The sequence below is a fragment of the Clostridium tertium genome, from assembly GCF_017873245.1.
GTDB classification, from domain to species: Bacteria; Bacillota; Clostridia; order Clostridiales; family Clostridiaceae; genus Clostridium; species Clostridium tertium.
The window spans coordinates 230,687-288,357 of the sequence record NZ_JAGGJY010000002.1; the positions used below are offsets into that span (position 1 = coordinate 230,687).

A 57,671-nucleotide genomic window follows, 5' to 3' on the forward strand; every position below is an offset into this window, starting at 1 on the left:
GCATTTGAAGCTAAAGGTTCTGGTAAAACTGCCATATCTATCTTATTTTCCATTAAAGCTTGCATTCTTAAAGGCATTTCATTAATAAATACTTTTTCTACATTATAATCAGTTAAATATTGATCTGCTAAAAAGTTTATTACACTAACTTCCATTAATCCAACTTTAACATCTTTTTTCTCTTTAAAATCCTTTGATAATACAATTGGGAACATTCCATCAGTAGTTGTAGTTATCTTAGCTTGTAATCCACCCTTAACATTATTTAAAAATTGAATCATACTAAGCATTGCCGCATCAAGCTCACCTGCTTGAATTGAGCTTTGCTTTGTAGCTCCATTTGTAAATATTTCTAATTCTAGATTTACACCTTCTGCTTCAAAGTATCCCTTTTCTTGTGCTAATAAAATTGGTGCTGAGTCAGATGCAGACATTACTCCTAATCTAATTGTATTATTTTCTTCTACTTTTACTTTATTAGAAGTACATCCTATTAATGAAATTGTCATAACTAGTGACATCACTACTAATAATAAGCTTTTCTTAATATTCTTCATAATGTTTCTCCTTTAGTATAAATTTATTTTTTCTGCTCTATAACATTTATAGCCTATTGGCTTAGTTATATCTGTATCTTTAATTTTTATTTCAAAAACTACTTTATCATTTGCTATTTCTATTATAGTTATTTGATTTTTCATTCTATTACTCTTCATATCATCAATTGGATTACCAAATATATCTTTAGTTATACCACCAAAGCATATTAATCTATTATTATTTTCAAGAACTCTCACTGCCCCTAAATATGCACAGTAAAGTTCATTACCTCTTTCCTTACCATATTGCCATACTTGCTTAACTGTCATTTTTTCTTCATCTATTTCATATTCAACTGCACGACTATAATTATTGTGTGCTAAAACAGCATCCTCTAATTTATAGCTTCTAAAGTTTCCATTATCGAATATAACAAGATTTCTATTATAAGTTAATGAAGGAGTATGTTGAGCATAGCTAAACTCGAAATTATCACCTATTGGATTAAGTAAATACTTCTTAAGCTTATTATCCCATCCATAATGAGGAGCTAATATCCACTTTATTTCAGATGTATCCTTGTTAAACTTTACTACAGTACTTTGATTTCGAGATGATGCAATTATGCAATTACTTTTTTCATCATATACTAATGAATTTAAATGTAACCAATCCAATGGATGATTTACCGATATCTTATCAATTACTGTTTCTCTATTAAAATCTAGTATTTTTCTAAAATCCCATTCATTAATTACTTCTTTAGTTTTTCTATCTATCTCGACTAATAAATCTTGTTTAGTATTTTCTCTTTGAGTAATAGCTAAAAAGTTTCCATTTGTTAATTCTATAACATCATGATGTAAACCAAACCTTATAGGAAAGAAATTTTTTATTCTTCCAAGCATATCAATTTCTATAAATCCAGCTGAAGTATAAGCACCACAAATACCGCTTGATATTGGTGCATCTACTATTAAGTTTCCATTTTTAAGTTTCATAAACACATGACAGGATACCCCTGTGTATAGCCATCTTAATCTTGCTTTATTATCTATGATAGAATATAAGTGCTCTATAGTTTTTACAGCTTCTGATCTTCCTAAAGACATTGCTATCATTCCATCATACATATCAATTTCATCACATTTAATTAACTCTATACTAGGATATTCTATAGATAATTTTGAGATTTTTATATAATGAATAACTTCCTTTTTATTATTATCTTTATAATTGCATATAACTCTTATACAATTTTCCCTATCCTCCATTAAACCTAATATAGGTATTTCATGATCCTTTTTTAATTCTTTAAACTCTTTTTCAATATCATCCTCAATAAACACAGTTACTGAACACTCTTCTTTAGTTTTAAATTTCATTAAAGCTGATAATGGACAAGTTTCAAATGGATTCAATACTATAAAAGGATTTTCTTCTGTATAGTTACCTTCTAAATACTTACTCTCTATATTGTGCTCTATATCCTTTTGTTTTTTTAATAACTCTTCCATATGTTCACCTACTATACTCTAATTATTAGCGCCTAATATTATAACATGATTATATTTTCTAAAAAATAACTAAATATTATACACTTTTATTACAATTACTTTTCTAGTATTTTAATTTACTCATTCTCGGTTTTTACTAAAATATATTTCATAAACAGTCCATAAAGTTTCAGATATAATCTACATAAAGGGGTTAAGACCAAAGTTGTCTTAACCCCTTTAAAGATACCTATTTTATAATGAAGTTTTACTTTAACTAATATTCTCTAACTTATTGGTAATATTATTGTAAAAGTGCTTCCTTTATTTAATTCACTTTCTAAAACTACTTGTCCATCATGTAACTCCACAATATATTTCACTAATGTTAATCCTATTCCGCTACTGCTTACCTGAGTGGAATTAAAACCTTTTCCTTGTTCAAACCTCTTAAATATAAACTCTTGGTCATCTTTAGATATTCCAAGTCCTGTATCTACTATAGAGATACTTACATTATTATCATTTTCTTTAATTAAAACCTTGATTTTCCCGCCACTTTCTGTAAACTTAACTGCATTTCCAATAAGATTTATAACACATCGCTCTATTTCTTTAGGATCACAACATATCGGCATTTCTTCGATTTCAGGATCAATAATTAAATCAATTCCCTTATTATTAATATAATTACTCATATTTAATGCAGTTTCTTCAACTAAATATACTATATCAATATTTTCTTGCTTATTTATCTTATAAGCACCTGATTCTATTTTTGAACTATCTATAATATCATTTATTATATTTAATAAATTATTAGAGTTTTTCTTTATTACATCTATATATTTTAAAGCCTTTTCTTTATTCATGCTACCGCTTGCTTCTAAAGAATTTATTAATTGAACTATTGATAAAATTATATTTATAGGTGTCCTTAACTCATGAGATAAATTGATAAAATAATCATTCTTAAACTTTTCATTTCTAATATTTCTCTCATAAAGCTTTTTATTTTCCTCCATCTGAGAATTTATTTCCTTTGTTTGTTTGTCTACTAAAGATTTTAGAATTTTTACACGCTGAATAAAAAATAGAATTAGTATTACAGCAATAGATATATACGTGCAATATGCTAAATTAGATTTCCAGAATGGTTCTTTTATAACAAATCTTATAGACGATTCTTCAGTTAAACTTCCATCACTATTAGATGCTTTAACTCTAAATGTATAATTACCTGGTTTTAACATTGTATAATTGGCATAACCGTCCCTATTACCACTAATCCATTCACTATTTACTCCATCCATTTTATAAAAATAGGTTATCCCCTCCATCCTTGTATAGTCCGGAATGAAGTACTCAATAGATATATTATTTTCATTATACTTAAGCTCTACATTTTCTCCTTTTATTGTATATAAATCACTATTTATGAATACTTTATCTAAAATTACTTTATCCTCTTTAGAAATTACCTTTTCTATAGCATTTGGATTGAATGAAACTACACCTTTAGTTGTTCCAAATAATAAATGTCCTTCTTTTGTCTTATATGAAGCTCTTTTATTAAATTGATCCCCATATATTCCATCTACTTCTGTGAAATTTATAAATCTATTTTCACTTAAAATAAACTTGCTTAACCCCCTGCTTGTCCCTAACCATATATCTTCATTATTATCTATTATTATACTATTTATATAATCGCTTCCTAAGCCATCTTTCTCATAATATTTAATGAAAGCTTCTTCTTTAATATTAAATTTATTTAACCCCGACTCGGTTCCTATCCAAAGATTTCCTTTTCCATCACCCTGAATACAATTTATAGATTCATAACTTAATGAATTATTTTCTGATGATGATAAATAATTTTTAATAACACCTTTAGTTTTATGGAACTTTATTAAACCTCCACCACTTCCTCCTGCTAGCCAAAGAATATTTTCATCGTTATCATCTTGATAAATATCAAAAACTTTATAATTTTCAATTCCATTTTCAATAAAATTCTCTTTATAATTTTCATATTCATAAGTGTTATTTGAACTTCTATAAAGTCCCCCCTCGGTTGCAATCCATGCATCTTGACCATCATTTATCATTTTTAAACCTTGATTAAAAGGATTACGTGTTTCCTTTTCTACACGATATTTAATTATCTTCCCTGTTTCTTTATCAATTTTATTCATTCCTTTATCTGTAGATATTATTATTACTCCTGGTTTTCCTTGAGTAATATATTTTATTGAATTACTACTTAATGAATTTTCATCATTTTCATTATAGCTAAATCTTATCATCTTATTTTCATCTATATTAAAATAAATTACCCCATTTTGTTCCGTGCCTATCCATAAATCATCTTCGCTATCTTGTAAAAATGATGTTATACTACTTACATGTATTTCATTTTTTCTTAATATATTGTTTATTTTATTACTAAATTGTTGTCTAAGATTTAATATACTAATACCATTATTTGTTCCAATCCATAAAGTTCCATTTCTATCTTCATATAAACATCTTATTGAATTACTTAATAAATGATTAGATGTGCTAATCTATGACTGATATAATTTAGTTGTATTATTACTTGGTATATATTTTATTAGACCACTTGAACTAGCAAACCATACGTTTCCTTTGCTGTCGCATAATACTTTAGTTATATCTTTATTTAAATTTTCTCCAACATCTATGTTGTAATTACCTAATTCATAATTTTTAGATGAGATTTTTATTATTCCATTTTTACTTGCAGTCCAAATATTTCCTTCATTATCTTTATCCATTTCATATATATATATATCATTATTATTCTCATTTTCCTTATTATATATATTATAATTGTCTAAATCTATAATATATAATCTATCTATAGTAGATATCCATAAGTATCCATCTTCATCTTCATCTATATCTGTTATATAATTATTTGTTATACTTCTATTAGTTCCATCTGAATAATATTTTATAAATTTATTATTTTCCTCATCATATCTATTAAGTCCATTTGTTGTTCCTATCCACATAGTATCATTACTGTCTCTATATATTGAAGTTATTGAATCATCAGATAACATAGCATTAGGATCTTCATTTTCTTCTATCCTTGTCACTTTATAGTCAGTTCTATTTATAATATTTAACCCTGCATCAGTTCCTACCCAGATATTCCCATAACCATCTTCATTTATACTAGTAATACAAGTTGAGGTAAGACTACTTCCATCATTACTTTCATAGTTATATTCTGTTACTATATTTCCGTTATATTGATTTAATCCATCCTCAGTTCCTATCCAAATATATCCCAATGAATCTTGATAGATATCAGTTATAATATTATTTGATAATCCATCCTTCGTCGTTAAATTATAAAAATTCACTTTATCTATTTGAGCAATTGAACTTTTATAAAATTCTATCATATCAGCATAAGCTATATCTACATTGATACATAAAAACATTAATTCTAATATAAGTAAGATGATATTTCTTTTAATTTTATCCATTTTCGCTCCAACTTTAACAAAATTTAAATAATTATTATACTTATTTTTAGCATTTTTTTCCTCATTAGTCAATTATTTTAACATAAATTTCATATAAATATCGTATTTTCATAAACAATTTAATAAAAATATTAATATTATAGTACATAATTTATAATCAATAGCATTTAGATAAAGTTAATGTTTCAATATCTTATAAATACTCTAATGACATGAATAGTTTTTATTTAGCTTATAATACGAATATTATTTTATTTACTAACTCTCTTTATTACTTTTTTTATTTTTATTTCTTACTGGTACAAACTCTGATGTAGTATCATTTGAATCAATATAAACATAGTCTCCATTATTGTCTTTTTTTAGTCCTAAAAATGCATTTTCTTCTTACTATTTCTATATTTTGTACTCATTACCTTAACCTCTTATATATTATTATTTATATTATTTACTTATTATTTTTTAACCACATAATAGCACAGTATGTATGCATAGCTGCTTCTGTAATTAATGTATCTTCATTAATTACTATATTTTTATTATGCATTGGTTCACCATATAAAGTATTTTCTTGCTTTGTACCTGCACCTAACATAAGATAGACACTTGGAACTTCATATGAATAAGAATCTTTATATAAATATTCTAATGCTTTCCAAGCTTCTTTATATTTTTCTTCTACCAACCAATGGATAAGATATAAATCTAAATAATCAACACCTAATCTTTTTAAGATTGCTTCATAAGCTTCTACATTTGATTCATATCCTAAATCAGTTTTCAAAACTTTAGAAGTTATAAATAAATCTTCTCTTGAAATTCCTGTTTCTTTTATCCCTTGTTTTATTCCTTCTCACATAGCTTCTTCATTTCCATATATAGCTCCACCATCAATACTTCTATATCCATTCTTTATTGCTACTCTAATGCATTTATTAACTCTTCACTATCTTCTTACTCTGAAAACTCCCAGTCCTAATCTTGGCATTTAAATACCATTATTTAAAGTAATTGTACTATTCATATTATCTATCATATTATTTTCTTCTTGAATCTTTTTTATTAATGTATTTATCTTAAGCAATGGCGTATTTTTCATTATTCTTTCTCTATCACTTTTGCTAAAATCTCTATTAAACTATTCTTTCTAGGCCTCCCATTAAAAGCAACTACCTTAATATTACATCTCCCTATTTTTTTGTTTTTTGCTCAACCATGTACTAATTATATAAACACCTATATTATTTAACAAGTACGCACTTTTAAGTTAGATACCTTACCTAAGGGTAAGATTTATTATAATATCTTAGTTACATAGGAAAATAAATTATTACTATAATCAATATTCTTTTATTTATATTAATAATTTTAGTATAATGTTTTATTTAAAAATATTTGAAAGTAAGTAATTTAATGATTTCTTTCAATAATAAAAAATATGTTTATTTATTAGATCTTGAGATGGTTTTTATACGTGGTAAATGGAAGGCTCTTATACTATGTAATTTATATAATAAACTTAAAAGATTTTTAGAACTTCAAAGAATGGTTGAAGGCATAAGCAAAAAAATTTTAAATCAAAATTTAAAAACGCCTATGTAATCATATTGTACATAGACGTTTTTCTTTTATTAAATTCTTATAAAATTCTATTTTTTATTAAAATTAAATATTAATATTTAAAATCTAAAAGCTTATTTTTTAATTGGTCTTCAATATTTCTTAATTCTAATTCAGCTTCTCTACGCTTTTGACGTCCCTCTGTTTGTATATTAAGTATTTCGTCAAGAGTTGAAATTAATGACTCATTAGTAGTTCTAAGTGTATCAATATCAACAATTCCTCTTTCAGCTTCTTTAGCAGTTTCTATAGTTGAAGTTTTTAATATTTCAGCGTTTTTACGTAAAAGTTCATTTGTCATATCTGTTACTTCTCTTTGAACTTTTGCTGCATTAGTAGAATGAGCAACTCCAAGAGCTAAAACTATTTGACTTTTCCAAAGAGGAATAGTATTTACAATTGTTGATTGTATTTTTTCAGACATTAACGAATCATTATTTTGAATCAAACGAATTTGAGGTGCCATTTGCAGAGAAATCATTTTAGTTAATTCTAAATCATGAATTTTCTTTTCAAAGCGATTGCAAAGTGCAATAAAATCATTTACTTCTTGAGCATCCTGAGGAAGTCCACTTCTTTTTGCTTTTTCTTGTAATATAGGAAGCTCATCTTTTTCTAATATTTGAAGCTTCTTTTTTCCAGCTAAGATATACATAGAAAGTTCTTTGAAATACACTTTATTTATTTCATACATCTTATCTAGCATAGCAATGTCTTTTAAAAGCTGTATTTGATGTTTTTCGAGGATATTACACATTTTATTAATGTTATCCTCTACCTTATCATATTTTACTTTCATTTGATTAATCTTATCTTTTCCTTTTTTTAAAAAACCAAAAATCCCTTTTTTCTCTTCTGACTCTTCGAAGCTCTTTAACTCAAGAACTACATTAGAAAGCATATCCCCAACTTCTCCTAAATCTTTAGTTTTTACATTGTTTAATGCTGTTTCTGAAAAATCAGATATTTTCTTTTGAGCACCTACTCCATATTGCAAAATAGAATTTGAATTTTTTATTTCTATCTTCTCTACAAATTGATCTACCATCCTTTTTTCTTCTTCTGTTAATTGGATTTCATCAACTTTTTCTTCTTCTGGTTTTTCTTCCTGTACTTTTACATCAAGAACTTCCTCTTGAAATGGTTCAAAGCTTAATTCTGGTTTTATATTAATAGGTTCTTTAAATTCATCACTCATTTAAATTTCCTCCCTTTTACTTTAAACTTATTTTTTAAAATCTTCTTCTGTTAATCCTTCTTGTTTAAATAAAGTTTTAAGAACAGAAATATCTGTGGAAATATCTAAAACAATATCTTCAAATAAATCATCTAACAAATTTTCAAAAGCATTATTTATAATATCAATACTTTTTTCAATTTCAATTTTAGCATTTTTTATATTTTCTCCTTGAACTAATTGATTGCTTAAATCTTTGTATGAATTAATAAGTTTTATTGTAATAGGAAGATAGTGATTTATAAATTTATTAACTTCTTGAAGCTTCTTAGGATTTTTCTCAATATAATCAAGTATTTGATTTGCAATATTTTGTAATTTATCTAACTTTATAGCTATTTCTTCTTTATAAAGTTCATTCCTTACTTTCTTTATTTGTTCAATATAATTTCTTCCCATTTCAATTATAGATTTTATTTCTTCTCTTTCTGAATCACTTAAACCTTCATTTGCTTCTTCTTTTTTATTTAATTTTTCTTTATTACTTTCTTTAGCAATTTGTTGCTTTTTTAAATTTAGGTAGTCACTATAAACATCATCATTTAATATAAAATAAGTTTTTTCTTCATCAACATGTCCTTCTATAAACATACCTAAATCAATCATTTTATTTAAATCTTTAAGAACAAACTCTTCTTTTTCTTTAGCAAATCTCGCTAAATCTTTAATTAAACAATAACTATTATCTTCAATAAATCTTACATACTTTTTAAAACGCTTTAATCTGTTTCTTAAATTTATTCCTCTAAAAAATAAACCTAAGCTTAATACTAAAAATCCAAGCAAAACACCAAAAGTAGCAAAAGTACCTGGTATAATTCCGTTAAAAAATAACATGAATATTAGAAATATAAATACCAAAACTCCAAAAACTACGCTTCCAATCAAGCCAAATATTGAATAAAGTATTCCCGATACACTTCCCGCTGGCCTTTTGCTAATATATTCCGATATGTCATTTTTAGACTTTTTATTTAAAAATTCATATTTATTTTCTACTTTTACATTATATTCCTTTAGCTTTGATTTAAATTCATTTAAAGTATCCTCTGTTTTATTACTAATATCCTTTTTCAAATTAACAAAATCTATAGCATCAAGTGCACTTTTTACTGTCGATACAATTTGATCTTCTAAATCAGAAAAATCTTTTCTACCCATGGTTCTTCCTCCAGATCATTTTTCTTATATTCAATATAAATTATATATTTAAATGTATATTATAATATATCTTTATTATAATATTTCAAATTAATTATATCTTATTATTAGGTCAATTACAATTTATAACAACTATACTCTACAATTTTTCTTAACAAATATACACTTACTATGCGAAGTAAAAGATATGATTATACTCTTAATAAGTAAATACCTCTATAAATAAAAAAACTATCATCATATTTAGATAATAGTTCTCTTTCTTGATTGTAAACAGGGCTAATTAGCTTCTTAATTACAAAATATTTTAATTATATTTTTCTCAAATTAATAACTGTATTCTAAATGCTTTATAGTTAGATAATATACAATACAAATTTACAATAGAAATGACTTTCAAAATAATTTCCTCTTTTAAATACTTACTTTCTATATATACTATTGTAAATTTTAATTAATCCTTAAACTATTTGAAAAACTTATTTATATTACTCCAAATAAAATTAAGCTAATAACATTCAAAACTAGTTACTAGCTTATTCTTTAAAATTCTGTATATTTTTTACTTGTTCCCTTAGCTTTTTCCACTGGATACTTCTTTTCATTTTTATCCATTTTCTTATCCATTATTTCTTCTATATTAACTCCTAAATAATCTGCCATCTGTAAGCAGTAAATCATAACATCTGCTAGTTCTTCGCATACTTCTTCTTTATTATAATTATCATCCCAAAGGAAATGTTCTAATAATTCAGCAGACTCAATACTTATTGCCTTTGCTAAATTATCCGGCGTATGAAATTGTGACCATTCCCTATCATCTCTAAATTTTTTTATTCTATTTTTTATTTCTTCCATTTATATCATCTCCCTACTTACCCTTTGTTTACTACTTTTTACCTATTCAAAATTAAGCTTTTTTTGATAACTTTTTAATTATTTCTATTAGACTAAAACCAAAGAACATATATAATCAAATTCTAATATTTCCCTTCCAAAAATATCCATCAAAAATTCTATTACTGCATCAGAATTGTTACCTATAATCCTCGAAAAAATTACAATATAATCTTTTACATACTGCATATTAATATCTTTATTTATATTAACACAATATCTTAAAAATACAGCATGTCTTATAAATAAATATTCTAATATAATCATTTCGAAAGAAATAATCATTTCTTCTAAATCATCACTAACACAGCTACTAAAAACTTTTGATACAATACAGTTTTCAACTAACTTATCATATTCTTTAAATAAACCCTTAAAATCTTTCCAATCATTAAAAAGCTTTTCTATACTAATTTCTTTAGTATATTTATAAATATCATTTATAGGTTCTTTAAAAATAGAAACATTTCTATAGTTTTCTATTATATCTATGAATAATGTATTTATTTCTTTTAAATATTCTATAGTATCTTTATTTTCATAGTATTTGTATTTATTTAATTCTTCTTTTATATAGTTTTTAGATTTATACTTATCTAAAAAATCTATTAACTCTTCATAAGTTAAATCATCACTATTCAGCATATTAAAAAGAATGCTATAAGAAAAGATAAGCTTATCTTCTATACTTATTTCATCTTTTTGAAGCATATTAACTAAACTCTCTCTTATTTTTAAGCACCCCAAATCTTCAATATAAGAAAGAGAATCATTAAATTCTATATAATTTTTTTCTTTCATATCACTAATTATATTAACTACTTCAGGACATGAACATGATAAAGTAAGTTCTTTTACATCCTCAAATTTATTTTCTATTCTAGGGAAGTTCTTACAAGTTAAAGATAAATTTTCATCACCATGGTTTATAACTATATTACATAGCCCTTCTTCACTTAATAAAGGACACTTCCCCTTTGTCTCTTTTTTTATTAAATATGTATTTTCCCCATTACTTTTTATAAACCTTACATTATCTAAAAGATAATTAAGATCATCTTTTTCCCTCCACTTATTATAAGTTTTAGTATCTACATTTATATCCCACCCTTTACAACAAGTGAACTTACATTTATCTGCTGTACACTTAAATTTATCATATCCTTTTATCTTTAAGATATTTTCTATTTTGTTCATATATTAAACTCCATATTCAAATTTAATTTTAATATACTTATTATAATAAACTTCCTTTGCTTTGTATTGTTTTTTATTAAAGGTTACACAGTTAAAACAAATAATATTTTGATAGTCATAATAAAATAAGTATAAAAAAGACTTTAATTAATTTTGACATTTCTCTGAAATATATGTATAATATATCCTATAAACGAATTATAAATATATATTTGCAAAAATTATTCGGATATAGTGAGGTAAAAATGGATAACGTTTTTGATTATGAAGATATACAACTAATACCAGCAAAATGCATAGTAAACAGTCGTTCTGAATGTGATACATCTATAACTCTTGGAGGAAGAACTTTTAAATTACCTGTAGTTCCAGCAAATATGCAAACTATTATAGATGAAAAAGTCGCAGTTTATCTGGCAGAAAACGGATATTTTTATATAATGCACCGTTTCAATCCAGAGAGCAGAATACAATTTATTAAAGATATGAAAGCAAAAAATTTATTTTCTTCTATAAGTGTTGGAGTTAAGGATGAAGAATATGCATTTATCGAACAATTAGAAGGAGAAAACCTTTCACCTGAATATATAACAATTGATATTGCTCATGGACATTCTAATGCAGTTATTAATATGATTCAGCATATAAAAAAGCATTTACCTAAAAGTTTTGTTATCGCAGGAAATGTAGGAACCCCAGAAGCAGTAAGAGAATTAGAAAATGCCGGTGCAGATGCTACAAAAGTAGGGATTGGTCCTGGAAAAGTATGTATTACTAAAATTAAAACAGGCTTTGGTACTGGTGGCTGGCAATTAGCTGCACTTCGTTGGTGTGCAAAAGCTGCAACTAAGCCAATTATTGCAGATGGAGGTATTCGTACTCATGGGGATATAGCTAAGTCAATTAGATTTGGTGCATCTATGGTTATGATAGGTTCACTATTTGCTGGACATGAGGAATCTCCTGGAGAAACTGTTGAAAGAGATGGTAAGCTTTATAAAGAATACTTTGGTTCTGCTTCAGAATTCCAAAAAGGCGAAAGAAAAAATGTTGAAGGAAAGAAGATGTATGTTGAATATAAAGGTTCATTAAAAGATACATTAGTAGAAATGCAGCAAGACCTTCAATCATCTATTTCTTATGCAGGAGGCAAGAAACTGGACGCAATAAGAACTGTTGATTACGTAGTTGTTAAAAATTCAATTTTTAATGGCGATAGAATATATTAGAATCACGCAAAAAACAAATCTACTGCTAATCTTTATATTAGTAGTAGATTTATTTTGTTCTTTTCTAATATTATCAATGATATTTATATCTCTATTATACTAACTCTTTAACATCAATAAATGGATTTCTATATCTATTCTTCTTTAAAGTTTTATTACCAATATTTATTGCTTCTTTAGGACATATATTTATGCAAGCCATACAATCAGTACATTTTCCAAGCCATATTGGCTTATTGTTTACCATTTCAATATTATCTACTGAACAAATTGATTTACACATTTTACATCCTATACATTTATCGTTAACATTAAATCCTTTATCTTTATTTTTAAATAAATTTTTCCACCCATTATATAATATTCTCTTACTTGCTTTGTAATCAACTGTTTTTACTTCTTTACCTTTAATACCTTCAATAAAATCATCTAATATATTTTCATTTAATTTTATTGCTTTAAGAGCTCTTTCCTTTGTTGGATTTTTTCCTGCTCGTGTATAATTAGAAATATATTTTACACAAATATAATTGCTAAGATTGCCATTCTCCCCTAAAAGTTCATTTATATGAGAAAAGCTTATTTTAGCCTCTCCTCCTCCAGTAACCCTACTGCAAAAATATATGTTTTATCCTTTATATTTAATTTAGATATAAAGTCTTCTACCACTATAGGTAATGAACCACAATGAATTGGATAAACAAAACCTATTACACTATCTTCTACGTTAAAATCCTTATTTTTCAAATCCTTTGGGATAGAAATTAGCTCACAATCCTCTATATTATCTTTAAATTTTTTAGCTACATATATTGAATTTCCTGTGGCTGTAAAATAATAAATTCTCATTTTTTATTCTCCTTTTAAATTTATATTAAATATATTTTCTAATTTCACCTTTATATCTATATTAAAATAATAATCTAAGAACTCCATTATAAATAGTTACTAGCTCTATTAACTTTATTTTATACTTTCATTTAATACTTCATATGTATATTCTATTATTTCACCACAAGATATTCCTTTTTTCTTTAATTCAATACATTCAAGTGTTCCATATTTTTCTTTTACTTTATTAACAATATCTTTTGTATATTTTCTTGACTCATTAGTATCGGTTGCTTCCTCTCTTCCCTTTATAGCTCCAAGAAAAATAAGATCCCCTGCTATAGCGCCACAAGTACCTCCAACTGCCATACCTGTTCCAAATGGAGTTGCAACTTGAACTGGGATATTTAAATTATGTTCTTCATTAAATGTTTTACTATAGATTCTGCACAATTATATCCTTGCTCTCTAAACTCTAATACTTTCTTCATTTATGTATCTCACCTTCTATAATTATTATTTTAATATTATATCACTTATTTAATGGCATACTCTTCTTTTACTGCTGACTTTATTATCTATATAACTTATTATATATAAATTTCGCTATGTTTAATAATAATGTTGAAAAATAATATATTTAAAAAGGACCAAAATTTTTTGGTCCTTTTAGTTCGTAATACTTTAAAGTTATTCACTACTTTATTTTATATAATTCGTCAAAAAATATTGAGATTTCTCCACACTTTGGGCATACAGTAGCCTTAATTTTGCCCATGTTTTTTGCTAAAAAAAAACCATCGCCTTTACTTAAAACTACTGATGCTACAGCAGTAAGATTTTCCGTCCTAAGTCCATAATCTTCAATCATAACCTCATCACATCTTAAACATTTTCTCATATTACCCTTCCTAAATACGAACAATTTAATACAATTGAATAGTACTTTGTTATTTAATTATACACAAATAATGGTAAAAATAAAACATTATTTATCATTTAAATATAAATTGCTTCTCGCTCTTTAAAATCCTTTATTTTAGTTTTAGAATAAGAACTATGAGATTGAACAAATAACCTTTTGCACCTTATTGTATCTTTTTCAGTTTTAAATAATTCTATCCATTTGAACCAGTACATGTAATTTGCAAGATATTTAGTTGCTACACCATGAAATCCAATCATAAATTCCTTTAATCTACTGTGGTAAGCATTGATATGTTGAATATGGTAAATGCCTTTTTTGTATTTGCCAGTTTCTATTTGTTGCATTTCAACATTAAAGTTATTTTTAAATTTGATGTAACTCTTGTGAGAATCTACACATAGGATTGATTTATCTTCTATTCTATTTTTAAAAAGTCTTTCTACATCTGTATAACGCATTCTGCCATTACAAACTAACTCAGACATAATATTTCCTAACCTATCAGTAACGCACATTACAGATACTTGATTTTTAGAAATGCCCCTCTTTTTCTTGTCTTCTTGATTTGAAGGCTTACTTTTAGGTCCCCTCTTATATGGCTTACGGGGCATAATAAAGATACTGCTTTTGCTATGATTTCCTTTATAAGAAAGTCTAAAAAATGTTGCATCGGCTTCAACTACTCCAGATACTGAACCAATACCTATGTATAGTCTCAAAGCATCTAGAACTTTATGCCTCCACAAAAATGATGTAGGTACACTAATTTCAACTATTTCTGCACATTTTCTAATTGAATTACCTTCAATCATACACTTGATGTAAGATAACCATGCTGTAAAATCTTTTTTACTATTATAACTAGGGGAGTATGTGAAATCTGTAAAAGTCTTATGACCTCTTTACAGATATATCTTTGCTTCTTGTTATACTTCCCATTTCTTAATACTTTATCTTTTTTACAATAGGGGCATACTCTTCCTGAAGAAAACCTATTTTCTTTTATTTCATCTTGAATTTCATTTGCCATAGAGCCTAAAATCAACTCTTTTTCAAGATAGTTATAAACTCTTTCTTGTTCAGATTTAGTTAAAGTTGAAAGAAATTTTATTATAGAACTCTCTCCAGACATAGTATAATCCTCCATCGTTTACATTGTATTTATATTATAACCTACTTTTGAAAATTTAATCAAATATCAACATATATCTTTAACATAGCGATAAATTTAAAAACCTCAGAATTGATATATAAACAAATCTGAGGTTCATTTACTATTCTAAAAAATTAGTTTTTTCTTTTTATCATAAATACACCAGCTAAAGAAATTATTGTTCCTAATAATCCTACAGCTATTGGTGAATTTCCACCTGTTGATGGTAAAGTTTCACTACTTTGTCCATCAGCACTTTCATTACTTACATTAATATCAGTTAATGGCTTATCATTGTCTGAAGGCTTGCTTTGACTTCCTGCTTCTGATTTTACTATAACTTTAAACTCTGCCACTTTTCCTTCATATTTCACAGTAATAATCTTCTCTCCTACGGTTGTAGAATCTAAATCACTTATTAAAAGATTATCTAAAGCAACATCTTTTACTCTTCCATTACTGTATTTTGCTGTAACCTTCATTCCTTCAAGATTAAGTTTTTCACCTAATTTATATTCTACTTTTTTAGGTGCTATTATTTCAATATCCGTTAATACTATCTCTTCTGGTAAACTTTTTTCTTTTACTGTAACTTTAAATTCAGCTATCTTTTCTTGATATTTTACTGTTATTATTTGTTCCCCTGTTAATTTTCCATTGTACCCAGTAACTTCTACTTTTCCTGTTACATCTTCTTTACTTCCGTCACTGTAATTTGCTGTTACTTGCATTCCTTCTAAGTTTAAATCTTCACCAACAACATATTCTGTCTTATTTGGTAATTTTACTTCTATTCCATCTAAAACAGGAGCTGGCACTGATATTTCTTCTGTATTAAACTTAATTTCGCGCATTGCGAACTTACTTCCCCAGGTATTCCCAACTTCAGTTACATAAATTCTAACTTTATTTGTGGTAACATGATTAAATGTAACTCCTAACTTCTCACAATCCTCTACTTTAGTAGTCCAATTTAAAGTAAATTCCTTATCTAATACTCCATCTTCATCTTTTACGAAAACCCATTCTCCATTTTCATTTAAGGTTGCAACCTTAAATTTCTTTATACCTTGGTCAGATCCATAGTTAGTCCACATATCAATGCCATTTAATTGAACTTTTTCTTTAAAGTTATATTCAATAAACGCATCTCCAGATCTCATTTTTTCTAAATCTGTTGCTTCTGCTTTAAAATTTCCACTATCTCCGTTATCTATTACCCCATCAAATAACAATTCTAATTGAGATGAAGCAACCTCTCTCATATTTGTATAATAATCAGATTCTTTCACAAAAACCTTAAAACTAACTTCTTTTCCTTTATATTGGGCTGTAACTGTCTTTTCTCCTACTGTTTCTGAGTCAAAACCAACAAATTGAATTTCATTTTCTCCATTAAGAAGTTTTACTAATCCATTACTATATTTTGCTCTAATCTTAATGGTTGTTGGATCAAACTCTTCATTTAAAGTATATTCTGTTTTTGTTATCTTCCCATAAATTTCAATGGATTCTAAAGTACCTTCACCAATTTCTGTTTCATCTGTTTTTTCAGCTGTAATATAAGAAACATCTAAACCAGTTGTATCTATTGTAAATTCAGCCTCTCCATTAGCCTCTTGGACATTAACTATTTTCACATCCACAGTTCCATCTGTTTTAGCTATATTTACTTTATAGTTTCCCGGCTCCTTTGCTAAAAGAGCAATTGTTATAGTTCTATTTATATTAGCTGGTGAAGAATTCCCTGCATTTGAGTTTCCTGGAAAATGTAATACTCCTAATCCTTTTCCATCTATTCCTTCAAGCACATTTAATGTAGGTTTTCCTTGTATATTTTCATTAGACTTTATCTCCATAAAAATGTTACTTGTAAGTTCTTTTGTTACAGGTACACCTGAATGAATTATATCTATATTATCTTTTAAAATTTGAAGCATTGTTTCAATAGTTCCAAGAACAGGTTTAGGGTACTTCATTCCATTCTTTTCAAAATTATCATAAAACTCTCCATAGCAATATATACCTATTCCTTGTCCACCTCTTGCTATAGTTTGAGCTGTAATTTGCTTTGCAACACTTCCATCATTCATAGTCCCACTAATTTCAGTTGGGAATAAAATTGGAAAACCTGTTGCATAAGTATTTTCAATACCTTCTGTTTTATAAGTATTGTAAACCTTATCAAGATTAGGATAAAGAGAAGCAGCACTACCATAGAACATGCTACCAATCATATCAACACTTTTATAGAAATCTATAGTTGTTCCGTCGTTTGAAAAATCTCCATACATAATTCCTTGCTTTTCTGTATGTCCACTTTGTATATTTGTTGTAGTTGGTTTATATGGATCCCCTTTGTGAAGTGCATTACTAAAAGCTTTCCATAAATTATTAATTAAATCAGCACGGAATGTATCAGTATTCTTTCCCGCATTATTTTCATCTGCTTCATACATTTTCTTTATTTCTTTATAGTATGGATTCTTATCATCTCCACCATCTACATAAAAATTAAATCCTTCTTCATTTCCAATTTGGTATCCTATAACATTAGATGAATCCTTAAAATTTCTTCCTAGTGCTTCTAATGCATTTGTAACGCCCTTAAATACTTCTGGATGCCAATATTCTAAAAAATTTTCTATCCCAGCTTGATTATATCTATCTCTATGATTTCTAATATCTTCTGCTGATGTTAAACTATTTCCCCATTGCATTGATAAAGAATATTCTTTACCATTAATCTCTTGGTTATCCATATCATATCCCCAGAATTTATCCATTACTCTTGGTATATTATCTGTTTGACTATGGAAAAATAAAATTAATTCTGTTTTTAATCCATTTTGTGCTGCAAGATTTGTTACATGATTTAAAAATGTAAAATCATATTGACCTTGTACAGGTTCCCAGTCTCTCCAATAAGTCATTAATTGCACTGTATTAAATCCCATATTATTCATATCTGAAAAATATGAATTCCACTCTTCATCTGTAATATCTTTAAAGTCATCGCCTACGTCGGAAGGATCATTATAACTCATTTTGCCATTGTTATCTACACGTGTATCCCACCAGCCAGTTTCAACTGCTAATGGATAGTATGGTTTACCATCAACATAATATGCAACCTTACCATTTTCTAATTTAACCATAGCAACTGGATGACTTTGAGCATCTCCTTCAGATATCGTTTTCACATTTTCTTTTGCAAGGCTTTCATTAAATAATGTGTCATAAACTTTCTTTAACCCATCTTTATCAATTTTTAGTTCATCGTATGGTATAGTAGCTGCTTGAACCTTAAAAGGCTTTATCAATACAATACTAAAACATAGAAACATAAAAAAAGATATTATTTTTCTTGTTTTTTGACTCATCTTTTCCTCTCCTTTAATAAATAATTTATTATTAATTAAGTTTATCCTCTGTGCTTTTATTCTATTTTTTATCTATTAGTAGAATATTTCACAAAAGATAAACTTAAGCTAATCCCCTTTTTTACTCAGTCAATCCCTTTATTAGTCAAACTTAGTATAACGTTTCATCATACTCCTATATCTAAATCTTGCCATTTGATTCTTTGCTTTTACATCTTCTTCGCTTCCTGTGTAACAACATCTTAAGCAATAATATTCTTTCTTTTCCTTGTCATAAAACATGTCTATATCCAAATCTCTCATAAAGCAAGATGGACATCTATAATTTAGTTTTCCTTTTGTAGATTGAGCCATGTTCTCATCACCTGTCCTTTCTTTAATTCTTTTTTAAGACCTAAAGTAAACATAGGACTAAATGCATATCCTTCTCTATAATATCCTTCCATGTCTTTTCCATCAGGAGTAACTGTTACCTTAGTTTCAATTTCAGGGATAATTGCACAAACTTCATTGGCTGATTGAAGTTCTGTTTCTCTGCACTTATATGAATATTTTATTTCTTCAATTTTTTCTTCATTTTTAACTGTAAGAACAACATTACTCATATCTTCTGGATATTCAGTTGTTCCATAGCATGCTGTCATATATTCATTAAATTCAACCTGTGCATCAGGATTACTACTATTTGTTACCTCACGGATAATTTCTATTTTAGAGCTTCCTTCTTCAAATATAAAAGTAGAAGTTATTTCAATAGTTAAATCTGAAAATTCAATAGTTACAGGATCCATAGTCACAATATGTTTCTTTCCATCTTCACTATAATTGCCCTTAGTTCTACATAAACAAAGGTCTACTTCTTCTCCTTTGTAACTTACCTTTAAGCTCTTTACTGTTCCTTCACCAGCATAGTGTGTAAAATATCCTGCTCTATAATTGGCTTGAATTAAGAATGGATAGCTTGCATCTTGAACATGCTTTGTCCCAATTCCAACTGGCCATTCAAGTTTTGCTGCATAAGGACGTAAATCAATAATTGCTCCTCCTTGATTCATATCAAGACAAGTTCTCATGTATGGATCTGCATACCAGAAATATTGTTTATCTGAACCATATAGAATATCCTTCCACATTGCACATTCTGGTTGCTCATAAGTATGAGTTGCTCTATAATGATCAGCAAATTCACTCATAGTAAGGTCTTCAAGTTCTCCTTCTTTTTTAAGCTTTCCGTAATATGCCATTCCATCTTCATAACTCTTTAAAAGCAATTCATATGGAGCTTCCCAACGTCCCATTTTATTCATCCAACCAGGTCCCACAAACATCATGTTATATGCATAACCTCTGTTATATTTTTCTAAGCTTCTATATTGATCAATTAAATTATATAAATATGGATACTCTCCGTCTTGATAAATCATCCCTCTTAGTACATTTTGAGGATGAGTTCCAAAATTTGACCCATTTCCATCAAAGCATGCCATTAAGTCTCTTGAAAGATGTGGTATTGCAACTATACCGCAGTCTTCTTCTTCATTAGCTGCTGGAGCATGAGTGTTTTGTTTTGAAGGAATCCATGGATTCCAAGGACCTCCATCAAATAATGTGTACCAAGAATTATTACAAGTTCTATAAGCCTTAGGCCCTTCCTCCCAACAAGTTGCAACAGCTGATTTTACTGATGGATACTCAGCTTTAATGTAATTCATAAGTTCTGCATCTATATAATAGCTTCCTGTAGATTCTGGATAAAACCCAAATCTTTCATAGAACTTTTCAAATACATCTTTTACTATTGCTTTTTTATCTTCCATTGAGAACATCCAAATACAAAAATCTTTAGTTTTGTATTTTTTTCTAAACTCTTCACATGGTAATCCTAATAAAGTTAGAGAAATTTCATCACCATATTTTTCATGATGTTCTTTTGCTAAATTTACTGCTTCATCATTAAACAAACTAGCATACGTCATTTGTATTGTTGTTTTTATTCCATTTTTATGTGCAATTTCTTGTTGTGTCTTAAATATATCTAAACTTTCTGTTAATAGAGATTCTCTAGATATATCTTCTTCCTTTCCATGTCCCGTTACCTTTTCAGCATATTCTGGAACCATTTCAGGTCTGTGAATAACATTTAAAATTAATTTACTCATAGTTTACCTCTCCAAACTTCTATTTTCCTATAGTTGCTTCTTCATATCTTAGTGCAAAATAAAGGGCCCAATCCTGGTCATTTGCCCATGGATCGTAATAATGTCCTTTTTTCCCATTAACCATTTCTGGATACACCATTGCACAGGAAGCACTTCCATCTGTTCCAAACAAACTTAAACATCCTCTAAAAGAAGCCTTTGCTTTTTCTTTATATTTTTCATTACCCATAATTTTGCTATACTGTATAAAGTCCATTCCTGTTAATGAACTCCAATAATGTGGGTATGTATCTCCGTAATTTCTATACTTTCCAAACCATCTACCGTCCCAATGTCTTATAGCAACTTCATATTGATTATAGTCTGGTTGCTCTCCATTAAATAATTCAAGAACTGCCATTTGTTTTTCAGCCTCTTCTAAAAATCGTTTATTTTTTGTAATCTCATAAGCCTGAATAAGACAACTAACAGCAGGAGCCACTATACTTTGTTCATAACGTACTTCAAATGGTGGATAATGCAATCCATTTTCTAAAATATGAAGAGCATGTGCTGTAAAATCTTTTTCAAATGCCTCTGCCTCTTCTTTCATATTTTCTAGTTTAAGATAGTTTAATAACTCTATTGCTGGAATTGCAATTCCATAAAACTTTCCTCCACCTTCCTTATAATAACGCTCCATTGTATGGAAGGAATCACCTAAGTATTTTTTATCTTTAAACAAACGATATAACTCTAATTGAAATACAGACATCCAGGGATAATTGTATAACCTATGCCAATCTAAATTTCGATTTACATCATTGTACACAAATCCAGTCTTATAATCATAAAGTTCTCTATAAATATAACTTATATATTTCTTAAGACTCTTAAGAAAAGCTGCATTTTCTTTCTTTTGCAAGTATATTGCAAGAAGTATTCCCATACAAATTCTCTCACGTCCTCCATTATGATCATCTAAATGACTGTAATATTGCTTTTTCTCTTCATTATCATAAATTAAATAAGCTCCATCTAGAAAACTTCCTTCTTTATGATACTGTTGTTTTTCCACAATAAAACGGCATCTTTCCTCTATCATTTCGTATAAAGGTTTACGACCAAGAAAGTTTGCATGTGTAGTTCTTTCTGAAAATTTTATTTCAATTTTAATTTCCTCTGCAGAATTTACTAGATATTCACAGGTAACTATAGTAGTATCTCCCTCATATCTTAATACAAATGGAATTTTTCTGTTCTTATATTTAATTTCAATTTCTTCTTCTTTGAAAACTCCTGCTGCCACTACATCAAACTTTATAGTTTCTCCTATAAAATAAGTAAATTGCTTTGAATTTACTACAGGGAAACCATGAGTTTCCATAAGCTTTTTTCTAAAATCTTCTTTATCTAAAAACCAGAAAAGCTCCCATTCTACTTCTACAGTTTCTTCAGGTTGTAAAATAGGTAAGTCTGGATGTAGAATAAAATCTCCTCTGTCATTGCTTTCTTCACTTAAGTCACGTTCTACACTATAAGATACAATACTTCCTTTTATAACCTTCATTCCTAAGTGAGGAGCTCTACCTCCCATTTGCATAGCCATAACATAAAAGGCTTCTTCTCCACAAAAAATATGAGCATGGCATTTTTCTTCTATACAAATATCTGTATCTTCATAGTTATCATTAAAAGTTGTGTAAATTCCAATATCAGTTCTTTTAAAACCAATAGGAAATTCTGTAGTATTTTTAAAACTATATTTTTCTCTTAAGTTTCCATCCTCTGTGAATTTTCTCTCTATTGAAAACTTAATTCCTTCAGGACAAAAAGTAGTTCCCCACTTTTCTTTTCCTTCTATCCAATTCATATTAGTTACATCACTTTTATGTCCTAAAAAAATAAGTTTATTTTCTTTATCTGACTTTATTATAAATTTTTCATTTACTAACTCTTTCATTTTCTTTATCCTTTCACTGATCCATTCATAACTCCGCCTATAATATATCTTTGCATAAACAGATAGAATACAACTAGCGGAAGAACACCAAGTACCATCATTGGGAATAAGCTAGTCCAATCTGTAGAGAACTGTCCAATATTTCTATATACTTCTTGAAGAATTACGTTATTTTCACGTGATTGTAAGAAATAAAGTGGTCCCATAAAATCGTTCCAAATTGTAAGTGTATTTAAAATTGCAACCGTTGCAATTGTTGGCTTCATTAGTGGGAATGTAATAGTCCAAAACGTTCTAAAGGTTCCGCACCCATCAATTTTAGCTGCTTCCTCTAATTCAATTGGAATTGTATTTACAAAACTCTTAATTAAGAATGTTGCAAAAGGTATATTAATTGCAATATTTATTAAAATTACACCAAATAGTGAGTTCATAAGATGCATTTGTTGAATTACTTTATATAATCCAAGAATAGACATCTGATATGGGAACATCATTCCTGATAAAATAAGAAGAAAAACGCTTTGTGCAACTTTATGTTTTCCTTTTCTATTAAGTACATATCCACACATAGAAGAAACTATAATAAGGCCTACTACTGAACAACCTGTTATAATTAATGTGTTTTTAAATGCTCTTGGATATTGCATTTTTTGAAATGCATTCACATATCCACTAAAATCTATATGTGATGGCAATGCCATAGGTGCTACTGCTGCTTCAGTTGATGTTTTAAATGTAGTAACAACTAAATAATAAATAGGAATAATCACTATTATTGAAAGAAAACCTAATGCTATATATTTTGCTGTATTCGCTATTATTTTTTTATTTTTCTTTTTCATCGTCATTGTCCAAGCCTCCTCTCCCATTTTCCAAATACTCCAAGCATGATACATGCAACAATCATACTAACAATTAGAAATACAATACCAAATGCTGATGCATATCCATAATTACCTTCTGAGAATTTAGCAAACATCAAAGTAAGAATTGTATCTGTTTTATGTGCTGGTCCCCCACCGGTCATAGATAGTACTATATCAAACACCTTTAACCCTGCTATTGTTCCATTAATTAAGTTTATTTTAATTGCTGGAGCTAATCCTGGAATAGTAATATGCCAGAACTGCTTTAAAGTACCTGCTCCATCAATAGATGCAGCTTCATATAAGTCATCACTTATGCTTTGAAGATTTCCAAGGTATATAACCATAGACCATCCAAACCATTGCCATACTTGAGTTAATATGATAACTGCAAGTGCAATTTTACCATTTCCTAAAAAGTTCACTTTATCAAATCCAAGATTAACTAATACTTGATTTACAAATCCAAAATCACTTGCTGAAAGTAAGTACTTCCATAAGTATCCTACAACCAAAGTACTTAGTACTGCTGGACAAAAGAATAATGCACGAAAAAAGTTTCTTCCTCTAAACTTCTTATTAAGTAAAACTGCAACAGGTAAAGCAATGAAGCTTTGAAGAATTACTGTTGAAAATGCATAAATCAATGAGTTCTTAATACCTATAAAAAGTGTTGTGTCTCCCAATATAGCTTTATAATTGGTTAAACCAATAAATGGAATATCCTGTGAATAGTTAGTCCAGTTATAAAAGCTGTATCTTCCGGTAAAAATCAATGGGATTATGAAAAATGTAACAAATAATACTACAGCCGGAAGTGCCATTAGTATATATGGCAGATTACTTTTTATTTTTAATTTCCTATTCATAGTACCTCCTTTGGAATAAAAAGTCTGGCATCATTGTCAGACTTTTTATTTCATATTCCTAATTTTTATATCTTATTGCATCTGCTCTACTATCTAAAGCTTTTACAAAATCGTCTACAGTTAAGTCTCCTGTTACAAGACCTTGAAGTTGTGATAATAATTCATCAACTAAAGTTTGAGCTGGCATATTTACTCCCCAACGTTCCCAGCTACATGCTACATTTCCTGCTTCTAAAACAGGTTTTACTGCTTCGTATTCAGCTGGCATATCTACTTTTACGCCTTCTTTGTAACTAAAGCTTCCTTCGTTTGCATCTGCAAATGCTTGTTGTATTTCTACAGAAGCAAGTGCTGCCATAACTGCCTCTGAACCTTCTTCATTTTTAGTATTTACATTAATACCAAAACTTGCTGCTGGTCCACCAAGCATATACTTAACATCTGCTGTTTTTCCAAGATGTGGCATCATACCTACGTTCATGTTTGCATCCTTTAGATTTGCATAATACCAAGGTCCTGCATTAAACATTGCTGTTTTTCCAGAAATAAAGTTGCTTAATGCTTGCTCATTAGAAGTACCAACCATTTCAGGTGTGATATATCCTTTTTCAATTAATATACTCCAATCCTTAACATATTTGTTTAGAGTACCATCCATCTTCTTTTCTCCATAAGAGAACTCTTCATCAAACTTCTTACCTTCTTCACTTGTTTGATAGAATGTATTTTCTATATATCCCATTAATGAGTGCATAGCTTGGTCACCATCTGCTAGTCCAAATCCAAGTGGCTGAACTCCAGCAGCTTTTAACTTGTCACAAACAGCTACAAATTCATCAAAGGTTTGAGGTAATTCAGTAATATTGTTCTTTTCAAAAATCTCTTTGTTATACCAAAGTCCTGAGAACCATCCATATGAAGGGATACCATATACTTTTCCATCTTCGGAAGTAGATAATGTTAATCCGGCTTCATTTATTCCATTTAGATACTCAGATCCTGTAAGATCCTTTAAGTTACCTGCTTTAATTCTTGCTGGGAAGTTTGTTCCATCTGTCAAAATATCTGGACCTTCTCCTGCTGCTAGCTGGGTACTTATTACATTGTTGTATTCATCAAGATTGATGTAAGTGTACTCAACAGTGTATTTACCATCTAGCATCTTATTTACTTTTTCAAGTACAGGTGCCATATTTTCTTCTGTGTACCATCCAGTCATTGTAACTGTAGTACCACCTTTCCCCTCTTCTTTATTAGAGGCACCTCCATTACTACTATTACCACATCCAGCAAGCATAGTTGTTGCTAATGCCGCACTAACTAAAGCGCTTATTATTTTTTTCTTCATAATACTTTTCCCCTTTCACTCTTATACATTATGTTAAGTTATATAAACATTATTCTTTTCTATAGCTGAAAAGAATAATGAGCAATACTATAAAATACCTTTATACGTTTTCAATGAACCTTCTATACGTTTTCTTTGATTTATTCTATACTTATATTTTAAGTTTATTTGTGTACTCCTTCTATCCAAATCTTTATAGAAATATATCAATTTTTTTATATTTCATATTTAAATTTTTATATTAATTTTATAATTAACAACACAAATCACTTATTTCAATATAAAATTCACTAAAAAAATGAGCCTTTAAACTGAAGAAGCTTATCAGTTTAAAGGCTTTTAATTTTATCACATTATTTTTCTTAAATGCTCAACTCGAAACCTTATAATTGCAGTTGTTCCGAATTTATTTGCCCGTATTTTTAGTCCACTTTCACTTCCATATAATAATTTAATTCTCTTTTGTACATTACTAGTTCCATACCCAAACTTATCTTCAGGTAACTCAGCTTCTCCTATTTTATCGTATAACTCTGTTCCATTATCATGAACTTTCATCTGAAGCCACTCTCCATATTTTTCAATGGCTATTTCAATTTTTCCTTTTTCTCCCCATAGCTGATCAATACCATGCTCAATTGCATTTTCCACTAAAGGTTGCAAAATAAAAAGCGGAACTTCTTTCTTTAGCAATTTCTCATCAATATCGTACTTTACAGTAAAAGAATTTTCATGAGAAATAAGCTGCAAATTAATATAGGCTTTAATATTTTCTATTTCTATAAAAAGCTTATCAATATTTTTCCCTTTATTTAAAGCCGTTCTATAAAAATTAGCTAACTCAGTTGCTATAACATAAATTTTTTCTTGCCCATTTTCTAGTGCAATCCAATTAATTGCTGACAAATTGTTATATAAAAAATGTGGATTCATTTTTGATTGTAATAAGTCTAATTCTAAGTTTTGTCTTTCAATTTCTTTTGTATAAACTTCTCTAATTAACTGCTTAATCTTATTAATTAAATTTTGTATACTGGTTACCAAAATATTAATTTCTGTAGTCTCTGATAAATTAATAGAAACATCAAGATTTCCTTTTTGTACTTCTTCTATTTGTTCAACTAAAGAAGATAAATCTCTAGTCAATCGTCTCGGGAAATAATGTATTAAAAACCAAACTAATATTAAGACTATAAGTATAACTAAAATAGGTGTTCCTAAACTTATTCTCATATAGTCCTCATAGTAGCTTTCATCAATTTCATATGAAATCTTCCAATCACTAACTCCCAAATCATCTCCAGTTCTGAATCTAGGATTTTCATCCCATTGTGAATCTATATAATTATAGAATGATTCTTTCTTATCTTTAACCTCTATTCTGATTGGGATATTTTGAAATATACGAAAACTATCTAAAAACATATCATTTTTTATTTCTACTTTAATAACTCCAATTGGACTTGGAGGATATGCAGCCATTATTTTTCTTCCTAAAAACACTTTATCTCCTTCACGCCACCAATAACTGCCTTCCGATTTAACTACATTTTTATACCACTCCTCATTTTCTACATCAGATGATACTTTAACAAAATCCGTTAAAACATAAAATTCTTTATCTGTATATATAGTTAATGATTTATAGTATCTATTTACCATAAGAACGTTATAAATTAATTCTCTAATATTTTTAGATGATCTACTTATATCTAAATAATTTTGTCTATTAATTAAAAGAAAATCCCTTAAATCATAATTTGCAGCTAAGTACCGTAGTGAATCATCACAAACTTCAATTCTATTTTTCATATCCATAGTACTTTGTTTAACTAAATTCATACTTTCATTTAACATTTGTTTTTCGATAAATTGAAAAGATGAATAAAACATAAAAGCCCCAAGAAATAAAACTGGTATAACAACCACCACTATAAATGACCTTTTTAATTGCTCACGAAAAGATTTTACTTTATTATTCATTATCAAAATACTTCTCCCTGTACTTAGCAGGACTACACCCTACATTATTTTTAAATAATGATATAAAGTATGATGGATTCATATATCCTACCTTTTTTGAAACATCAGCAATCTTCATATTTGTAGTTTTAAGTAAGTCTTTTGCCTTTTCCATTCTATATTGAGAAATATACTTTGCAAGATTTTGGTTTGTCTCCGTTTTAAAAAGAGTACTTAAATATGCCGCTGACATCTCCATATCTTCTGCAATTTGTGAAACATTTAAATTGTAATCGCTAAATCTTTCATGAACAATGCTTTTTGCTAGAACAATAAGTCTATTTTCATCACCTTGCTTATTTCCATATTTAGATAAAGTATCTATTAAACTAAAAATAGATTCTTTTAATTGCATAATAGAACTAGCTCCATATATCTCCTCAACTATCTCCATCATTCGTTCTTCACTATGAAGAATTTCACAGCATTTTTTTATAGCTTCCGAAAAATTATATTTTATATAAAGAGAAGTAAAGCCTTCTGATTCTTCTACATACTCAAAAGCTTTTTTAAACTCATCACTCATCCCCTGATAATCTTTCAACTTAGCAAATGTTAGTATTCTTTCAAAATACAAAGAAAGCATTTCGCTTGTTTTCCTAATTACACCGTTTTCATTATGAATAAAAAACATACTTTTAGACACAAAAAATTGATAGTCTAATTGATTGGACATTTTTATATACTCTTCTTTTAATTTTTTAATACCTTTACAAGAATTACCTGCTACAATATACACCTCTGATTGATACTTATTTTTCGATATTTTAATAAAAGTTTTGCAGATTTCTGAAATCTGCTTGGAAGTTAAATCTTTATTTCTTATTAAAATTAAAAACTGAGTATCACTTTTATTAATAAATAAAGTATCTTGTCCAACTAAATTTAATATATCTTGTTCATAATTTTCCCAGTAATTAAATATTAAAGATGAATATAAAGATATTATAATTGGACAAAAAGTTTCTTCAAGTTCGTTAAACTTTTCTTCTCCATATTCCAGCTCTAAGTATCTTAAAATTCTTTGTGCATACTTTTCATCTTCAATAGATTTTAAAGTTTTCTTTAACTGTTCATTTCTAACTTTTTGCGTGCTTTTTTCCTTACATATTTCCATAACCTTATTAAAAAGCTTTTCAAACTTCTCTAATTTAATTGGCTTTAAAAGGTACTGAAGAACACCTAATTGAATGGCATTTTGCGCATATTCAAATTCTCCATAAGCACTATATATAATACAAATTGGATTTAATCCTCTTTTATTTACCTGCTCAATAAGTTCAATTCCTGTCATAAAAGGCATCTTAATATCTGTAAGCAAAATATCAATATCCTCTTTTTCCATTATATCTAAAGCAATCTTCCCATTTGGAGCTTGTCTCACTTCTAATGGATATTGATACTTGCTAATTAGTCTCTGTAAGCCCATTCTCTCATTATTCTCATCATCAACAATTAAAATTTTGTACATTGTCCCACTTCCCTCAAGCTTATACTCATATATAAGCATATATTATCATATTAATAAATAACTTTCAAAATTTTTCTATTACAAAATTTGTATTATGTCAATACCTTTTATGAAAAATGTTAAAATTTCTTTTGTACTTCCAACTTTAAAGTGTCTATCTCTTCTTTATTTAAAAATCTCCAAGTCCCAACTTCTAACCCCTTTGAAATTATACTTACTATCCTTATTCGTTCTAGTTTTATAACATTATAGCCAAAGGTTTTGCACATTCTTCTTATTTGCCTATTTAGCCCTTGGGTTAAAATTATACTAAATGTATTGTTATTTATTCTTTTTAATTTACATGGTCTTGTAACTGTACCTAGTATATTAACACCATTTGACATTTTAAAAATAAACTCATCATCAAAATCTTTATCTAATGTTACAATATACTCCTTTTCATGATAACTCTCCGAAGATAATATCATATTTGCAAGGTCTCCATCATTAGTCATAAGTATAATTCCTTCTGAATCTTTATCTAAACGTCCAACGGGAAATACATAATCTTTATAATTAAAAAAATCAATTATATTGTCTTTTATCTCTCTTGATGAAGTACAAATTATTCCTTTTGGCTTATTTAAAACTAAATATATCTTTTCTTTTTCTTTAACTTTCTCTCCATCTAAAAATATATCATCACTTTCTTCAACCCACTGTCCTTGCTCACATAGCTTTCCATTAACTATTATTCTTTTATCTTCAATTAATCTACTTACTTCTTTTCTTGAGCAATATCCATAATTGCTTAATAGTTTATTTATCCTCAAAGTCAAATATCCTCTCTATTTTAGAAAATTATTCTTATACCACAATATCTTATTTCAATTTTAACTATAAAATATTTAGTATAATATAAATTAATGAAATTACCTAATCATAATAACATATTTTACTTATGTATATATATAAGACTTTTCAGTAGAAATTTATAAATGTAATAAGCTAGTATAACTTTTTAAGTAAATACTAGCTTATCCTATTAGTCTTTATAACTTATCTCTTTACTTCATTCTTCAGCAATATCAATAATTGCTCAATATTAAAAAGCTCCTGATCCTCCACCTCCACCGCCTGAAAAATCACTACCACTAAAGAGAGTAGTACTATTATTGTCTATTGTTGAGCTAGGTGGATTTACTGTATTATAGGCTTTATCAGTAATGCTATTAAACATTGCTATATAGAAAAAATAATTATTCATATACATATAATTCAAATTATTAAATGAATCAATATTAAAGCTTGCTTTATCTATTATTAAATTAACAATCTCATTTAAATCATTCTCACTAATTTCTAAAGCTAATGCATAAATTATTGTTAAATCACTTAATGAATCATCATTTATATTATCAATTTTGTATATATTGTTTAAGTAATTCTTATAGGAAATCCATCTTTTCTTTTCATTATACCAACTATTTTCAAGTACATTTTTATCTTTAATTTTAATATAAAAACCTATTTTTTCTCCATCTTCTTTTACCCTAGAAATCCATTTCTCTAGATTTTTTATAAATTTATTTGCATTTCTTTTTGAAGAAACTATATTTTTTATTTCTTTCATAGAGAATTTTCCATTAGTTTCATATTCTTCAAACCAATCTATTATATATTGTAAATGACTATATTCTTGATTTTTGTTATAATCTGTTCTAGTAAATACTAAATCATTCTTTTTTTTACTAGACTTATTATTTATCTCTTCAATTGTATAATTGCCTTTATTGGCTAAATAGAATAATGTTGCAATTAGCATATTATTAGATACATTTTTTTCATCTATTAATAAATTCACTAGTCCAGGTGGAATATCTGATGGTGGCTCCATAATAAACTCTTCATTAGTAAATATATATTTTGATCTATACTCATTAACTTCCTTATTAAATTTACTTTTATTTAAAGCAAAAATCAAAGCACCTACACCTGCTCCTATAAAAATAAATACTGCTAAAATTCCAAATCCTTCATCATTTCCTTGCTCTTTATAATAATCTGTATACCCCAAATTATAATCTTCACTATTATCATCAATTGCTAATTCTTCTGCCATTGATAAGTAATCTTTTTGAAACTTCATATTTATGCCTATTAAGGTTGTTAAGCCTTTAAAGTTAATAATAATAGATTGTTCTGTATTATTTGTTATAATTTCACCGTCACCATAAATATCATAAGTTAAATTATTGATATCAAAATTTTCATCTTTTAATGAAATTTTAACTGTTCCCTCTTTAACAGACTCTATATTTTCGACATCATAAAAATTCCAATATAATTGAGAATAATTAGTGTACTTTTTAGCTGCGCCCTTTATAGTATAATTTAAATTAAACTTTTTACTTTCATTATTACTTTTACTAAAAATTTTAATCTGAGCAGAATTATAATCTCTATTTATCTGATAAGTATTATTTTCATCATTATAATCTTCTGTAATATTTATAATATTACCTGAATTATCAATAATTGAAATTCCATTTACTAAATAGTCATTTGCCCCATCTAAATTTAAATTTCTATAAATCCCATTAAAATCACCATTAAACCTATATTCAATTATTTCATTTATAACTACATCACCATTATCAAGAATCTGTGCTTCAATATTTAATTTATCAACAAAATATTCTTTAGTATTTGCGTATACACTTTTAGGTGCTATTAAAATAAATATTACCGAAAAAATTATTAATACTTTTTTCATCATTTTCTCACTCACCCTTTATTAAATTTTTAATTTAGTTCTAAAGCAATAATTTTAAAGGTTTCTATATTTACAGAAACTCAAATTAACTTTCTAATATCTCAACAAACTTCGTAGAGGCTAGTGAAAGTGGAACGCTCTTCAAATGACAAACACCAATACTTCTACTTGGAATTTCTTCTAAAGTATTAACTTCATATAACAAACCTTTTTCTAAATAATCCTTTGAGAACTCCTTTACTACACAAGCTATCCCTAAATTTATTTTCGCAAACTCTAGCAATAAATCAAAGGATCCAAGCTCAAATTCAGGTGAAATTTTAATCCCATTTGATAACATGAACTTTTCTACATACTTTCTTGAATTTGAACTAGGTTCTAGAAATATTAAAGGATACTTAACTAATTCCTCTAGAGAAATTTTTTTCTCTGATAAATCCTTATATTTTTCACCACAAACAAAAATGTCTCTAACTTCTCCACATGGTATTACTTCTAAAGATGGATCAGTAATTGGAAGGTTACAAATTGAAATATCAATCTCTCCTGATTTAATTAATGCACAAAGTTCTAGTGTGGTTCCATTTATAATTTTAAACTTTAGATTAGGATATTTATTGTGGAATATTTCTAAATATGGAAGTAAAAAATACTTAGATATAGTATCTCCTACACCAATCTTTAATTCTCCAACAGTTAAATCTTTAAATTCTAATATTTTTTCTTCTCCTACATTAATTAAATTAATTGCTGAATTTACATATTCAAATAAGAGACTTCCTTCATTAGTTAAGGTTACTCCCTTTGATGTTCTATTAAAAAGTCTAATATCTAATTCTCTTTCTAATTGCATTATAGCTTGACTCACTGCTGGTTGTGTCATGTAAAGCTCATTTGATGCTTTAGAGAAACTTTTACTTTTTCCTACCTGACAAAACACCTTATATAAATCTAATTTAGTAATCATATAAGTACTCCTTATACCATATATTCATTCTATTTATTTTACTTATATCATTTTTTGAGGTATATTACAATAGTAAGAATATTTGAAAATAAATTTAAATTGTTAGGAGAGATTATTTTGGAAAGAGTTGTTGGTACAGTTGTTAGAGGACTTCGTTGCCCAATCATTAAAGAAGGCGATAAAATTGAAGATATTGTTGTAGAAAGCGTACTTAAAGCTTCAGAAGCTGAAGGCTTTACTATAAATGATAAAGATATTGTTACTGTAACTGAATCAATAGTTGCACGTGCACAAGGAAATTATGCTTCTATAGATAATATTGCTAAGGACGTTAAAGCTAAATTTGGTGACGATACTATTGGTGTAATCTTCCCTATCTTAAGTCGTAACCGTTTTGCAATTTGCCTTCGTGGTATAGCAAAAGGAGCTAAGAAAATAGTATTAATGTTAAGCTATCCATCTGATGAGGTTGGAAATCACTTAGTTGATTTAGATATGTTAGACGATAAAGGTGTTAATCCTTGGACAGATGTTTTAACAGAACAAGAATTCCGTAATCTATTTGGATATAATAAACATCCTTTTACAGGGGTTGATTATATTGATTATTATAAATCTTTAATTCAAGAATATGGTGTTGAATGTGAAGTAATATTCTCAAACAATCCTAAAACTATCTTAAATTATACAAAGAGTGTTCTTACTTGTGATATTCATACAAGATTTAGAACTAAGAAAATTTTAAAAGCAAATGGCGGAGAAAAAATTTATAGCCTTGATAATATATTATGTGAATCTATTGATGGAAGTGGATGTAATGAAGCTTATGGATTATTAGGTTCAAACAAATCAACAGAAGAAACCGTTAAACTTTTCCCTCGTAACTGTCAACCTGTAGTTGATAATATACAAGCTATTCTTAAAGAAAAGACAGGAAAAGATGTTGAAGTTATGATTTATGGAGATGGAGCTTTCAAAGATCCAGTGGGTAAGATTTGGGAACTTGCTGACCCAGTAGTATCCCCTGCATATACATCAGGCTTAAATGGTACACCAAATGAAATAAAATTAAAATATCTTGCTGATAATAACTTTGCTGATTTAAAAGGTGAAGAACTTAAGAAAGCAATATCAGAATATATTAAAAATAAGGAATCAGATTTAGTTGGAGCTATGGAAGCCCAAGGTACTACTCCAAGAAGACTTACTGACCTTATAGGATCATTATCTGATCTAACATCAGGAAGTGGAGATAAAGGAACTCCTATTATATTCATTCAAGGTTATTTCGATAATTATACAAAGTAATAAATTTAAAAAGTCATCTACAGTGCTTTTGTACTATGTAGATGACTTTTCTTTTATAATAATAAATTATATATCTTTAATATTATATATATTTGTGAACTATTTTGCACTAAGTAAGTTTCTATTTGCTCAATAAAAAATTTCTTTTATCAGCACAAATTCAATAGCATCTTCATAAATAATATTTAATATTTTTGAAAGATAATATTTTAATCTAGTACTTTTTAGTATATATCTAATATAATAAATATAATCACTTTTATTGAGGTAAAATATGAATTTTAATGGTTGGGGAAATTTTGAAGATTTAATAAGATCTTATAGTAATAATACTACTACTAATAACAATACTAATAATAGCAATAATAATAACAATAATAATAACAATAATAATACTACTAACTGTAATGACATACCACCAAGCCCATTCCAAACCATACCACCAGAGCTTTTTGCAATAATAAGTGAAATAATTGGTAATATAATAGCTGGAAATATTCCTTTTAATGTTCAAAACCTTATTGGAAACTGGTTGGAATTAATTGGTCAAGTTATTTTAGTATTTAATGCTCAACAACAATATTTCGAATCAGGGCCAGGTAGATACTATGATCCAAAAAATTATAATATTAGTAATCCTTTTTGTAGTAATAATTCTACAAACACAAATGGCAATGATTCAAGCACCTCAACTTCTTCAAGTACTTCTAGTTCAAAAAGTAATGATATTAGCACAGCTAAAATAGAAAGTTTAGAAAAACAAATTCAGGAATTAACAAAAGAATTAAATGAAATTAAAACTTTATTAAAACAAAAATAAGAGGTAGTATCAATTCATTTTGGTACATCCTCTTATTGAAAAAACATAGTTATTAAAAATTATTTATTTACTTATTTCAAAATGAAATTGAACTAATTGTAAATAAAAAAATCCATAGTGGATTATCTGTGTTATGATTTAATCTCTAAGCAAAACTCAACACGGCGGATAATCACTATCAACTAGCCAAATAGTAACACAGAATCACGTAAAAATAAGCACTTGGATTTCAAGTAACGTATGACTATTAAAATTAGACTTAAAGATGGATTTTTAGTATATAAAATGGCAAAAGAACTAGGTATATCTATAAACACTGTTCTGAATGATCTATTATTGGCGAAAAATCAAACAATGACAATGTACTTTTAACTATTTTAGAGCATAAAACTAGATATGCTATTATTCTTGATATTGTAACTAAAACTGCTTATGTAGTTACGGATACTCTTAGTAGAGTTCGTAACTTATTTGGAGAACAATTTAAGCAAGTATTTAAGATTATAACTGGTGATAATTCTCAGAATTTGCTGATTTAGAAACAGATACAAAAGTCTATTTCACCCACCCATATTCATCTTTTAAGAAGTTATAATTATATACTATTTCTTTCTACTATTCGAAAAGGTAATATTTCTTTTTTATTAATACGTTTTGAAGATACTACAGAATCTTTTATTAATTCTAATAACATATTAGCTGCTTCTACACCTGCTGTCTTATAGTAGTAATGTACTGTTGTAAGTTTTGGATCTATAAATCTAGATATTTTCGAATCACCAATACTCATAATAGCTATATCACTTGGAATATTATAGTTATTTTCCTTTAAATACTCAATAGCACCTGCTGCAATATTATCTGTAACTGCAAATATTGCCTTTGGCTTTTCTTTAGACTTCATTAATTCCTTAGTAAGATTGTACCCACTTTCAACATTAAAGTCACCTATCTTAATAAAATCTTTTTTAATCTTTATTTTATTACTTTTCAATTCATCTAGATATCCCCTTTTTCTTTCAAAACCAACTGAAATATCCTCTTCATATACTCCTATAAAAGCTATTTCTCTATATCCTTTATTTATTATATATTTAACTACTTCTCTAGCTGCATTATAATCATCATTATATACTGATGGATATTCATCTATATTTTGAGCTACTACCACTATAGGAACAGCTATTTCATTCATAACCTTTAAATGTTCCTCTGTAACCTTCGTTGCCATAAAAATTATTCCATCTACATGATTACTTTTAAACATCTTTAAATATTCTATTTCTTTTTCTATAACAAGGTTAGTATTTGCTATCAATATATCATATCCATGAACACTTAACTCATCTGAGATTCCCTCTACAACTCTTGGAGCTGTTTCAGTGCTTATTTTAGGTACAATTACTCCTATTAAATTTGTTTTCTTAGTTCTCATACTTTGTGCTTGCCTTTGAGGTCTAAATCCTGTTTTTTCTATAGCAATCTTTATCTTTTCATTAGCTTCTTCACTTACATAGCCATTATTAAAATATCTAGATACAGTTGATTTTGAAACTCCTGCTATTTTAGCAAATTCTATTATATTCATATTCATCACCTAAATTCACTTTTTTTCAGTAAACATAAGTATTTTAACCTATGTTACTAATCTCTATAAAACATAATTCTATTATAAAGAGTATATTAAAATAAGGCAATGAAAGTGTTTTTTTCATTACCTTATACATAATAAATAAAATACTAGTTAATTATTTTATTTATTACTCCTATTATCAAACTTTAAACATATTTATAAACTACAGCCTCATACGGTCTAAGTTTTATCTGTGAATTTAATACATCATTTTCATTGTAATTTGATATTAATACGTATGCGTCTCTAGATTCAAATTCTTCACCTAAATCTATAGTAATATCATTACCATAAAAATTGCAAGCTACAAGTAACTTTTCATCATTATAACTTCTAGTATAAACAAACGCTTCTTTGTGATCTTTTAATAATAATTCAAAAGCTCCATATTTAATAATGTCCTCTTTTTTTCTTAATTTTATTAACTTTTTGTAGTATTCAAAAATTGAATCCTCTCTATTCATATCTTTTTCTACATTTATATATTTATAATTTTCATTTATACCAATCCAAGGTTTTGCCGTTGTGAATCCAGCATTTTTACTTCCATCCCATTGCATAGGTGTTCTTGCATTATCTCTTCCTTTTGCATATAATGACTCCATTACTTCCTTTTCTGAATACCCTAATGCTATTCTTTCCTTATACATATTTAAGCCTTCTATATCATTATAATCATTTATTGATGGAAACTTTACATTTGTCATCCCTATTTCTTCACCTTGATACACATAAGGAGTCCCTTTTTGCATATGTAACATAGTTGCTAACATTTTTGCTGACTCTACCCTATACTCTTTATCATTTCCCCATCTTGAAACCATTCTTGGCAAATCATGATTGTTTCCAAATAAACTATTCCAACCTTTATCATGTAATTCAACCTGCCACTTTCTAAAAGTATCCTTAAAAGCTATAAAATCAAGAGGTGCTAAATCCCATTTTCTTTTCCCTTGCTTTTTATCTAGTGATATAACTTCAAATTGAAAAACCATACTAAGTTCATTTCTATTTGGATCACTATATAACTTAGCTATCTCTGGTGTTGCTCCCCAGGTCTCTCCTACTGTTAATACATCATATTTTCCAAAGGTTTCTCTGTACATTTCTTGTATATAATAATGTAGCTTAGGCCCATTTTGAGTTATTAGTTTATCTGGCTCTTTTCCTATTAAATCTATAACATCCATTCTGAATCCCTTTATTCCAAGTTCTAGCCAGAAATTCATCATTTTATATATTTCTTTCCTTAAAGTCTCATTTTCCCAATTTAAATCAGGTTGTCTTTTATCATGAAGATGTAGGTAGTATTGTCCTGTTGTTTCTTCTAACGTCCATGCACTTCCACCAAAATTTGATTTTAATTCATTTGGAACTCTACCATCTACAGCATCTCTCCAAACAAAGAAATCTCTATATGGATTTTCTTTGCTTTTTCTCGCTTCTTTAAACCACATATGTTCATCTGAGGTATGATTAACTACTAAATCCATAATTATTTTTATACCTCTAAGCTCTGCTTCTTTTATTAGATTTTTCATATCCTCCATAGTTCCAAACTCATCCATTATGTCACAATAATCACTTATATCGTATCCATTATCTACATTAGGAGATTTATAAACAGGACTTAACCAAATAACATCTATCCCTAACTCCTTTAAGTAATCAAGTTTGGATATTATTCCATTTATATCACCTATACCATCATTATTACTATCCATGAAACTACGTGGATAAACCTGATAAACTACTGAATCATGCCACCATCTCTTTTCCATAAAAGTCATCTCCTAGAAAGTTATTTATTTTTTTGCTATCATTTTATTAACTTCTTCTATAGTTGGTAATGCTCCAATTGCACCTTTTTTAGATACCGTTACTGCTGCTGTTGCATTTGCAAAAACAAGAATTTCTTTTTTCTCTTCTTCACTTAAATCTACTAAATCATTAATAGTTAAATTGTTAGATGAAATTTTATATAACACAGATCCTACAAATGAATCCCCAGCTCCTGTAGTATCCTCTACTTTAACCTTATATGATGGTGCAAATGAGATATTATTTTTAGTAATAAAATCTGCTCCATTTGTCCCCTTTGTATATATTACCACTTTCACATTCCCAGTAAATAATGATTCTAATGCCTTATTTTCATCCTTTATTCCTGTAATAAATTCTAATTCTTCATCACTTACTTTAAGTATATTTGCCATTGGTATAAACTCTAAAATTGCTTCTCTGCATTTTTCTGATGTTTCCCACAATGGTAATCTAATATTTGGATCAAAACTTATTATGCAATTGTTTTTTGTAGCATATTCTATAGCCTTTTTATGTGCTCTCTTTATTGGTGCATCTATTAAGCTTACAGAACAAAAATGCAGAACATCTCCTGAAATAAAATCCTCTTCTTTTATTTCTTCAGCTGTTAATAACATATCTGCACTTGGATTTCTATAAAATGAAAAATCTCTTTCTCCATCTTCCTTTAAGGATACAAATGCTAATGCTGTATTTGCTTCCTTTGTTCTTAATATCCCTGATACATCAACACCTAACGCCTCAACTGTATCGATTATTATATCTCCAAATGCATCTTCCCCAAGTTTTGTTAACATCTTACCATTACCACCAAGCTTACACACTGCAGCTACCACATTTAATGGTGCTCCTCCTGGTACTCTTAAAAAGTTATCTACATTCTTTAATTTTCTTCCTTTTTCATGTGGAATAAAATCTATTAACGCTTCACCTATTGCTATAACTTTACTCACTATATATCACTCCTATTTTTCATTAATGCTCCATATATCTGCACTTATACTACATTTTTTAGTAGCAAAGAACTTTATTCCCCTGCTTTCCTTAGATGGGAATATTCTTGAAGTTAATACCTTTTCTCCATCGTTTATAAACACTTCAATTGATGAAGTATCAACAAATATTCTTAACTTTAATGTTTTGCAAGTTATATCTACGCTACGAGTTGTTCCCCATTCTAGTGCAAATTCTTCTCCTGACTTACTTCTATCAATCGTTAATTTATTATTATCTATATCATATGAAATAACTGTTTCCTCATTTTCCGATACTCTTAACTTTAAACCTAATTTTCCAGATTCAAAGTCCTTTATTTCACAGTTTAATTCATATTGTTCACCATGAAATTCATCAAAAGATTTTTCTGTAGCTTCTATTTTTTCATTTAAGCTTCTATGATTACTTCTTAATTTTTCTAACTCCTTAATAGGTGTTTGAATTAATCTATCTTTATTTAACTTTAATTCGCGAGGTAATGTTAAGCAATGTGCCCAACCATTTTTATCAGTTGGATAATCTATCTCTGGTAGACCCATCCAACCAATTAGAATTCTTCTTCCATCTGGATCTTCAGTTGTTTGTGGTGCATAAAAGTCAAATCCATTATCAAGTTCTACGAACTCTCCATGATTAAATTCACCTGTATTTAAATCTAACTTTTCTCCTACTATATAACCAGATTGATAAATATTAGCATATTTATCACCTTCCTTATCTAATCCCTGTGGTGAAAATATAATAACCCCTTTATTATCCAGCTCTAAATAATCAGGACATTCCCACATAAATCCAAAATTATCTAATGAAGTCTTTACTTCTCCTCTGTATTCCCAATTAATTAAATCCTTTGATTTATAATAAACTATTCTTCCTTTAAACTCATTATTTTGAATACCAACTACTAAATAAAACTCTCCATTTACTTTAAATACCTTTGGATCTCTAAAATGATCTGTATATCCTTCTGGTATTGTGCTTATTATAGGTTCTTTATGTTTTACAATATTATTTTCTTTATCCATTATTGCTAAACATTGATAAGGAACTCTATTCCAGTTTTCATCTCTAGTATTTCCTGTGTAAAATAAATAAAGTTTATCATTATCTACTATTCCTGAGCCTGAAAAAGCACCATGCGAATCAAACCAATCTCCTGGCTCTATTCCAATCCCATGATTTTCCCAATTAACTAAATCTGTTGATGATGTATGATACCAATACTTTAATCCGTGAACTGGACCTAATGGAAACCACTGATAAAACAATTGATATTTTCCGTTATAAAATGAAAATCCATTGGGATCATTTAGCAATCCTGTTGGAGGCTGTATATGATACATTTGACGAAATGGACATTCTTTTACCTTTTTATTTAGTTCAAATATTTCTTCTTTTTTTGCTTCTTCTATTTTTCTATATCTCTTTTCTCTAGACCACTCTATCATAGTGACTCCTCCTTAATTATAATTCATTAATTGCTTTCTTTATAATTAAAGTATTATAGGGACTAGATATTTAATTTTCTAGATCCCTAATACTTATATATATTTATTTTTATGCTACTTCAATTTCACTGTTAAATTTCTTCATTCTTGAAAATACTACTGTCATCACAAATGTTACTGCAAATGAAATTGCCATACCTATTATATATTGAATCATTGATTGTGGTCTTATTGCTATAATTCCTGGTAATCCAGCAGGTCCTTGTGAAACAGCTAATACATTAGCAAATGTTGTATATGCTGTTGAAACTGCTGCACCTATCATTGCTGCATAGAATGGATAGCGTAGCTTTAAGTTTACCCCAAACATTGCTGGTTCTGTAATTCCTAATAATGCTGATATCCCTGAAGCTGATGCAACACCTTTCATTTTAGCATCTTTGTTTGTAAAGAATACTCCTAGAGATGCTGCTCCTTGTGAAATGTTTGACATTGCTGCAACTGTGAATATAAATGTTCCACCTGTAACTGCCACATCCGCTAAAAGTTGAGTTTCTACCGCCATAAAGATGTGATGCATTCCAGTAACAACAACTGGTGCATAAAGACCTCCAAATATTGCTCCACCTATTGGTCCTAATGTATTATATAAGAACATAATACCATCTGTTAATAAATTACCAGCACCACGCATAACTGGGCCTACTACTACGAATGTTAAAATACCTGTAATAAATACTGCAAATAATGGAGTTAGTAAGTTATCTAAAACTGATGGTATAACTTTACGTAATCCCTTTTCAGTTTTTGCTAATATATAAGTTGCTGCAAGTACTGGAAATACTGTTCCTTGGTAACCAACCTTCTCTATACTAAAACCTAATATATTCCAAGCTGGAATCGTTCCTTCAAATAACGAAGATCCATATCCCCATCCATTTAACAAATCTGGATGAACCATAAGCATAGCTATTACAGCACCTAAATATTGATTAGCACCAAATATTTTTGCTGCTGAGAACCCAATTAATACTGGCAAAAATACAAACGATGTATTAGCAAAAGTATTTATCAAACTTGCTAAATCAGCAATTTGTGGATACGCCTCAACAAGTGACATACCTTCAATAAATAACCCTGATGAAGTTAATATGTTATTTATACCCATTAACAAACCACCAGCCACTATTGCTGGTATTATTGGTACAAATATATCTGCTAAACTTTTTAAGGCTCTTTGAAGTGGATTTAATTTTGTTTCTGCCACTTTTTTAAGCTCTGATTTACTAGTTTCAGATATATTAGCTATCTTAATAAATTCAGCATAAACCTCATCAACAATTCCTGCACCTAAAATTATTTGGAATTGTCCTGCATTTAAGAAATTTCCTTTAACTAAATCTATAGTTTCAAGAGTTTTCATATCTACCTTTGATTGATCATTTAAAACTACTCTTAATCTTGTAGCGCAGTGAGCTGCACTAACAATGTTATCTTTTCCGCCTAATACTTCTAGTATTTCAGCAGCTGCCTTTGAATATTTTTTAGTCATTCTTCTTCCCCCTAAATCAAGGTATCGTTCCCACAATACTTAAATTTTTATTTGTTAAATAATTATTTTACCAAATCATTGATATCATTACATAGTTTATATTTTGTAAGGTATCGTTCCCACATTTCCAAAACCATGTAACCTTTTTCACGAGTTCATTTTACAATATTTTTTCTGTTTTGTCTATACCCTTTCAATATTTTTTGTAATTGTTATCAAAAATTATTCTATTTACCTCATAATTATTGTTATTATTTCTGAATTCTCCTGGTGATACACCTATGTTCTTCTTAAATACCTTACTAAAATAATTTCCACAAGAAAATCCCACTTCCCTTGCAACAGTATCTATTCCCATATCATTTGCAAGTAATAATAACTCCATTGATTTTTTCAGCCTAGTCTTCATAATATAATTACCTGGGGTTAGCCCTATTTGTTCTTGAAATTTTCTAGTTAAATAATATTTTGATAAATGAACTTCTGAGCTTATTTCATCTAAAGTAATAGGCTTATTATAATTTTTATCTATATATTTTTTACAGTTTTCTATTTTTGAATCTGTACTTTTATCCTTTTGTTCTTGATAAAACTCATTTATTAATTCCATAACTAATTGATAAGCATAACTTGAGCATTGATATACATTTTGTATGTTATCAGTTATTGCGTCTTTATAAAAATTCCACATAAGCTTTATAAAATATGAATTCTTATCTACTGAAAAAATGTTTCCCTTAAGATTATAAATTTTATGAAAAAATGGTACTGCTTCTTTTGAAAATTCTATATATACAACTTCCCAAAAACTCGAATTACTAGGAAGCCTATAACAATGTTCTCCTGGAATCTCTATCACAAAAGCATCCCCTGGTTTTAATCTATGTATCTCTCCTTCAATTTCGATTTCTCCCTCACCACTTAATGTATATTGAAATAAGCAATATTCTCCACTTCTATTTCTATTATCCCAAATGTAGTTACTGTCCTTATTATTTTGCCAACCTATTCCCTTTATCATAATCAAAGGTGTAGATGCTACAAACTTAAAGCCTATAGATGTTGCCCTTAAATCACTTAGCAATATATTACCCTCCTATTTCTTTTTTACTCTTGTTATATTAATTATCATTTAATATTATTAAATCATACTAAAAAGTTTCAATAAAGGAGTTTTTAAAATGGCTATTATTTTTGATTCAAAAAATAGAATCTTTCATTTACAGGGAAAAAACACAAGCTATATAATTCAAATTATAAGGGATGGATATTTAGCTCATTTATACTGGGGAGCTAAAATAAAACATTATAATGGAAGTAATCCAATTGCTTTTATAGATAGAGGTTTTTCACCTAATCCAGACCCTTTAGATAGAACATTTTCACTTGATACTATCCCATGCGAATATCCTGCATATGGAAATGGTGATTTTAGAATTCCAGCATATCAACTTCAACTTGAAAATGGCTCTACCGTTACTGATTTACGTTACAAATCTCATAAAATTTATAGTGGCAAACCAACTTTAGAAGGATTACCTTGTACATATACTTTAGATATTAATGATGCTGAAACCTTAGAGATCACTTTAGAAGATACATTAATTGGTTTAAGGGCTACTTTAATATACACCGTATTTAATAATTTTAATGTAATTTCTCGTTCTGTTCGTTTCTACAATAACGGAAATGAAGATTTAAAACTTCTTAGGGCTCTAAGTGCTAGTGTTGACTTCCGTGATAATGAATTTGAAATTATTACATTATATGGTTCACACACAAATGAAAAAAATATTGCAAGAAGACCTATAGTTTCAGGGATTCAAATGGTAGATAGCTGTCGTGGTGCCAGTAGCCCTCAACAAGCTCCATTTTTAGCTTTAGTTAGAAAAAATACCACTGAAGATACTGGAGAAGTTTATTCTTTCAACTTAGTCTATTCAGGTAATTTTACAGCTCAAACTCAACTAGATCCTTATGGTAATACTAGAGTAAATATTGGTATAAATCCATTTGATTTTAGTTGGCTTTTAGAACCTAATGAGTCATTTCAAACACCTGAAGTAATTATGACTTATTCATCTAACGGTTTAGGAGAGATGTCAAAAACATATCATGATTTATATACTACTCGTTTATGTCGTGGTAAGTTTAAGAATAAAGTACGCCCAATACTTATTAATAATTGGGAAGCAACTTATTTTGATTTTAATGCAGAAAAAATCAAGAAAATTATAAAGGCAGGTAAAGAACTTGGAATGGAGCTGTTTGTTTTAGATGATGGGTGGTTTGGAAAGAGAAACAACGACTTATCTTCTCTTGGAGATTGGATTGTTGATAAAGTTAAACTTCCTAATGGATTGGAAGAATTAGTAGATTATACTGCTAGTTTAGGAATGGAGTTTGGATTATGGTTCGAACCTGAAATGATTTCTGAAAACAGTGATTTATTTAGATCTAATCCTGACTGGTGCCTTCATGTTCCTAACAGAAAACCTACTGTCGGAAGAAACCAATTAGTTTTAGACTTATCCAGAAAAGAAGTATGTGATTATTTGATAGATTCTTTATCATCTATACTTTCAAATAATAAAATTACTTATGTTAAATGGGATATGAACCGCCATATGACTGATATTGGTTCTTCAGCTTTACCATCTGAAAGACAACGTGAAACTACTCACCGATATATGTTAGGACTCTATTATATATTAGAAACTCTTACTTCTAAGTTCCCTAATATTCTTTTTGAGAGTTGCTCTAGTGGTGGTGGCCGTTTTGATGCAGGAATGCTTTACTACATGCCTCAAACTTGGACTAGTGATAATACTGATGCTATATGTAGATTGAAAATACAGTATGGAACAAGTTTAGTTTATCCTCCAATAACAATGGGTTCACACGTATCAACATCACCTAATCATCAAGTAGGTAGAATAACACCTCTTGAAACTAGAGGGCATGTAGCTATGTCTGGTAACTTTGGATATGAATTAGATTTAACCTCTCTTTCTTATGAAGAAAAAGAACTTATAAAGGAACAAATTTCTGTTTATAAAGAAATACGTAATATAATACAATTTGGCACTTTCCACAGAGTACTTTCCCCATTCGATCTTAATGAAGCTGCTTGGAATTTTGTATCTAAAACCCAAGAAGAATTTGTAGCATTCTACTTTAAGATATTATCAGAACCTGGTACCTCAATTAGAATAATAAAATTCAAAGGTCTAAATGCAGATTTCTTATATAAGAACCTTGAAACTTCAGAAATTTTTGCTGGAGATGAACTTATGAATGTAGGTATAACTATTCCTAGAGTAAAAAAAGATTTTATTAGTAAGATGTGGAGATTTAAAGTTATTAAGCCTTAAATCTAATAAAGATTACTATTGTTCTAATGAAATTAATTGGCTATTGCACTAAAAATAGTTCAACCTATATTTTTTAATAAATAACCCTCGACAACGTATTCCTGTATCGTCGAGGGTTTTAATGATTTTTTATATAGTAACTCCAACTTCTTCAAGTGCTTCCAGCTCCAAAAATAATGATATTAGCATAGCTAAAATAGAAAGTTTAGAAAAACAAATTCAGGAATTAACAAAAGAATTAAATGAAATTAAAACTTTATTAAAACAAAAATAAGAGGTAGTATCAATTCATTTTGGTACATCCTCTTATTGAAAAAAACATAGTTATTAAAAATTATTTTGTTTAAAAATACTCGAATCTAAAATGATCTCTAAATTCCTTTTAAAAATATCTATTAAACCATTAAATAACTATTTATAATGCCATTTTCAACTATTAGTATTCTAATAGTGCAATTTGTTACATTCAATTGTATATAAAACATTTTTATTTGTAGTAGCTACTCTTGGTATCTTAATTTGATTTTTTGAAATTCCTTTCATAAGTAAAAATTCCTTTACCTTATTAAAAGTTCCCTCTTTAAGTATTATTACCTTTGGTCTAGCTAGTCCGCTTTTGCCCCTAAATCTCTTATATGCTAAATTACAACTTTTTAACTCCTCATCTAAAGTGGTTTCAATATTTCTAACTAATTCTTTTGTAACCTTCCCCTTAATTTCAAAATAAAATTGATATCTTCCAGGTGTTCTTGAATTATCAGCAACTGTTGTATAATCTATTAAATTAAGTTTAAGCTTATTTTTCGTATTATTAATTGCAGCTGTTAAATGCTCTTCAGTTGTTTTTTCTGATACCATATTTAACACTTGATTTCTTCTATATAAAAATTCTATTTCAGGTGAATTGTTATAAAAACCTATAACTTTAATAACATCACCTAACTTATATCTATAAAGTCCTGTATAAGTAGTAATAACTAATTCATAGCTTTTTCCTATTTCTAATTCATCAGCACAAAATGTCATTGGGTTATTTTTATTTAATTCTTCTGATGGAATAAACTCATAAAAAACTGTATCTGGTATTATTACATATCTTATACTTTTAACATATGGATTCATACCTATGATACCTTCTGATGCTGCATAACAAGGTGAATGTATTGGAATTGATCCTGAATAATAATTAACCATCTCATCATAAATTGTAAAATTAGCTCCTGTAACTGCTGCTATATATTGTAGTTCTGGCCAAACTCTCCTGCAAATTCCCTTAAAACCCTTTTTAAATTCTGATTCTAATTCATCTGCCCTGCTAGCATTTGGAGATAAATATTTATTTAATGCTTTTCTAGTTTCTTCATCAATATTTAATGCTTTGCTTACTCTCCCTTTACGAATATCTTTTACTAACATATCAGAATTTTTCTCCATAACCCTTAGTAAATCTAATATGTTTGAAATAAAAATACCAGATATATATAATAGCTTCTTCTCTATTAATCCAAAAAGTACATGTAAATAAAGTGATACTTCCTTATCTTTAATTTTCATCACTTCATAAGGTGAAGTATATAAATATGGTAAAAAACTTTTCATGCCATTGATCCCGCCTGAAGTAGCTGAACAAATGGGTATTCCTCCATCAGTATAAGTATTCATTACTACATCTGCAATCATTAATCCCCTACCATAATTCCAATTTTCTTTAAAATTATTATAAGAAAATCTAGTCATCAATAATGCCATATATTTTGCAGCTTTCATTCTGCTAGACTTTGTTACTGGAATTAATTTTTGTTTACCTGTAGTTCCTGAAGTATTTCCAAAATACTCAACATTCTGTGTTGTTAATATATTTTTTTCACCATTAGCCATACGTTCAATATAATTATCATAATACGAATAGTCAGTTAAGGGGACTTTTTTCTTAAAATCACTTACAGAAAGTATATTTTTAAATTCAAATTTGTCCCCTATTTCACTCCTAGCATTTTTTGATAAGATATCAAACAACAAGTCATTATTAACTTTCTTAAAGTTTTTAGTTTCTTTATTAAAATTTCTTTCGACGACTCCTCCACAACCAATAATTGTCCTATAAAGTACCTTACTTATTATGGACATATTTGTACACATCCTATGATAGTTTTTCATAAGCATTATATGAAATTTATTTTAGAATGTTAATAATTTGCTTATACCACTATTTGTTTAATAAATATAATTTTATCCTTGAAAATCTTTATCTAAAGGGCTAAAAAAGATTATTAAGTTACTATAAGGTTAGTCAATAATATCCATTTACTATTTTCATTAAGTTTTTTAATAATCTTTTTGACAATTTTTCTTATACAAACTTAATTCCTTTCCAACAATACTAATTACATATATTTTAATTAATCATATTACTAATTTACTAATAAATAAAAATCCACGACATTTCTGTCATTGATTTCGCCTGTGGAAACAAAACATATCTATTATTACAGTAGCACCTGCTACCTTTTTATTAATTCTTAACTACAGTACCATTCTCCATTTTATTTTTTCTAATCTATTTTAATTATATCTTATAGTTATGCAAATTCACAATATTAGCTTTATCAACAAATCCTGCATTAAACCATGGAAACTCTTTAGTTACATTTTCTATTGATTGTGAAAGCCATCTAACATAAGGATCATATATATTTTTTATTAAATTTTCATCCTCTATATGATAATAAGGGCATAAATCAAATTCTCTTGATCCCAATAACAGTACACCAGAAAAATGGTAAAATAATAGAGGTGAATCATCTACATAAACAACATTATTCTTTTTTGAAACTTTATAACTTTTTATATTCCACAATGCAACATTTGCTCCAATAGAGTTTATTATATGCACATTTTTAAATATACTAGGCCAATCTTCTACATACCTTTGGTCTCCAAAAGTTTTATTAGCTACATCATATTCAACTGTACATTTCTTTAAGCACCTATCTCCCCAAAGCCTAAGTGCAGCTTTTGCTTCATCATTATTTTTAAATCCTACAAATCCTGTATTATATAATCCACTTAATTCATAATACATCTTAAACTCTTCTGAGTTTCTATGATCTATTAGAAAAATTGATGCATCAGGATTCTCATTAAAAATATAATCTAAGTCAGAAAAAAAGAATAAATCTGCATCTACATGTGCATAATATTTCGCATTGTCATATTTATTAATTACATAATATAAAAATATAGGTTTTAGTGTCCAACAATATTCATGAAATATTCTATTAGACTTAGCCATTTCTAAATCATAATTATTTTCCTCTATATCCTTTAATTGTACTAAAACAATATTTTTAAATCCTATTTTATTTAGTATATGGTAAACGGAATCATTCATACATAAAATAAATAACTTAAAATCACTACAACAGTTTTCTAAAGAAACATACATTGGTATTAATTTAAATAAATTTGATTCCGATAAAATCATTGATAAATGATATTTACTCATACCTACCCTCCTCTTCAGTATATTTTTAGAATTTAATAATAAACATTATAAACGTCTCTTATTAAAGCTAACATGGCTTCTGTAAAGTGTTTAATTCCAAATTTATCTCTTAAAATTTTAACTTCCATAATTAATTTGTTTACATCAGTATCTATAGTTGAAATAACTTTATTTATACTTATAAAATCCTCTCTAACGTAGCGACGTCTACATGTCTGAAGTAATTCTAAAAATATATCTAAAAGAGGTTTGAAATAGCTTACAGATATCATATTGTTTATATCTTTAGTTAATTCATTAAAATCATAATCATTAATTGATGTTATACCAGAGGTACAAACTAATATCACATCTAAAAAATAATTATTATTGTATTTTTCACATATATAATTTATATTTTCACGTGTTTCAGGTATATTAATATTGGTAGGGTGTTCTTGATGAACATTTAATATATTTTTATCAAATATAAATTTGCTCCCAGATTTATATAGCCTTATTCCTAAATCATAATCTTCAAATCCATATCCAACTATACTTTCATCAAACATTCCCACTTCTATTACTCTGTTTCTTTCTGCAGAAGCATTATTAGTTATAAAAAATCTCCATGGCAGACGATAATCTTTTAATTCTTCATTATGATTTTTTAATATATTTTTTAGCCCTCTCATAAATTCTGCATCTAAGTCAAAAGACTTATTTATATAACTTCCATCAATTATTGATTCAACATCTATTAATGGAGACTTATCTACCATATTAAGCTTTTCATCTTGTTTAGGCACAGTTTGATCTAAATAATTTTCAATGCTTGAAGCTAATTCTTTATAATAAAAAGTAAAAATTCTTTTCCATGGAACTCCACATACAACTATATCTTTTTCTTCATGATGTTTTAAATGCCTAGTTATAAAATCTTTACTAGCTATCATGTCACTATCATGAAATATTAAAATATCACCAACTGCTCTTTTTATGCCTTCATTTCTTCCACGAGCAATTCCTCTATTTTTTTCAAGTCTCACAAATTTAAAAGCAAATTTAGCATTAAAATTTTCTAACATTTCTAGAGTATTATCGATAGATCCATTATCAACTACAATAACTTCAAAAATATTGAAGTCACAATCTTGATTATTTAAGGATATAAGATTGTAGTATAATCGCTCTTTAGAATTATATGATGGTATTATAACACTTGCTTTCATATATTTTTCTTCCCTCCTTACTCTTAACAAATTTCTTTTTTAATTATCATCAATAGCAGCTACTGTAATATATTCCTTAAAATTTGGATCTATCTTTTCAACATCATCAATAATTTTTCCAAGTGATCTTTTGTATATTTGGTAAATAAATGGTATATTCACTCTATCTTCTTCATGCACCTGCCTAATATCATATTTACTAATTATTCTAAATCCACTAAAGTGATAAAATATTAATTTGTTATTATTAACCATTACATTATCATTTGAAACTGTAAACTTATATTTCAAATAATTCCAATGCCCTATATTTATTCCTTGAGTTGTTATTTCGTAAACATTATTAAATAGGAATGGCATGTCATCAAGATATTTTTGATCTCCAAATTTATTATCTTCAGGATTTGAAGTACAACTATCTACACACATTTTATCCCACCAATTAACACACTGTAATCCGTTAATATCTTTTTTAAAGCTAATAAACCCTGAGTTAAAATTTCCAGTGAGAGTTTGCATAGTATTATTAAATTCTTTCGAATACATAGGCAAAAATATTTCTCCACTAGATAGTAAAACGGAAGCATCTGGTTGATTTTCAAATATTACATTAGGATTTTGATAAAAGAATAAATCTGAATCTATATAAGTTACTCTATTAATTGAATCATCTAAAGTAAATATATGCTTTATAAATCCAGGCTTTAATGTCCAACAATATTGGTTTAATTTTCTCGAAGCCTTAATTTCTAACAAATCTTCTCTATTTAATTCAGCAATTGTTACTAACACTATTTTATCTAAATTTATTTCTTTAAGAAATTCATAGCATTTTTCATCTACACAAAGGATATATACTTTAAAGTTTTCCATATTTTTATATAAAGATAAACAACATGCAATTGCCTGAATTAATCTAGTTCTTGATACAACCATACAAAAAACACTATTTTGCATCATTTATATCTCCTTTTTAAGGAAATCCTTATACCACTCTATAGTTTTTCTTAGCCCCTCATCAATCGTATAATTTGGACTCCATCCTAATACAGTTCTTGCTTTCTTTGCTGATAAATATTGATGTATTATTTCATTACTTCCTTGATTTAATATTATAGGCTTCATGCTACTTCCCATAATCTTCAATATTTTATTAACTAGCTCTAAAACTGTTAATTGTATTTCATTACTAAAATTAAAAGCTTGTCCCTCTAAATTAAGTTCAACAACCTTTTCAGCTAAATTAATATATGCATCTACTGCATCCTCTATATAAAAATAATCACGAATGAAGCTTCCATCACTTCTTATTACTGGAGCTTCATTATTTAATATAGATTGAATACTTTGTGGAATGATTCTATTAAAATTTAAATCTCCACCACCATAAAGATTTCCACATCTTGTAATACATACTGGCAATTTGTAAGTTTCATAATAAGTTTGAGCAATTAAATCTGCACAACTTTTTGAAACATCATAAGGGTGCTTTCCTTGAAGCGGCATATTTTCATCATATGGAAGTTTTTCTTGATCTCCATAAGCTTTATCACTAGATGCTACTATTACTTGTTTAATTAATGGACTTTTTCTTGCTGCCTCAAGTATATTCCAAGTTCCTTCTATATTAGATTTAAAAGTTCCAAGTGGGTTTCTATTTGCAACTCCAACAATGGCCTGAGCAGCTAAATGAAATACTGTATCTATTTCATATTCTCCAAGTGTCCTTTCTATTAATAAATAATCTTCTAAGGCACCGTGTACAACATTAACCTTTTTATATTCTTCTCCAACATATATATTTGATTGTGGTATATAATCTCTTACTAAGATAGTTACATTAGCTCCATAGTTTACTAATTTTTTAACTAAATAACTTCCTAAAAATCCAGTGCCACCAGTTATAAAAACATTTTTATTATTCCAAAACGTACTTACCATATTTTCCACGCTCCTTTTCCTTCGTTCCAAATTTTATTTACATTATTTATATCATTTAAAGTGTCCATAGCAGTCCAAAATCCATTGTGAATATATACTGCTAATTGATTATCTTTAACTAATTTTTTTAATGGATTTTGTTCTAAAACACATGTTGCATCGTTTTCTAAATAGTCAAATATTTCTGGTTCAAAAACAAAAAATCCACCATTTATTATTCCATCAATATTCTTTTTCTCCTCAAAAGACTTAGCTAACCCATCTTCTACACTTAAAATTCCATATTGGCTTTTCTTATATATGCCTGTAACTGTTGCTATTTTCCCCTGCTCTTTATGAAATTTTAATAATTCATCTATATTTATATCAGCTAGTCCATCTCCATAAGTTAACATAAATGTTTCATTTCCAATATACTTTTGAGCCTTTTTTAATCTTCCACCTGTCATAGTTTCAATACCTGTATCAATGAAGTTTATTCTCCATGGCTCTGGTTCAGAATCTACATTAATATCTCCGCTTTTCATATCTAAAAGAAAACTTCTAGTCTTCCATGAATAATCTATAAAATATTCTTTTATTTTTTCCCCTTTATAGCCTAACAAAAACATATAGTCATTAAATCCATAATGACTATATATTTTCATTATGTGCCATACTATAGGCATACCCCCAACCTCACATAAAGGTTTGGGAATATTCATTGTTAACTGACTCATTCTAATTCCTTTTCCTCCAGCAAGTATAACAACTTTCATCTTTTGCCCTCCATTATCTTAATTAGTTTTTTTATTTTTCAAATCTAGTATTGAATCAAGATCTGAATATCCACAATTCTTGTATTCATCGTATAAAATTATAACTATCAAAGTAATTACACACCTATCATACATATTTGAAGTAACTATCTCATGACTTATATTTATAATACATTTATCTTTTATAAACTCATTAATTTCACATTCCAATTTTTTTGGACTTGCACCTTTTAATATCTTTACTTTCATTTTACTTACCTATCCTTATCGCTTTTCATAATATATATTATTCATGAACATTTATTGTGCTACTGATTTTAATATCTTACATTTAAATATAGAGTCCTCTCTAAAACAAAATTATAAAATTTCTTGGTAAATTGACAAGAAACTTCTTTTGAGCTTATAGATTATTACCCTTGAACTATAAAGTAATTTCCTGGATACAGTAATGTATATAGAAAAGTCACAACTCTTAAAAATATAATGGGTTTAATCAAAAGTGATAAAACCAAAAAAAACGTACAGAAAAATCTGTACGTTTCTTGTTTTGTGTTATTTACTTCAAAACCTATTACTTAATATTCCCTTTGTTCCATTACTAATTAATAATTTCAAGTAACTATAAATAATTTAGCCACACTCTATTAATTATAAATTAGAAATCAAAATTATCTTGGTCTCGTCCTACTCTTAAATCTTTATTTAAGTTATCTATCTTTTCCATATCATCGTCACTCATATTAAAATCAAATATATCTATATTTTCAATTAATCTTCTTTCATTTGTAGATTTATGGATAGTTACTATTCGACTTTGTAAATCCCAACATAGTACTTACTTGTGCTGCTGTTTTATTGTACTTATTAGCTATTTCTTTTAATGTCTCATTTTCTAACAATCCATTTCCAGCCATTAAAGGTGACCAAGCTTCAACTTGAATATCATTTTCTCTGCAGAATTCTCTAACCTTTTGTATAACTCTAAATCTCTTAATGTTAGGAATTACTTATAAAAAGTACACTCCACTTAAAGAATTTATATATTTTTATTTTTTATATCCTATAGATTTTTTAGGACATTTATTTACACACCTACCACATTGTATGCAATCATAATAAGTTATACTTTCATTCTTATATTCATGAACGTTTATTCCCATAGGACACGTTTTTGTACATAACTTACATGATACACAAGAATCATTAATGCTTAATAAAATATTTTTATTCTGCTTATTTCTAAATTTTGATATAAATGCAGCTATACTTCCCATTGGGCAAAAATTACACCATGCTCTTTCATTGTAAAATGGAGCTAATATTAAACCTATAATAGTTGTTATTACTATAAGTCTGTATATTACAAATCCCATTCCATATAAATTCCCCCAGTTTTTTATCATACCAGTAGTAAATACAGTAAGCATTAGTACTATAGCAACTAGTCTGAAATATACTGATTTAATAAATTTAGGAACTTTCTTTTTATTACTAAACTTAGATACTACATTATCATAAAAGCTTCCCCTAGGACATAAATTTCCACACCAAAATCTACCTCTAAATGTAGCAACTATTATAGGTGCAACCATACAAATTGATGCAATCAATCCAATTCTAAAATCAAACATACCCAAAATCAAAAAAATTATTAGAATTACATACGACCACTTTTTCCAAATTTTAATTAAACTGCTCATGCATATCCCCCTTAAATTTATTTATGACAGTTTTACTATTTAATTATACAGATTAATATATATCCTTCTGTGACTTTATTACATATCTATTTACGATATGCTAACCTACTATTATCCATATTGGACACCTCCTTGTATTATAGTTGTAGTCGGCAAACCTACTATAACTTATTAAAATCTATGCAGTTGTCATTTGCTATCTTATCTTTTATAATATACATATTTAAATTAATCCAACTAATACAACTATCAAGAATTATTGCATCACTAGATACCACATTTTCTTTTGATTTTAAAACGTTATCCACATTATCAATATTCCATACTTCAATTTGAAATTCTAAACCTTCAAGCATCTCCAGAATCTTCATTTTTAATCTACCAGAATTAGAAACTGGCTTATCTAAATAAAATATAGCTTTTTTAATTTTATGCTCTAATAAAAATTCACCTATTAACTTAATTGCAACTTCAGTTTTATCTATAACTGAATAAGTGCCTCTAAGTCCTGCTAAATCTCTTATTGTTTCGTCCATAGACTTAATAATTAAAGAATTAGATAAAGCAACCTCTAAAGTTATTATTGTATTAAACCCATCTATATGTACTTCTTCAATATTTGAAAGATTAGTAATTTCCTTAGACTCTCTTTTTATAACATCATCATATCTAGATATTCCTCTAACCAATGCAGGTCTTTGCCTTTCAGATAACAAATAATGATTACCTATAAAAGTTGAAGTTCCTTTAATTTTGTATCCTCTATTTAAAAGATACAATAAATCCTCCGATGCTTCATATAATTTATTTAAATTTTCATTTCTAAATTCTTTTTCATCTGTAGGTACATAACCTCTTCTAGTTATTTTACTCATAATTTCTTCCTTAAAAATTAATATTTATTTATTAATATTATTAGACGGAATTATATTAAAATACATATACCTGTTATTTAAAGTTTCTTTCTAATTTGCTAAATAAAAATGTAGTTACCGTATTCTAAAATAAAGTAACTACATTTATCTTTTCATAATAAGATTATTATCCTACTAATTTTGTAGTTACTGCATTCTTAGATAAGGTAACTACATTTATTATTTAAATTACAATTGATTTATTTGCTTTATTAATCATCTTTGCTGGGATTTCCTCGTGTAATTCCAAAATAAAGCTTATCGGTTTATTTCCAGTATGACTTCTATATTCACAAGTTCCTAAATATGTGAATGGAGATGTTAGACCATCCTTTGATTTATACATTCTACCAAATAGAGCTATTTTATTTCCAATCTTTAAATAATCGATATATCTTTGTTCTGTTATGCTTTCAACTACATATCTTATATTCATATTTTATATTTCATTTATTAAATAATTTTGTAGTTACTATATTTTTAGATAAAGTAACTACATTTATCTATTAAATACTAATAGAATAGATTGATTTGACTTATTTCCCTCCAAACATATTAGTCTCTAAATAATCCTCTAAAAATACCTTTAGTTATATTCCATAATTAGCATAATATTTTTTACTAATAATCATAAACTATCATTATGAAGATATTAGTTTTAAAAAAGGTAATTTTATGACTGAAACAGAAAAGGCCTATATTACTGGAATTATTGATGGAGAAGGTAGTATAATGCTACAAAGAATACATAAGAATGAACACCCATCCCCTTGTGTATCGATTGCTTCAACAACATTGACTAATATTGCCCCTAGGGTGCTTGTGGGAAGCTTTGCGACCCACTTTCTTTTGGCCCGGGGGGCTTGTGGGGCTCAAAGAGGCCCACTTTCTCTTCATCACCATTAATACTGTGTTAAATTTTACCTAGTATTATACATAAAAATATTGGTCACTCTGTACATTCTTATCTTAGCATTTATAACCATTTACATATATCCGATATGTCGGTAAAAATAATTAAAAAGCGTACTAAATAAATATTTGAACTTGATATGTTTACTTTTAGCATATGGCTCGAGAGGA

At 27.8% G+C, this 57,671-nt stretch carries 45 protein-coding genes and 8 pseudogenes (1 of these 53 cut by a window edge); 8 read left to right on the top strand and 45 right to left on the bottom strand.

Annotation, left to right across the window (positions count from 1 at the left end):
- The 7 genes and pseudogenes from J2Z25_RS04050 to J2Z25_RS18885 form a co-directional block, all read right to left on the bottom strand.
- Positions 1–557, bottom strand: the 5' portion of a protein-coding gene (locus J2Z25_RS04050; protein WP_097033067.1) for an ABC transporter substrate-binding protein. The gene continues 364 nt to the left of window position 1, outside the view; the window shows 557 of its 921 coding nt (coding positions 1–557); it begins with the start codon at positions 555–557; its stop codon lies off the left edge, out of view.
- Positions 558–569: 12 nt separating this feature from the next.
- Positions 570–2,057 (bottom strand): aryl-sulfate sulfotransferase, encoded by a 1,488-nt coding sequence (locus J2Z25_RS04055; RefSeq protein ID WP_209738538.1) that lies wholly within the window; start codon positions 2,055–2,057, stop codon positions 570–572.
- Between the two features lie 266 nt (positions 2,058–2,323).
- Positions 2,324–4,345 (bottom strand): sensor histidine kinase, encoded by a 2,022-nt coding sequence (locus J2Z25_RS04060; protein WP_209738540.1) that lies wholly within the window; start codon positions 4,343–4,345, stop codon positions 2,324–2,326.
- 39 nt (positions 4,346–4,384) lie between these two features.
- Positions 4,385–4,606, bottom strand: a pseudogene (locus J2Z25_RS18950) (two-component regulator propeller domain-containing protein); the annotation flags it as partial.
- Positions 4,607–5,560: a ligand-binding sensor domain-containing protein gene (locus tag J2Z25_RS04070; protein ID WP_209738542.1), complete on the bottom strand. Its 954-nt coding sequence runs from the start codon at positions 5,558–5,560 to the stop codon at positions 4,607–4,609.
- Between the two features lie 448 nt (positions 5,561–6,008).
- Positions 6,009–6,188, bottom strand: a pseudogene (locus tag J2Z25_RS18555) (amidohydrolase); the annotation flags it as partial.
- Between the two features lie 15 nt (positions 6,189–6,203).
- Positions 6,204–6,407 (bottom strand): annotated as a pseudogene (locus J2Z25_RS18885) (aldo/keto reductase); the annotation flags it as partial.
- Between the two features lie 566 nt (positions 6,408–6,973).
- Here J2Z25_RS18885 and J2Z25_RS04080 point away from each other — a divergent pair.
- Positions 6,974–7,150: pseudogene (locus tag J2Z25_RS04080) on the top strand (winged helix-turn-helix transcriptional regulator); the annotation flags it as partial.
- An 82-nt stretch (positions 7,151–7,232) separates the two neighbouring features.
- Here the strand turns inward: J2Z25_RS04080 and J2Z25_RS04085 are convergent.
- The 4 genes from J2Z25_RS04085 to fliB form a co-directional block, all read right to left on the bottom strand.
- Positions 7,233–8,378 carry a toxic anion resistance protein gene (locus J2Z25_RS04085; protein WP_209738543.1) on the bottom strand — a complete coding sequence of 382 codons (1,146 nt, stop codon included), beginning with the start codon at positions 8,376–8,378 and terminating at the stop codon, positions 7,233–7,235.
- Positions 8,379–8,405: 27 nt separating this feature from the next.
- Positions 8,406–9,578, bottom strand: a complete 1,173-nt coding sequence (locus J2Z25_RS04090; RefSeq protein ID WP_209738545.1) for a 5-bromo-4-chloroindolyl phosphate hydrolysis family protein — start codon at positions 9,576–9,578, stop codon at positions 8,406–8,408.
- 543 nt (positions 9,579–10,121) lie between these two features.
- Positions 10,122–10,436, bottom strand: coding sequence for a nucleotide pyrophosphohydrolase (locus J2Z25_RS04095; RefSeq protein WP_209738547.1), 315 nt, complete (start codon positions 10,434–10,436; stop codon positions 10,122–10,124).
- 87 nt (positions 10,437–10,523) lie between these two features.
- Complete coding sequence (gene fliB / locus J2Z25_RS04100) at positions 10,524–11,672, bottom strand: flagellin lysine-N-methylase (RefSeq protein WP_209738549.1); 1,149 nt, start codon at positions 11,670–11,672, stop codon at positions 10,524–10,526.
- Between the two features lie 245 nt (positions 11,673–11,917).
- On the opposite strand from fliB, the gene guaC reads away from it, so the two are divergent.
- Positions 11,918–12,901, top strand: a complete 984-nt coding sequence (guaC, locus tag J2Z25_RS04105) for a GMP reductase (protein ID WP_209738551.1) — start codon at positions 11,918–11,920, stop codon at positions 12,899–12,901.
- Positions 12,902–12,995: 94 nt separating this feature from the next.
- Here guaC and J2Z25_RS04110 read toward each other — a convergent pair whose 3' ends face one another.
- The 17 genes and pseudogenes from J2Z25_RS04110 to J2Z25_RS04185 all read right to left on the bottom strand — a co-directional run bounded on the left by J2Z25_RS04110 (position 12,996) and on the right by J2Z25_RS04185 (position 33,601).
- Positions 12,996–13,526, bottom strand: a complete 531-nt coding sequence (locus tag J2Z25_RS04110; protein ID WP_342451340.1) for an EFR1 family ferrodoxin — start codon at positions 13,524–13,526, stop codon at positions 12,996–12,998.
- Complete coding sequence (locus tag J2Z25_RS18890; protein ID WP_342451337.1) at positions 13,481–13,750, bottom strand: EFR1 family ferrodoxin; 270 nt, start codon at positions 13,748–13,750, stop codon at positions 13,481–13,483. The genes J2Z25_RS04110 and J2Z25_RS18890 overlap by 46 nt, the downstream gene beginning before the upstream one ends.
- Positions 13,751–13,864: 114 nt before the next feature.
- A pseudogene (locus J2Z25_RS04115) lies at positions 13,865–14,223 on the bottom strand (C-GCAxxG-C-C family (seleno)protein).
- Between the two features lie 206 nt (positions 14,224–14,429).
- Positions 14,430–14,633: a hypothetical protein gene (locus tag J2Z25_RS04120; RefSeq protein ID WP_209738552.1), complete on the bottom strand. Its 204-nt coding sequence runs from the start codon at positions 14,631–14,633 to the stop codon at positions 14,430–14,432.
- A 98-nt stretch (positions 14,634–14,731) separates the two neighbouring features.
- Positions 14,732–15,792 (bottom strand): IS1595 family transposase gene (locus J2Z25_RS04125; protein ID WP_209738554.1). Its coding sequence is split into 2 segments (ribosomal slippage): positions 14,732–15,558 and positions 15,558–15,792, totalling 1,062 coding nucleotides; the frame shifts between segments, so codons are not numbered across the junction.
- 155 nt (positions 15,793–15,947) lie between these two features.
- Entirely contained in the window at positions 15,948–19,196 is a 3,249-nt protein-coding gene (locus J2Z25_RS04130) for a bacterial Ig-like domain-containing protein (protein WP_209738557.1), read from the bottom strand.
- Between the two features lie 141 nt (positions 19,197–19,337).
- Positions 19,338–19,550, bottom strand: a complete 213-nt coding sequence (locus J2Z25_RS04135; protein ID WP_066891333.1) for a hypothetical protein — start codon at positions 19,548–19,550, stop codon at positions 19,338–19,340.
- Complete coding sequence (locus J2Z25_RS04140) at positions 19,523–21,355, bottom strand: hypothetical protein (RefSeq protein WP_209738559.1); 1,833 nt, start codon at positions 21,353–21,355, stop codon at positions 19,523–19,525. Before J2Z25_RS04140 ends, J2Z25_RS04135 begins: the two co-directional genes overlap by 28 nt.
- Positions 21,356–21,374: 19 nt before the next feature.
- Positions 21,375–23,297, bottom strand: a complete 1,923-nt coding sequence (locus J2Z25_RS04145; protein WP_209738561.1) for a hypothetical protein — start codon at positions 23,295–23,297, stop codon at positions 21,375–21,377.
- 5 nt (positions 23,298–23,302) lie between these two features.
- Positions 23,303–24,148 carry a carbohydrate ABC transporter permease gene (locus J2Z25_RS04150; RefSeq protein ID WP_209738563.1) on the bottom strand — a complete coding sequence of 282 codons (846 nt, stop codon included), beginning with the start codon at positions 24,146–24,148 and terminating at the stop codon, positions 23,303–23,305.
- Positions 24,145–25,035 carry a carbohydrate ABC transporter permease gene (locus J2Z25_RS04155; RefSeq protein WP_066891321.1) on the bottom strand — a complete coding sequence of 297 codons (891 nt, stop codon included), beginning with the start codon at positions 25,033–25,035 and terminating at the stop codon, positions 24,145–24,147. Before J2Z25_RS04155 ends, J2Z25_RS04150 begins: the two co-directional genes overlap by 4 nt.
- A gap of 58 nt (positions 25,036–25,093) precedes the next feature.
- On the bottom strand, positions 25,094–26,383 hold the full coding sequence (locus tag J2Z25_RS04160) for an ABC transporter substrate-binding protein (RefSeq protein WP_209738565.1): 1,290 nt from the start codon (positions 26,381–26,383) through the stop codon (positions 25,094–25,096).
- A gap of 348 nt (positions 26,384–26,731) precedes the next feature.
- Positions 26,732–28,366 (bottom strand): sensor histidine kinase, encoded by a 1,635-nt coding sequence (locus tag J2Z25_RS04165; RefSeq protein WP_209738567.1) that lies wholly within the window; start codon positions 28,364–28,366, stop codon positions 26,732–26,734.
- Positions 28,359–29,876 (bottom strand): response regulator transcription factor, encoded by a 1,518-nt coding sequence (locus J2Z25_RS04170; RefSeq protein WP_209738569.1) that lies wholly within the window; start codon positions 29,874–29,876, stop codon positions 28,359–28,361. The genes J2Z25_RS04165 and J2Z25_RS04170 overlap by 8 nt, the downstream gene beginning before the upstream one ends.
- A 119-nt stretch (positions 29,877–29,995) precedes the next feature.
- Positions 29,996–30,691: a pseudouridine synthase gene (locus J2Z25_RS04175; RefSeq protein ID WP_209738571.1), complete on the bottom strand. Its 696-nt coding sequence runs from the start codon at positions 30,689–30,691 to the stop codon at positions 29,996–29,998.
- A gap of 272 nt (positions 30,692–30,963) precedes the next feature.
- Entirely contained in the window at positions 30,964–32,637 is a 1,674-nt protein-coding gene (locus J2Z25_RS04180) for a DUF2207 domain-containing protein (RefSeq protein WP_209738572.1), read from the bottom strand.
- 82 nt (positions 32,638–32,719) lie between these two features.
- A complete protein-coding gene (locus J2Z25_RS04185) occupies positions 32,720–33,601 on the bottom strand; it encodes a LysR family transcriptional regulator (RefSeq protein WP_209738574.1) in 882 nt (293 codons plus the stop codon).
- Positions 33,602–33,718: 117 nt separating this feature from the next.
- On the opposite strand from J2Z25_RS04185, the gene J2Z25_RS04190 reads away from it, so the two are divergent.
- The 3 genes and pseudogenes from J2Z25_RS04190 to J2Z25_RS18955 all read left to right on the top strand — a co-directional run.
- On the top strand, positions 33,719–34,909 hold the full coding sequence (locus J2Z25_RS04190) for a coenzyme F420-0:L-glutamate ligase (RefSeq protein ID WP_209738576.1): 1,191 nt from the start codon (positions 33,719–33,721) through the stop codon (positions 34,907–34,909).
- 274 nt (positions 34,910–35,183) lie between these two features.
- Complete coding sequence (locus J2Z25_RS04195) at positions 35,184–35,729, top strand: hypothetical protein (RefSeq protein WP_209738578.1); 546 nt, start codon at positions 35,184–35,186, stop codon at positions 35,727–35,729.
- A 482-nt stretch (positions 35,730–36,211) separates the two neighbouring features.
- Positions 36,212–36,318 (top strand): annotated as a pseudogene (locus J2Z25_RS18955) (IS30 family transposase); the annotation flags it as partial.
- A gap of 6 nt (positions 36,319–36,324) precedes the next feature.
- Here the strand turns inward: J2Z25_RS18955 and J2Z25_RS04200 are convergent.
- The 6 genes from J2Z25_RS04200 to J2Z25_RS04225 form a co-directional block, all read right to left on the bottom strand.
- Entirely contained in the window at positions 36,325–37,317 is a 993-nt protein-coding gene (locus J2Z25_RS04200; RefSeq protein ID WP_245173059.1) for a LacI family DNA-binding transcriptional regulator, read from the bottom strand.
- Between the two features lie 191 nt (positions 37,318–37,508).
- Complete coding sequence (locus tag J2Z25_RS04205; RefSeq protein WP_209738582.1) at positions 37,509–39,143, bottom strand: glycoside hydrolase family 13 protein; 1,635 nt, start codon at positions 39,141–39,143, stop codon at positions 37,509–37,511.
- Positions 39,144–39,167: 24 nt separating this feature from the next.
- Positions 39,168–40,139, bottom strand: a complete 972-nt coding sequence (locus J2Z25_RS04210; RefSeq protein ID WP_209738584.1) for a carbohydrate kinase family protein — start codon at positions 40,137–40,139, stop codon at positions 39,168–39,170.
- 12 nt (positions 40,140–40,151) lie between these two features.
- Entirely contained in the window at positions 40,152–41,630 is a 1,479-nt protein-coding gene (locus tag J2Z25_RS04215; protein ID WP_209738585.1) for a glycoside hydrolase family 32 protein, read from the bottom strand.
- 109 nt (positions 41,631–41,739) lie between these two features.
- Positions 41,740–43,182: a sucrose-specific PTS transporter subunit IIBC gene (locus tag J2Z25_RS04220; RefSeq protein WP_209738587.1), complete on the bottom strand. Its 1,443-nt coding sequence runs from the start codon at positions 43,180–43,182 to the stop codon at positions 41,740–41,742.
- A 193-nt stretch (positions 43,183–43,375) separates the two neighbouring features.
- On the bottom strand, positions 43,376–44,266 hold the full coding sequence (locus J2Z25_RS04225) for a helix-turn-helix transcriptional regulator (protein WP_209738589.1): 891 nt from the start codon (positions 44,264–44,266) through the stop codon (positions 43,376–43,378).
- A gap of 97 nt (positions 44,267–44,363) precedes the next feature.
- On the opposite strand from J2Z25_RS04225, the gene J2Z25_RS04230 reads away from it, so the two are divergent.
- Both J2Z25_RS04230 and J2Z25_RS04235 read left to right on the top strand, forming a co-directional pair.
- Positions 44,364–46,556 carry an alpha-galactosidase gene (locus J2Z25_RS04230; RefSeq protein WP_209738591.1) on the top strand — a complete coding sequence of 731 codons (2,193 nt, stop codon included), beginning with the start codon at positions 44,364–44,366 and terminating at the stop codon, positions 46,554–46,556.
- 121 nt (positions 46,557–46,677) lie between these two features.
- On the top strand, positions 46,678–46,830 hold the full coding sequence (locus tag J2Z25_RS04235) for a FlxA-like family protein (protein WP_209738593.1): 153 nt from the start codon (positions 46,678–46,680) through the stop codon (positions 46,828–46,830).
- A gap of 170 nt (positions 46,831–47,000) precedes the next feature.
- On the opposite strand, the gene J2Z25_RS04240 is transcribed toward J2Z25_RS04235, so the two are convergent.
- From J2Z25_RS04240 to J2Z25_RS04290, 11 genes and pseudogenes are all read right to left on the bottom strand, one after another.
- Positions 47,001–48,683: a GH3 auxin-responsive promoter family protein gene (locus J2Z25_RS04240; protein WP_209738595.1), complete on the bottom strand. Its 1,683-nt coding sequence runs from the start codon at positions 48,681–48,683 to the stop codon at positions 47,001–47,003.
- A 439-nt stretch (positions 48,684–49,122) separates the two neighbouring features.
- Positions 49,123–50,061: a hypothetical protein gene (locus tag J2Z25_RS04245; protein WP_209738596.1), complete on the bottom strand. Its 939-nt coding sequence runs from the start codon at positions 50,059–50,061 to the stop codon at positions 49,123–49,125.
- A gap of 32 nt (positions 50,062–50,093) precedes the next feature.
- Positions 50,094–51,272, bottom strand: coding sequence for a glycosyltransferase family 2 protein (locus tag J2Z25_RS04250; RefSeq protein WP_209738598.1), 1,179 nt, complete (start codon positions 51,270–51,272; stop codon positions 50,094–50,096).
- A gap of 39 nt (positions 51,273–51,311) precedes the next feature.
- Positions 51,312–52,232 (bottom strand): hypothetical protein, encoded by a 921-nt coding sequence (locus tag J2Z25_RS04255; protein ID WP_245173060.1) that lies wholly within the window; start codon positions 52,230–52,232, stop codon positions 51,312–51,314.
- Entirely contained in the window at positions 52,233–53,213 is a 981-nt protein-coding gene (locus J2Z25_RS04260) for a GDP-mannose 4,6-dehydratase (protein WP_209738624.1), read from the bottom strand.
- On the bottom strand, positions 53,207–53,971 hold the full coding sequence (gene rfbF, locus J2Z25_RS04265; protein WP_209738626.1) for a glucose-1-phosphate cytidylyltransferase: 765 nt from the start codon (positions 53,969–53,971) through the stop codon (positions 53,207–53,209). Before rfbF ends, J2Z25_RS04260 begins: the two co-directional genes overlap by 7 nt.
- 18 nt (positions 53,972–53,989) lie before the next feature.
- Positions 53,990–54,220 (bottom strand): hypothetical protein, encoded by a 231-nt coding sequence (locus J2Z25_RS04270; RefSeq protein ID WP_142418960.1) that lies wholly within the window; start codon positions 54,218–54,220, stop codon positions 53,990–53,992.
- Between the two features lie 545 nt (positions 54,221–54,765).
- Entirely contained in the window at positions 54,766–54,888 is a 123-nt protein-coding gene (locus J2Z25_RS18900; protein WP_342451338.1) for a hypothetical protein, read from the bottom strand.
- 132 nt (positions 54,889–55,020) lie between these two features.
- On the bottom strand, positions 55,021–55,674 hold the full coding sequence (locus J2Z25_RS04280) for a 4Fe-4S binding protein (protein WP_209738628.1): 654 nt from the start codon (positions 55,672–55,674) through the stop codon (positions 55,021–55,023).
- A gap of 161 nt (positions 55,675–55,835) precedes the next feature.
- Positions 55,836–56,549, bottom strand: a complete 714-nt coding sequence (locus J2Z25_RS04285; RefSeq protein WP_209738629.1) for a DUF434 domain-containing protein — start codon at positions 56,547–56,549, stop codon at positions 55,836–55,838.
- Between the two features lie 223 nt (positions 56,550–56,772).
- Positions 56,773–57,006: pseudogene (locus J2Z25_RS04290) on the bottom strand (hypothetical protein); the annotation flags it as partial.
- A 257-nt stretch (positions 57,007–57,263) separates the two neighbouring features.
- On the opposite strand from J2Z25_RS04290, the pseudogene J2Z25_RS18960 reads away from it, so the two are divergent.
- Positions 57,264–57,386 (top strand): annotated as a pseudogene (locus J2Z25_RS18960) (LAGLIDADG family homing endonuclease); the annotation flags it as partial.
- Positions 57,387–57,671: the final 285 nt, after the last annotated feature.

What these genes read in the sequence shown, in the direction of transcription:
- J2Z25_RS04055 (WP_209738538.1), bottom strand. Translation starts at nt 2,057, where the DNA reads ATGGAAGAGTTATTAAAAAAACAAAAGGATATAGAGCACAATATAGAG.
- J2Z25_RS04060 (WP_209738540.1), bottom strand. Translation starts at nt 4,345, where the DNA reads ATGATAAGATTTAGCTATAATGAAAATGATGAAAATTCATTAAGTAGT.
- J2Z25_RS04070 (WP_209738542.1), bottom strand. Translation starts at nt 5,560, where the DNA reads ATGGATAAAATTAAAAGAAATATCATCTTACTTATATTAGAATTAATG.
- J2Z25_RS04085 (WP_209738543.1), bottom strand. Translation starts at nt 8,378, where the DNA reads ATGAGTGATGAATTTAAAGAACCTATTAATATAAAACCAGAATTAAGC.
- J2Z25_RS04090 (WP_209738545.1), bottom strand. Translation starts at nt 9,578, where the DNA reads ATGGGTAGAAAAGATTTTTCTGATTTAGAAGATCAAATTGTATCGACA.
- J2Z25_RS04095 (WP_209738547.1), bottom strand. Translation starts at nt 10,436, where the DNA reads ATGGAAGAAATAAAAAATAGAATAAAAAAATTTAGAGATGATAGGGAA.
- fliB (WP_209738549.1), bottom strand. Translation starts at nt 11,672, where the DNA reads ATGAACAAAATAGAAAATATCTTAAAGATAAAAGGATATGATAAATTT.
- guaC (WP_209738551.1), top strand. Translation starts at nt 11,918, where the DNA reads ATGGATAACGTTTTTGATTATGAAGATATACAACTAATACCAGCAAAA.
- J2Z25_RS18890 (WP_342451337.1), bottom strand. Translation starts at nt 13,750, where the DNA reads ATGAGAATTTATTATTTTACAGCCACAGGAAATTCAATATATGTAGCT.
- J2Z25_RS04120 (WP_209738552.1), bottom strand. Translation starts at nt 14,633, where the DNA reads ATGAGAAAATGTTTAAGATGTGATGAGGTTATGATTGAAGATTATGGA.
- J2Z25_RS04130 (WP_209738557.1), bottom strand. Translation starts at nt 19,196, where the DNA reads ATGAGTCAAAAAACAAGAAAAATAATATCTTTTTTTATGTTTCTATGT.
- J2Z25_RS04135 (WP_066891333.1), bottom strand. Translation starts at nt 19,550, where the DNA reads ATGGCTCAATCTACAAAAGGAAAACTAAATTATAGATGTCCATCTTGC.
- J2Z25_RS04140 (WP_209738559.1), bottom strand. Translation starts at nt 21,355, where the DNA reads ATGAGTAAATTAATTTTAAATGTTATTCACAGACCTGAAATGGTTCCA.
- J2Z25_RS04145 (WP_209738561.1), bottom strand. Translation starts at nt 23,297, where the DNA reads ATGAAAGAGTTAGTAAATGAAAAATTTATAATAAAGTCAGATAAAGAA.
- J2Z25_RS04150 (WP_209738563.1), bottom strand. Translation starts at nt 24,148, where the DNA reads ATGACGATGAAAAAGAAAAATAAAAAAATAATAGCGAATACAGCAAAA.
- J2Z25_RS04155 (WP_066891321.1), bottom strand. Translation starts at nt 25,035, where the DNA reads ATGAATAGGAAATTAAAAATAAAAAGTAATCTGCCATATATACTAATG.
- J2Z25_RS04160 (WP_209738565.1), bottom strand. Translation starts at nt 26,383, where the DNA reads ATGAAGAAAAAAATAATAAGCGCTTTAGTTAGTGCGGCATTAGCAACA.
- J2Z25_RS04165 (WP_209738567.1), bottom strand. Translation starts at nt 28,366, where the DNA reads ATGAATAATAAAGTAAAATCTTTTCGTGAGCAATTAAAAAGGTCATTT.
- J2Z25_RS04170 (WP_209738569.1), bottom strand. Translation starts at nt 29,876, where the DNA reads ATGTACAAAATTTTAATTGTTGATGATGAGAATAATGAGAGAATGGGC.
- J2Z25_RS04180 (WP_209738572.1), bottom strand. Translation starts at nt 32,637, where the DNA reads ATGATGAAAAAAGTATTAATAATTTTTTCGGTAATATTTATTTTAATA.
- J2Z25_RS04185 (WP_209738574.1), bottom strand. Translation starts at nt 33,601, where the DNA reads ATGATTACTAAATTAGATTTATATAAGGTGTTTTGTCAGGTAGGAAAA.
- J2Z25_RS04195 (WP_209738578.1), top strand. Translation starts at nt 35,184, where the DNA reads ATGAATTTTAATGGTTGGGGAAATTTTGAAGATTTAATAAGATCTTAT.
- J2Z25_RS04200 (WP_245173059.1), bottom strand. Translation starts at nt 37,317, where the DNA reads ATGAATATAATAGAATTTGCTAAAATAGCAGGAGTTTCAAAATCAACT.
- J2Z25_RS04205 (WP_209738582.1), bottom strand. Translation starts at nt 39,143, where the DNA reads ATGGAAAAGAGATGGTGGCATGATTCAGTAGTTTATCAGGTTTATCCA.
- J2Z25_RS04215 (WP_209738585.1), bottom strand. Translation starts at nt 41,630, where the DNA reads ATGATAGAGTGGTCTAGAGAAAAGAGATATAGAAAAATAGAAGAAGCA.
- J2Z25_RS04220 (WP_209738587.1), bottom strand. Translation starts at nt 43,182, where the DNA reads ATGACTAAAAAATATTCAAAGGCAGCTGCTGAAATACTAGAAGTATTA.
- J2Z25_RS04230 (WP_209738591.1), top strand. Translation starts at nt 44,364, where the DNA reads ATGGCTATTATTTTTGATTCAAAAAATAGAATCTTTCATTTACAGGGA.
- J2Z25_RS04235 (WP_209738593.1), top strand. Translation starts at nt 46,678, where the DNA reads ATGATTTTTTATATAGTAACTCCAACTTCTTCAAGTGCTTCCAGCTCC.
- J2Z25_RS04240 (WP_209738595.1), bottom strand. Translation starts at nt 48,683, where the DNA reads ATGTCCATAATAAGTAAGGTACTTTATAGGACAATTATTGGTTGTGGA.
- J2Z25_RS04245 (WP_209738596.1), bottom strand. Translation starts at nt 50,061, where the DNA reads ATGAGTAAATATCATTTATCAATGATTTTATCGGAATCAAATTTATTT.
- J2Z25_RS04250 (WP_209738598.1), bottom strand. Translation starts at nt 51,272, where the DNA reads ATGAAAGCAAGTGTTATAATACCATCATATAATTCTAAAGAGCGATTA.
- J2Z25_RS04255 (WP_245173060.1), bottom strand. Translation starts at nt 52,232, where the DNA reads ATGATGCAAAATAGTGTTTTTTGTATGGTTGTATCAAGAACTAGATTA.
- J2Z25_RS04260 (WP_209738624.1), bottom strand. Translation starts at nt 53,213, where the DNA reads ATGGTAAGTACGTTTTGGAATAATAAAAATGTTTTTATAACTGGTGGC.
- rfbF (WP_209738626.1), bottom strand. Translation starts at nt 53,971, where the DNA reads ATGAAAGTTGTTATACTTGCTGGAGGAAAAGGAATTAGAATGAGTCAG.
- J2Z25_RS04270 (WP_142418960.1), bottom strand. Translation starts at nt 54,220, where the DNA reads ATGAAAGTAAAGATATTAAAAGGTGCAAGTCCAAAAAAATTGGAATGT.
- J2Z25_RS18900 (WP_342451338.1), bottom strand. Translation starts at nt 54,888, where the DNA reads ATGGCTGGAAATGGATTGTTAGAAAATGAGACATTAAAAGAAATAGCT.
- J2Z25_RS04280 (WP_209738628.1), bottom strand. Translation starts at nt 55,674, where the DNA reads ATGAGCAGTTTAATTAAAATTTGGAAAAAGTGGTCGTATGTAATTCTA.
- J2Z25_RS04285 (WP_209738629.1), bottom strand. Translation starts at nt 56,549, where the DNA reads ATGAGTAAAATAACTAGAAGAGGTTATGTACCTACAGATGAAAAAGAA.